Origin of the sequence: Nonomuraea sp. KM90 (assembly GCF_052246675.1) — a bacterium.
Classification (GTDB): domain Bacteria; phylum Actinomycetota; class Actinomycetes; order Streptosporangiales; family Streptosporangiaceae; genus Nonomuraea.
The window spans coordinates 1-55796 of record NZ_JBQQCB010000024.1 but is presented as its reverse complement, the minus strand read 5'-3'; the positions used below and the strand labels follow the sequence as shown (position 1 = coordinate 55796).

56 protein-coding genes and 1 pseudogene (1 of these 57 running past the window's edge) are annotated in these 55796 nt (G+C 71.4%); 30 read left to right on the top strand and 27 right to left on the bottom strand.

Going from position 1 to position 55796, the window contains the following annotated elements:
• On the top strand, positions 1–392 hold the end of the coding sequence (locus tag ACTWPW_RS24730) for an acyltransferase family protein (RefSeq protein ID WP_443170024.1). It extends 706 nt beyond the left edge of the window; only the last 392 of its 1098 coding nucleotides appear in the window; its start codon lies off the left edge, out of view; its stop codon occupies positions 390–392.
• An 86-nt stretch (positions 393–478) separates the two neighbouring features.
• A complete protein-coding gene (gene dop / locus ACTWPW_RS24725; RefSeq protein ID WP_375113985.1) occupies positions 479–1993 on the top strand; it encodes a depupylase/deamidase Dop in 1515 nt (504 codons plus the stop codon).
• Positions 1994–2028: 35 nt separating this feature from the next.
• On the opposite strand, the gene ACTWPW_RS24720 is transcribed toward dop, so the two are convergent.
• Positions 2029–2433, bottom strand: coding sequence for a hypothetical protein (locus ACTWPW_RS24720; RefSeq protein WP_375113984.1), 405 nt, complete (start codon positions 2431–2433; stop codon positions 2029–2031).
• A gap of 146 nt (positions 2434–2579) precedes the next feature.
• On the opposite strand from ACTWPW_RS24720, the gene ACTWPW_RS24715 reads away from it, so the two are divergent.
• The gene (locus tag ACTWPW_RS24715; protein ID WP_148031422.1) at positions 2580–2789 is read left to right on the top strand and encodes a ubiquitin-like protein Pup; all 210 of its coding nucleotides are present in this window, start codon (positions 2580–2582) and stop codon (positions 2787–2789) included.
• A 32-nt stretch (positions 2790–2821) separates the two neighbouring features.
• Entirely contained in the window at positions 2822–3241 is a 420-nt protein-coding gene (locus ACTWPW_RS24710) for an endonuclease domain-containing protein (protein ID WP_443170023.1), read from the top strand.
• A 63-nt stretch (positions 3242–3304) separates the two neighbouring features.
• On the opposite strand, the gene ACTWPW_RS24705 is transcribed toward ACTWPW_RS24710, so the two are convergent.
• Genes ACTWPW_RS24705 through ACTWPW_RS24680 form a run of 6 tightly spaced genes read right to left on the bottom strand, consistent with a single transcriptional unit; the run spans position 3305 to position 8542 of the window.
• Positions 3305–4351, bottom strand: coding sequence for a DNA polymerase IV (locus tag ACTWPW_RS24705; RefSeq protein ID WP_443170022.1), 1047 nt, complete (start codon positions 4349–4351; stop codon positions 3305–3307).
• Between the two features lie 44 nt (positions 4352–4395).
• Complete coding sequence (locus ACTWPW_RS24700) at positions 4396–4836, bottom strand: TOBE domain-containing protein (RefSeq protein ID WP_443170021.1); 441 nt, start codon at positions 4834–4836, stop codon at positions 4396–4398.
• Positions 4818–5456 carry an ABC transporter ATP-binding protein gene (locus tag ACTWPW_RS24695; RefSeq protein ID WP_443170020.1) on the bottom strand — a complete coding sequence of 213 codons (639 nt, stop codon included), beginning with the start codon at positions 5454–5456 and terminating at the stop codon, positions 4818–4820. Before ACTWPW_RS24695 ends, ACTWPW_RS24700 begins: the two co-directional genes overlap by 19 nt.
• Positions 5453–6271, bottom strand: a complete 819-nt coding sequence (locus ACTWPW_RS24690; RefSeq protein ID WP_364137518.1) for a carbohydrate ABC transporter permease — start codon at positions 6269–6271, stop codon at positions 5453–5455. The genes ACTWPW_RS24695 and ACTWPW_RS24690 overlap by 4 nt, the downstream gene beginning before the upstream one ends.
• Positions 6268–7182, bottom strand: coding sequence for a carbohydrate ABC transporter permease (locus ACTWPW_RS24685; RefSeq protein ID WP_443170019.1), 915 nt, complete (start codon positions 7180–7182; stop codon positions 6268–6270). Before ACTWPW_RS24685 ends, ACTWPW_RS24690 begins: the two co-directional genes overlap by 4 nt.
• Positions 7169–8542, bottom strand: coding sequence for an extracellular solute-binding protein (locus tag ACTWPW_RS24680; protein ID WP_375113980.1), 1374 nt, complete (start codon positions 8540–8542; stop codon positions 7169–7171). The genes ACTWPW_RS24685 and ACTWPW_RS24680 overlap by 14 nt, the downstream gene beginning before the upstream one ends.
• Positions 8543–8757: 215 nt before the next feature.
• Between ACTWPW_RS24680 and prcB the strand changes: the two genes are divergently transcribed.
• From prcB to ACTWPW_RS24640, 8 genes are all read left to right on the top strand, one after another.
• Positions 8758–9606: a proteasome subunit beta gene (gene prcB, locus ACTWPW_RS24675; protein WP_443170018.1), complete on the top strand. Its 849-nt coding sequence runs from the start codon at positions 8758–8760 to the stop codon at positions 9604–9606.
• Positions 9607–9627: 21 nt separating this feature from the next.
• Positions 9628–10422: a proteasome subunit alpha gene (gene prcA / locus ACTWPW_RS24670; RefSeq protein WP_375114171.1), complete on the top strand. Its 795-nt coding sequence runs from the start codon at positions 9628–9630 to the stop codon at positions 10420–10422.
• A 296-nt stretch (positions 10423–10718) separates the two neighbouring features.
• A complete protein-coding gene (locus ACTWPW_RS24665; RefSeq protein WP_375113978.1) occupies positions 10719–11246 on the top strand; it encodes a hypothetical protein in 528 nt (175 codons plus the stop codon).
• A gap of 133 nt (positions 11247–11379) precedes the next feature.
• Positions 11380–12738 (top strand): Pup--protein ligase, encoded by a 1359-nt coding sequence (pafA, locus tag ACTWPW_RS24660; protein ID WP_357812676.1) that lies wholly within the window; start codon positions 11380–11382, stop codon positions 12736–12738.
• 359 nt (positions 12739–13097) lie between these two features.
• A complete protein-coding gene (locus tag ACTWPW_RS24655) occupies positions 13098–14039 on the top strand; it encodes an FKBP-type peptidyl-prolyl cis-trans isomerase (protein ID WP_375113977.1) in 942 nt (313 codons plus the stop codon).
• A 264-nt stretch (positions 14040–14303) separates the two neighbouring features.
• Positions 14304–15248 carry an FKBP-type peptidyl-prolyl cis-trans isomerase gene (locus tag ACTWPW_RS24650; protein WP_375113976.1) on the top strand — a complete coding sequence of 315 codons (945 nt, stop codon included), beginning with the start codon at positions 14304–14306 and terminating at the stop codon, positions 15246–15248.
• Positions 15249–15329: 81 nt separating this feature from the next.
• Complete coding sequence (locus ACTWPW_RS24645; protein WP_375113975.1) at positions 15330–15974, top strand: helix-turn-helix transcriptional regulator; 645 nt, start codon at positions 15330–15332, stop codon at positions 15972–15974.
• A 33-nt stretch (positions 15975–16007) separates the two neighbouring features.
• A complete protein-coding gene (locus ACTWPW_RS24640; RefSeq protein WP_375113974.1) occupies positions 16008–16487 on the top strand; it encodes a DUF3291 domain-containing protein in 480 nt (159 codons plus the stop codon).
• Here ACTWPW_RS24640 and ACTWPW_RS24635 read toward each other — a convergent pair.
• A complete protein-coding gene (locus ACTWPW_RS24635; RefSeq protein WP_375113973.1) occupies positions 16433–17500 on the bottom strand; it encodes a DUF3866 family protein in 1068 nt (355 codons plus the stop codon). The genes ACTWPW_RS24640 and ACTWPW_RS24635 overlap by 55 nt on opposite strands.
• Positions 17501–17538: 38 nt before the next feature.
• On the opposite strand from ACTWPW_RS24635, the gene ACTWPW_RS24630 reads away from it, so the two are divergent.
• The 9 genes from ACTWPW_RS24630 to ACTWPW_RS24590 all read left to right on the top strand — a co-directional run bounded on the left by ACTWPW_RS24630 (position 17539) and on the right by ACTWPW_RS24590 (position 27712).
• The gene (locus ACTWPW_RS24630) at positions 17539–18489 is read left to right on the top strand and encodes a helix-turn-helix transcriptional regulator (RefSeq protein WP_375113972.1); all 951 of its coding nucleotides are present in this window, start codon (positions 17539–17541) and stop codon (positions 18487–18489) included.
• A 58-nt stretch (positions 18490–18547) separates the two neighbouring features.
• Entirely contained in the window at positions 18548–19513 is a 966-nt protein-coding gene (locus ACTWPW_RS24625; protein ID WP_364131536.1) for a helix-turn-helix transcriptional regulator, read from the top strand.
• Complete coding sequence (locus ACTWPW_RS24620; protein ID WP_375113971.1) at positions 19510–19710, top strand: hypothetical protein; 201 nt, start codon at positions 19510–19512, stop codon at positions 19708–19710. Before ACTWPW_RS24625 ends, ACTWPW_RS24620 begins: the two co-directional genes overlap by 4 nt.
• A 29-nt stretch (positions 19711–19739) precedes the next feature.
• On the top strand, positions 19740–20084 hold the full coding sequence (tatA, locus tag ACTWPW_RS24615) for a Sec-independent protein translocase subunit TatA (protein WP_443170017.1): 345 nt from the start codon (positions 19740–19742) through the stop codon (positions 20082–20084).
• Positions 20085–20176: 92 nt separating this feature from the next.
• On the top strand, positions 20177–21046 hold the full coding sequence (gene tatC / locus ACTWPW_RS24610; RefSeq protein WP_375113969.1) for a twin-arginine translocase subunit TatC: 870 nt from the start codon (positions 20177–20179) through the stop codon (positions 21044–21046).
• Between the two features lie 41 nt (positions 21047–21087).
• Positions 21088–21975: a diacylglycerol/lipid kinase family protein gene (locus tag ACTWPW_RS24605; protein WP_375113968.1), complete on the top strand. Its 888-nt coding sequence runs from the start codon at positions 21088–21090 to the stop codon at positions 21973–21975.
• Between the two features lie 118 nt (positions 21976–22093).
• Entirely contained in the window at positions 22094–24817 is a 2724-nt protein-coding gene (locus ACTWPW_RS24600) for a DEAD/DEAH box helicase (RefSeq protein ID WP_375113967.1), read from the top strand.
• Positions 24818–25300: 483 nt separating this feature from the next.
• Positions 25301–26974 carry an ABC transporter ATP-binding protein gene (locus ACTWPW_RS24595; protein WP_443170016.1) on the top strand — a complete coding sequence of 558 codons (1674 nt, stop codon included), beginning with the start codon at positions 25301–25303 and terminating at the stop codon, positions 26972–26974.
• 159 nt (positions 26975–27133) lie between these two features.
• Positions 27134–27712: a TetR/AcrR family transcriptional regulator gene (locus ACTWPW_RS24590; RefSeq protein ID WP_443170015.1), complete on the top strand. Its 579-nt coding sequence runs from the start codon at positions 27134–27136 to the stop codon at positions 27710–27712.
• A 127-nt stretch (positions 27713–27839) separates the two neighbouring features.
• Here ACTWPW_RS24590 and ACTWPW_RS24585 read toward each other — a convergent pair whose 3' ends face one another.
• The 3 genes from ACTWPW_RS24585 to ACTWPW_RS24575 all read right to left on the bottom strand — a co-directional run bounded on the left by ACTWPW_RS24585 (position 27840) and on the right by ACTWPW_RS24575 (position 30451).
• The gene (locus ACTWPW_RS24585; protein WP_443170014.1) at positions 27840–29261 is read right to left on the bottom strand and encodes an RNB domain-containing ribonuclease; all 1422 of its coding nucleotides are present in this window, start codon (positions 29259–29261) and stop codon (positions 27840–27842) included.
• A gap of 54 nt (positions 29262–29315) precedes the next feature.
• Positions 29316–29639: an STAS domain-containing protein gene (locus ACTWPW_RS24580; protein WP_375113963.1), complete on the bottom strand. Its 324-nt coding sequence runs from the start codon at positions 29637–29639 to the stop codon at positions 29316–29318.
• A 221-nt stretch (positions 29640–29860) separates the two neighbouring features.
• Entirely contained in the window at positions 29861–30451 is a 591-nt protein-coding gene (locus ACTWPW_RS24575) for a TetR family transcriptional regulator (RefSeq protein WP_443170013.1), read from the bottom strand.
• Positions 30452–30604: 153 nt separating this feature from the next.
• Here ACTWPW_RS24575 and ACTWPW_RS24570 point away from each other — a divergent pair, with 153 nt between their 5' ends.
• Positions 30605–31558: a hypothetical protein gene (locus tag ACTWPW_RS24570; RefSeq protein ID WP_443170012.1), complete on the top strand. Its 954-nt coding sequence runs from the start codon at positions 30605–30607 to the stop codon at positions 31556–31558.
• Positions 31559–31710: 152 nt separating this feature from the next.
• On the opposite strand, the gene ACTWPW_RS24565 is transcribed toward ACTWPW_RS24570, so the two are convergent.
• Entirely contained in the window at positions 31711–32604 is an 894-nt protein-coding gene (locus ACTWPW_RS24565) for a siderophore-interacting protein (RefSeq protein WP_443170011.1), read from the bottom strand.
• A gap of 157 nt (positions 32605–32761) precedes the next feature.
• Here ACTWPW_RS24565 and ACTWPW_RS24560 point away from each other — a divergent pair, with 157 nt between their 5' ends.
• Positions 32762–33337 carry a hypothetical protein gene (locus ACTWPW_RS24560; protein ID WP_443170010.1) on the top strand — a complete coding sequence of 192 codons (576 nt, stop codon included), beginning with the start codon at positions 32762–32764 and terminating at the stop codon, positions 33335–33337.
• A 56-nt stretch (positions 33338–33393) separates the two neighbouring features.
• Positions 33394–35475, top strand: coding sequence for an alpha-galactosidase (locus ACTWPW_RS24555; RefSeq protein WP_443170009.1), 2082 nt, complete (start codon positions 33394–33396; stop codon positions 35473–35475).
• Between the two features lie 27 nt (positions 35476–35502).
• Here the strand turns inward: ACTWPW_RS24555 and ACTWPW_RS24550 are convergent, their stop codons facing one another.
• The 4 genes from ACTWPW_RS24550 to ACTWPW_RS24535 are packed head-to-tail and all read right to left on the bottom strand — an operon-like array spanning position 35503 to position 39905.
• Complete coding sequence (locus tag ACTWPW_RS24550) at positions 35503–36123, bottom strand: hypothetical protein (RefSeq protein ID WP_443170008.1); 621 nt, start codon at positions 36121–36123, stop codon at positions 35503–35505.
• Positions 36110–37672, bottom strand: a complete 1563-nt coding sequence (locus ACTWPW_RS24545) for a substrate-binding domain-containing protein (RefSeq protein ID WP_443170007.1) — start codon at positions 37670–37672, stop codon at positions 36110–36112. The genes ACTWPW_RS24550 and ACTWPW_RS24545 overlap by 14 nt, the downstream gene beginning before the upstream one ends.
• Entirely contained in the window at positions 37669–38811 is a 1143-nt protein-coding gene (locus ACTWPW_RS24540; RefSeq protein ID WP_375113955.1) for a toxic anion resistance protein, read from the bottom strand. The genes ACTWPW_RS24545 and ACTWPW_RS24540 overlap by 4 nt, the downstream gene beginning before the upstream one ends.
• A 17-nt stretch (positions 38812–38828) precedes the next feature.
• On the bottom strand, positions 38829–39905 hold the full coding sequence (locus ACTWPW_RS24535) for a hypothetical protein (RefSeq protein WP_443170006.1): 1077 nt from the start codon (positions 39903–39905) through the stop codon (positions 38829–38831).
• 187 nt (positions 39906–40092) lie between these two features.
• Between ACTWPW_RS24535 and ACTWPW_RS24530 the strand changes: the two genes are divergently transcribed.
• Both ACTWPW_RS24530 and ACTWPW_RS24525 read left to right on the top strand, forming a co-directional pair.
• Entirely contained in the window at positions 40093–40866 is a 774-nt protein-coding gene (locus tag ACTWPW_RS24530; protein ID WP_443170005.1) for a neutral zinc metallopeptidase, read from the top strand.
• A gap of 115 nt (positions 40867–40981) precedes the next feature.
• Positions 40982–41806 carry an ACT domain-containing protein gene (locus ACTWPW_RS24525; RefSeq protein WP_375113952.1) on the top strand — a complete coding sequence of 275 codons (825 nt, stop codon included), beginning with the start codon at positions 40982–40984 and terminating at the stop codon, positions 41804–41806.
• Positions 41807–41900: 94 nt separating this feature from the next.
• Here the strand turns inward: ACTWPW_RS24525 and ACTWPW_RS24520 are convergent, their stop codons facing one another.
• The 11 genes and pseudogenes from ACTWPW_RS24520 to ACTWPW_RS24470 form a co-directional block, all read right to left on the bottom strand.
• A complete protein-coding gene (locus ACTWPW_RS24520) occupies positions 41901–42791 on the bottom strand; it encodes a dihydrodipicolinate synthase family protein (RefSeq protein WP_375113951.1) in 891 nt (296 codons plus the stop codon).
• Positions 42788–44128: an aminopeptidase P family protein gene (locus tag ACTWPW_RS24515; RefSeq protein ID WP_375113950.1), complete on the bottom strand. Its 1341-nt coding sequence runs from the start codon at positions 44126–44128 to the stop codon at positions 42788–42790. Before ACTWPW_RS24515 ends, ACTWPW_RS24520 begins: the two co-directional genes overlap by 4 nt.
• Positions 44121–45395, bottom strand: a complete 1275-nt coding sequence (locus ACTWPW_RS24510) for an alpha/beta fold hydrolase (RefSeq protein ID WP_375113949.1) — start codon at positions 45393–45395, stop codon at positions 44121–44123. The genes ACTWPW_RS24515 and ACTWPW_RS24510 overlap by 8 nt, the downstream gene beginning before the upstream one ends.
• Positions 45392–46204, bottom strand: a complete 813-nt coding sequence (locus tag ACTWPW_RS24505; protein ID WP_443170004.1) for an ATP-binding cassette domain-containing protein — start codon at positions 46202–46204, stop codon at positions 45392–45394. Before ACTWPW_RS24505 ends, ACTWPW_RS24510 begins: the two co-directional genes overlap by 4 nt.
• Positions 46201–47001 (bottom strand): ABC transporter ATP-binding protein, encoded by an 801-nt coding sequence (locus ACTWPW_RS24500; protein WP_443170003.1) that lies wholly within the window; start codon positions 46999–47001, stop codon positions 46201–46203. The genes ACTWPW_RS24505 and ACTWPW_RS24500 overlap by 4 nt, the downstream gene beginning before the upstream one ends.
• Positions 46998–47996, bottom strand: a complete 999-nt coding sequence (locus ACTWPW_RS24495; RefSeq protein WP_375113946.1) for an ABC transporter permease — start codon at positions 47994–47996, stop codon at positions 46998–47000. The genes ACTWPW_RS24500 and ACTWPW_RS24495 overlap by 4 nt, the downstream gene beginning before the upstream one ends.
• Positions 47993–48928, bottom strand: coding sequence for an ABC transporter permease (locus tag ACTWPW_RS24490; protein WP_375113945.1), 936 nt, complete (start codon positions 48926–48928; stop codon positions 47993–47995). The genes ACTWPW_RS24495 and ACTWPW_RS24490 overlap by 4 nt, the downstream gene beginning before the upstream one ends.
• Positions 48929–50620 (bottom strand): ABC transporter substrate-binding protein, encoded by a 1692-nt coding sequence (locus tag ACTWPW_RS24485; RefSeq protein WP_443170050.1) that lies wholly within the window; start codon positions 50618–50620, stop codon positions 48929–48931.
• A complete protein-coding gene (locus ACTWPW_RS24480; protein ID WP_443170049.1) occupies positions 50617–51648 on the bottom strand; it encodes a glycoside hydrolase family 127 protein in 1032 nt (343 codons plus the stop codon). The genes ACTWPW_RS24485 and ACTWPW_RS24480 overlap by 4 nt, the downstream gene beginning before the upstream one ends.
• Positions 51649–51718: 70 nt before the next feature.
• Positions 51719–52540 (bottom strand): annotated as a pseudogene (locus ACTWPW_RS24475) (beta-L-arabinofuranosidase domain-containing protein); the annotation flags it as partial.
• A 208-nt stretch (positions 52541–52748) separates the two neighbouring features.
• Positions 52749–53120: a hypothetical protein gene (locus tag ACTWPW_RS24470; RefSeq protein WP_443170002.1), complete on the bottom strand. Its 372-nt coding sequence runs from the start codon at positions 53118–53120 to the stop codon at positions 52749–52751.
• Between the two features lie 193 nt (positions 53121–53313).
• Between ACTWPW_RS24470 and ACTWPW_RS24465 the strand changes: the two genes are divergently transcribed.
• From ACTWPW_RS24465 to ACTWPW_RS24450, 4 genes are all read left to right on the top strand, one after another.
• Positions 53314–54057, top strand: coding sequence for a hypothetical protein (locus tag ACTWPW_RS24465; RefSeq protein WP_375113942.1), 744 nt, complete (start codon positions 53314–53316; stop codon positions 54055–54057).
• 36 nt (positions 54058–54093) lie between these two features.
• Positions 54094–54972 (top strand): serine hydrolase, encoded by an 879-nt coding sequence (locus ACTWPW_RS24460; protein WP_375113941.1) that lies wholly within the window; start codon positions 54094–54096, stop codon positions 54970–54972.
• Positions 54973–54985: 13 nt separating this feature from the next.
• Positions 54986–55513 carry a hypothetical protein gene (locus ACTWPW_RS24455; protein WP_443170001.1) on the top strand — a complete coding sequence of 176 codons (528 nt, stop codon included), beginning with the start codon at positions 54986–54988 and terminating at the stop codon, positions 55511–55513.
• A 31-nt stretch (positions 55514–55544) separates the two neighbouring features.
• A partial coding sequence (locus ACTWPW_RS24450; RefSeq protein WP_443170000.1) for an aldo/keto reductase occupies positions 55545–55796 on the top strand: 252 nt, incomplete at its 3' end.

Below are 55796 nucleotides of genomic sequence, written 5' to 3'. Positions count from 1 at the left end.
TGCACGGCCGCATCGAGCTCGCCGGGTTCAAGAACATGCCCGTCACCGACCTCAGCGTGATAATCACCCTGACGCTGATCTTCGTCGCCATGGCCCTCGTCGCGCTCGGCGCGGTGCGGATGCGGACCTCCCGGGTGCTCACCGCGCTCGGCGGCACGACATACCCGCTTTACCTCTTCCATAGCGTTGTCGCGGTGGCCCTCATCCCGCTGCTCACCGGCGATCTGCCCCCCTTGGCCGTCGCCACGATCACGACCCTGGCCGCGATCCTCCTGTCATATCTCGTCTACTCCTTTGCCGAACGCCCCATCCAGCGGCTACTCAAGCCCCGCAGACGTACACAAACCCCATCAGCTCCCGTCGTACAGGGTGAAAAGGCGTCGGTGCCATAACTCTGTGGCCCTGGGGCACTGTGAAGGGCATAGGCTCGGGCATATAAACGGCGGATAGACAGACCCGGACGAACAGAGGGTGTTGCATGACGGTGCGTCGGGTGATGGGCATCGAGACCGAGTACGGCATCTCCGTACCAGGTCAGCCAGGCGCCAACGCGATGGTGACCTCCTCCCAGGTCGTGAACGCCTACCTGGCCGCCTCGGCGGCTCGCGCGCGCAGAGCACGATGGGACTTCGAGGAGGAGAACCCGCTCCGCGACGCGCGCGGCTTCGACCTGGCCAGAGAGGTGGCCGACACCAGCCAGCTCACCGATGAGGACCTTGGCCTGGCCAACGTCATCCTCACCAACGGCGCCAGGCTCTACGTCGACCACGCCCATCCGGAATACAGCTCGCCCGAGTGCACCAACCCCCGGGCGGCCGTCATCTGGGACAAGGCCGGCGAGCGCGTCATGTACGACGCCGCCACCCGCGCCTCCGCCATCCCCTCCAACGCGCCCATCCAGCTCTACAAGAACAACACCGACGCCAAGGGCGCCTCCTACGGCTGCCACGAGAACTACCTGATGCGGCGCGCCACCCCCTTCGCCGACATCGTCCGGCACCTCACCCCGTTCTTCGTCTCCCGGCAGGTCGTCGTCGGCGCCGGCAAGGTCGGCATCGGCCAGGACTCCCGCGGCGAGGGCTTCCAGATCAGCCAGCGCGCCGACTTCTTCGAGGTCGAGGTCGGCCTCGAGACCACGCTCAAGCGGCCCATCATCAACACCCGCGACGAGCCGCACGCCGACCCGGAGAAATACCGCCGGCTGCACGTGATCATCGGCGACGCCAACATGTCCGAGATCTCCACGTACCTGAAGCTCGGCTCCACCGCGCTCGTCCTCGCCATGATCGAAGAGGGCTTCCTGACCCGCGACCTCGCCGTCGAGAACCCCGTGCAGGCCCTGCGCGCCGTCTCCCACGACCCCAGCTGCCGCTACGAGATCCCCATGCGCGACGGCCGCAAGCTCACCGCCGTCCAGCTCCAGATGGAATACCTCGAGCAGGCCCGCAAATACGTCGAAGAGCGCGGCACCGCCCAGGACGAGATGAACAAGGACATCCTCGACCGCTGGGAATCCGTCCTCACCCGCCTCGCCGAAGACCCCATGCAGCTCTCCCGCGAGCTCGACTGGGTCGCCAAGCTCGAACTCCTCGAGGGCTACCGCAGCCGCGACGGCCTGGCCTGGTCCCACCCCCGGCTCCAGCTCGTCGACCTGCAATACTCCGACATCCGCCCCGACCGCGGCCTCTACAACCGCCTGGTCGCCCGCGGACGCATGCAGCGCCTCGTCACCGAGGAAGAGGTCCAGCGCGCCGTCGAGAGCCCGCCCACCGACACCCGCGCCTACTTCCGTGGCCGCTGCCTGAGCCAGTACAGCGAATCCGTCGCCGCCGCCTCCTGGGACTCCGTCATCTTCGACATCCCCGGCAGGGAATCACTCCAGCGCGTCCCCACCCTCGAACCGCTGCGCGGCACCAAGGCCCACGTCGGAGAGCTCTTCGACCGCTGCCACACCGCCGCCGACCTCGTCGCCGCCCTCACCGGCGGCGACTGACCCGCCCACCGCTCGCTCCCGGGGCCGGCCGGCCGTCACAGCAGGCCGATCCCCAGCGTCAGCGTGCCCACCGCCAGGCACGCACCACCCGCGACCGTCAGCCAGATCAGCTTGCTCGGCTTCGTGTCGCTCGGGCGCACCACCGACAGGAAGAACCCCAGCGGCATCAGGATCGGGGCCGCCACGATCAGCGTCCTGGTCAGCGCCTTGAGGCCCTCCGGCAGGCCCGACTGGTCCACGTACAGCATCGCCACCAGGGCGAACAGCACCAGCACGCCCGCATGGGCATGACCCGCGCGCCACAGGCCGCGGCGAACCGGGTTGTCCAGGTAGCCCGGGACGTTCTTCATCAGGAACGACAGCAGCGACACGCCACCGAAGGCCACCAGCGGGACTGTGATGAGGAGCACACCAGCCGTGCTCAGGGACGAAGGGGACATCTCAACCTCCTGTGTCTACGGGGGTTCATTATTGGATAGGACTGCTATCTAGTCAACCCGGCAAGATCGACGGGCGATCGGCGCGAAATGTCGCCCGGTTCGGGGAAGATATGCCTAGAGGCAGTCCCCCAAAGCGGAGGTAGGACATGGCAACCAAGGACACCGGCGGCCAGAAGCAGACCGGCCGTCGCGAGAGCGAAGTCGAGGAGACCGAGGCCTCGGCGGCACCGGACGTTCAGGAGCGGCAGGAGAAGCTCACGGACGATGTCGACGCGATTCTGGACGAAATCGACGAAGTTCTCGAAGAGAACGCAGAGGAGTTCGTGCGCAGTTACGTCCAGAAGGGCGGAGAGTAGGGCACAACGGACAGGCGCAAGGGGTAGATCTGGTGGAGTCGCCGGGTGATGCGACGTGGTGTCCGGACCGTGGTGAGCTCAAGGCGATCGACGGGTTCGGGCTCAACAAGCGCATGGCCGATGGGCGGGCGCGCTACCGCAAGGTCTGCTTTCGGCGGCGTTCCACTCAGAGTCATCGGAAGTGGAAGGCCGATGTGACGCGTGAGAACAAGGCCGAGAAATACCGCTACGGCATCACAGAGGACGACTTCGCGCGCATGCTCGCCCACCAGGGCGGGCTCTGCGCCATCTGCCGGGTCGTTCCGGGCACCTTCGTCGATCACAGTCATGAGACCGGGCAGGTGCGGGGTGTTCTCTGTTTCCACTGCGACAACGGGCTCGGATCTGGACGGGGAGGTGCTCTGGCCGGGGTTCGTGGTTCTGCCGGAGGTGGTGACGTTTCTGTGGTTTGAGGTTCGGTTCTCGGCGTTCTGTCGGCGGGTGACGCGGGCCGGTCAGCCCGCCTGTCCGATCCGTCAGCCGGGCATCGTGTAGTCGACGGACACGCCCACGAGGCGGATGGGGCGGGTGAGGTCGTGGCGGTCGAGGATGGCCAGGGCCGTCCGGGTGACGGTGTCGGGGTCGGTGGTGGGGTGGGGGAGTTTTGACTGGCGGGTGCGGGTCAGGAACGGGGTGGAGCGGATCTTGACCCGGACCAGGGTGATCTCGCGGCCGGCGGCGGTGGCGTCGTGGGCGACCTGCTCGGCCAGGGCGGTGAGGTGGCGGGTGAGATCGGCCCGGTCGGTGAGGTCGTGCGTGAAGGTGGTCTCGCGGCTGTGGCCGCGGGCGATCCAGGGGGTGGTGACGACTTCGGCCTCGCCCTTGCCGAGGGCGAGGTAGCGGTACCAGGGGCCGTTGGTGGGGCCGAAGCGGCTCGCCAGGTCGGCGGGGTCGGCGGCGGCCAGCTGGGCGACGGTGTGCAGGCCGAGGGCGGCCAGTTTCCTGGAGATCCGGGCGCCGATGCCCCAGAGGGCGTCGGTGGGGCGGTCGTACATGACCTCGGCCCAGTTGTCGCTGGTGAGGCGGTAGATCCCGGCGGGTTTGGCGAGGCCGGAGGCGAGTTTGGCCTGGTGTTTGTTGTCGCCGATGCCGACGGAGCAGTCGAGGTCGGTGCGGGCGCGTACGGCCTGCCGGAGGTCGGCGGCGAGGGCTTCGGGGTTGTCGGTGGTGGCGCCCAGGAAGGCTTCGTCCCAGCCCCAGATCTCGACGCGGACGGGAAATTCGCGCAGGACGGCCATGACGCGTTCGGAGGCGGCCTCGTAGGCGGGTGGGTCGCTGGGCAGGAAGACGGCTTCGGGGCAGCGTCTGAGGGCGGTGCGGAGCGGCATGCCGGAGTGGATGCCGTGTTCGCGGGCCTCGTAGGTGGCGGTGGCGGCGACGGTGCGGGGCTGGGTGGGGTCGCCGGAGCCGCCGACGACGACGGGTATGCCGCGGAGCTCGGGGTGGCGCAGGAGCTCGACGGCGGCGATGAACTGGTCGAGGTCGACGTGCAGGATCCAGTCCCTGGTGGACGTGGTGCCCATGTCCAGTATGGCGGGGCCGGGGTGGGGCGCCGGGGTGGGCCGGGTCAGGGGAAGGTGGTGAGGAGGTCGTCGTCGCGGTAGAGGAGGGCGCGGCGGGGGACGGCCCAGGCGGGGGTGCCGAGGGGTGGTTCGTCGCCTTCGGGGACGACGAGCTGGATGAGGGTGTCGGGGGCTTCGAGGGTGACGAGGGTGTGGGTGCCGAGGTTCTCCAGGACGGAGATGACGCCGGGGAAGGCGTCGGGGCGTTCGGTGGCGGACAGGTCCATGTATTCGGGGCGTACGCCGTAGGTGAGGTGGCCGTCGCCGGCGGCGAGGGCCGTGGGGGCGGGGAGGGTGGCGCCGGCGACGTGGAGTGCGGTGGCGGTGGCGTGGGCGGGGAGGAGGTTCATCGGGGTGGAGCCGATGAAGGAGGCGACGAAGGTGGTGGCGGGGCGGTGGAAGATCTCGGCCGGGGTGCCGACCTGGATCATGCGGCCGTGCGACATGACGGCGATGCGATCGGCGAGGGCGAGGGCCTCGGCCTGGTCGTGGGTGACGAAGACGGTGGTGACGGCGAGTTCGCGCTGGAGGCGTTTGAGGAAGGTCCTGGCTTCGAGGCGGAGGCGGGCGTCGAGGTTGGATAGGATAGGGGCTCGTCGAAGAGGAAGGCGGTGGGATGGCAGGCGATGGCGCGGGCGAGCGCGACGCGTTGCTGCTGGCCGCCGGAGAGCTCCGAGGGGCGGCGGTGGAGGAGCTCGGTGAGGCTGAGGCGGGCGGCGACGCCGGCGGCCTTGGCGGTGCGTTCGGCGCGGGGGACCTTCTTGATGCGCAGGGGGTAGGCGATGTTGGCGGTGACGTTCATGTGGGGGAAGATCGCGTAGTCCTGGAAGACCATGGCGACGTCGCGGTCGCCCGGGGGGAGCGCGGTGACGTCCGTGTCGTCGATGCGGATCTGCCCTCTTGTGGGGGTCTCCAGGCCGGCGATGGTGCGCAGGAGGGTGGTCTTGCCGCAGCCTGAGGGGCCGAGCAGGGCGAAGAACTCGCCGTCGGCGATGGTGAGGTGCAGGTCGTCGAGGGCGTGGACCCCGCCGGGGAACACCTTGGTCAGGCCGTGCAGGGAGATCACCGTTTGATCCCTCCGTGGAAGCGGAAGCCGTAACGCTGGGAGACGAACAGGTACATCGCGACGACGGGCAGCGAGTAGAGCAGCGAGAAGGTGGAGATGAGGTCGAGCTTGGGCGCGCCGCCCTCGGTGTAGAGGGTGTAGAGGATGACGGAGCCGGGGGCCTTCTCGGGGTCGCGCAGCAGGATGAACTGGAAGAGGAAGCCGCCCCAGACGCTGGCCAGGGCCCAGACGGCGATGGTGGCCAGGCCGGGCCGGACCAGGGGGACGACGATGTGGCGCAGGATCTGCAGGGACGAGGCCCCGAAGACGCGGGCGGACTCCTCGTACGAGGTGGGGGTCTCGTCCATGAAGTCCTTGAGGATGAAGATCGCGGCGGGCAGCAGGCCGCCGGAGACGACGAGGACGACGCCGAGGTGGGTGTCGATGAGGTCGAGCCGGGTGGCGAGCTCGAAGATGGGCACCATGGCGGCGGTGCCGGTCACGACGGACGACAGCAGCAGCAGGACGTAGAGGAGGGCGTCGCGGCCGGGCACGCGGACGCGGGACAGCGCGTAGGCGGCGAGCGCGGCCAGGACGACGACGAGCGCGGCGGCGCCCCCGCCCTGGATGAGGGAGTTGCGGATGGAGCCGAGCGCGTAGGGGTTGTCGAGGATGGCGCGGAAGTTGTCGAGCGTGAACTCGGGGACGGACGTGGTGATGGTGGGGGTCTCGTCGAAGGGGGCGCTGGCCAGCCAGAGCATGGGGAGGGTGAAGAAGGCCAGGACGACGGCGATGAAGACGGTGGCGGCGAGCCTGCCGACGGTGTGGCGGATCATGCGGGTGGCCCTCCGGCTGCGGCGACCTCCTGTTGCCGGCGCTGGCCGCGCAGCAGCCGCAGGTACGCCAGGGCGAAGACGAGGTTGATCAGCAGGATGAGGAAGGAGATGGCGGCTCCGACGCCGAGCTGGCCGTCTCTGAGGGCGACGCGGTAGACGTACACGGGCAGGATCTCGGAGCGGCCCTCCGGCCCGCCGCCGGTGAGGACGAACGGCGTGAAGTCGTTGAACGTCCACAGGCTGATGAGCAGCAGGTTGGTCAGGATGTGGCGGCGGATGCGGGGGAAGACGACGTCGCGCAGCTGCTGCGGGACGCGGGCCCCGGCGAGGCGGGCGGTCTCCAGGTGGGACGGCGGCACGTTCTCGAGGGCGGCGGAGTAGAGCATCATGGAGAACGCGGTGCCGCGCCACACGTTGAAGATGATGATCGACAGCAGCGGGTGGTCGAGCAGCCAGGCGAACCCCGGGGTGTTCAGGAGTGCGTTGAGGGTGCCTTCGTCGCGGTCGAGCAGCGCGTACCAGAGGAAGCCGACGACGGTGCTGGGCAGGATCCACGACAGCAGCACGACGCCTTCGACGATCCGGCGGACGGGGCCGGTGCGGGAGCGCAGGATCCAGGCGAGGGCGAAGCCCAGGCCGGCCTGGCCGATGATGGCCGAGCCGCCGACGTACAGGAGGGTGAGCCACAGCGAGCTGAGGAAGCGGGGGTCGGTGAGGGCGCCGCTGTAGTTGTCGAGGCCGACGACCTGGGGGTTGGCGGCGGCCAGGCCGGTGAGGCGGTAGTCGGTGAGGCCGAGGTAGACGGTCCACAGGGCGGGGAAGATCAGGAAGACGGCGATGAGGACGAGGGCGGGCAGGACGAACGCGACCGCCCTGCCCCTGCCGAGCCCCGCGGCGTCAGCCGCCGACATTGGCCGCGCCACCGACCAGTCCCTCCAGCTTGCCCTGGTAGGCGACGGCCGCCTCGTCCGCGCTCTTGCCGCTGATGACGGCGGCGGTGGCCTCCTGCAGGGCGGTGGAGACCTGCGGGTAGACGGCCAGGCCGGGCCGGTAGGCGGTGATGGGCAGGACCTCGTCGGCGATGTACTTGAGCATGGGGTCGGCGGTGAGGACCTCGTCGTTGACGTCGGTGCGGGAGCTGATGCGCGCCTGCCCGGCCAGCTGCGACTTGGTGGCGGCGGCCGAGTGCATGAAGGCGAGCAGGTCCCAGGCCAGCCTGGGGTTCTTGGAGAACGGGTTGAGCACGCGTACGGCGCCGCCTGACATGCTGACGAAGTCCTGGCCGCGCAGGCCGGCTCCGGGCTGCTTGGCGGGGATCTTGGCGTAGCCGACGGCCTGGTCGCGGTCCTTCATGGGGGCGACGCCGGCCTGGGGCTCGATGACCGAGCGCCAGAAGTAGTCGCTCTCGGCGAGGATGCCGATCTTGCCGGCGGCGAACTGGGCGAAGGACTTGTCGCGGCCCTTGGCCTCCTGCTGGAGCCTGGGGTCGCCGAGGCCGCTGCCGCCGTAGATCTGCTGGTAGAGGCCGAGCGCGTCCTTCATGGCCTGGGAGGCGCCGGTCCATTTGCCGTCGGCGTAGATCTCGGCTCCGGCTCCGGCCAGCAGCGGGAGCACGCCCTGCATGGTGGTGGCCTCGCCCATGGCGGTGCCGGCGTTGAGCTGGATGGGGGTGGGCACGCCCGCGGCCTTGAGCTTGGTGCCGGCGTCGATGATCTCCTGCCAGCTGGTGGGCTGCCAGGGGTCGGGCAGGCCGGCCTTCCTGAACAGCGTCCTGTTGTAGAACAGGACGCGGCCGTCGGTGCCCTGCGGCAGGCCGTACTTCTTGCCGTCGAAGATGCCCAGGCCCTGCACGGCCTGCGGGATCTGCGCCCAGCCCTCCCACTGCTCGACGGTGGCGCCGCCCACCTCGGCCAGCGGTTTGATGTAGCCGGCCTGGGCGAACTCGCCGACCCAGATGCCGTCGACGTCGATGACGTCGGCGCCGGTCCTGGACTTGAGGTCGAGCGCGATCTTGGTCTTGTACTGCTCGTCGTCGACGCCGCTGGGCTGGAACAGCACCTTGACGTCGGCGTGGGTCTTCTCGAACTCGGGGATCACCCACTGCTTGATCCACTGGGCGGATTCGGCGTTCTTGCCGCCCTCGATGGAGTTGGCCGCGATGGTGAGGGTGATGCTGCCCCCGCCTCCCTCAGACCCGGTGCCGGTGCCGCAGGAGGTGAGGGCGAGAACGGTGATGGCCCCGATCAGCACAGGTCGGCTGGGGAGTCTCATGTCGGCCTCCTGTTCAGGACGTGCAGACATACCGACAATCGCATGGGCGGTGGCGGCCGTAAAGAAACGATCTGAACACGGACCTTCCGCGTTAATCGGATCTTCAAGGCGGTATCGCGGGGATGGTTCGCCGTGAGCTGATCGTGGGAAGTGCAGACAGCAACCCAACATGAGTAGGGTCGCCCTAGGAACACTGAACGTTTGGAGGGAGTCGCGTGGCATCGCACAGGGATCTGCCCGTCGGCTTGGTGAATCAGCTTTTCCGGAACACCGGGAGTTCCTCGTTCACGGAGTTCGTCGCCTCACATGCGCCCGAGTTGCTGCCACGGCGGGACGAGGTGCTGGCCACCCCGATCGGCGACCAGGTTCCGCACGCGACCACGATCGTGGCCGCCACCTTCGCCGGTGGCGTGGTCGTGGCGGGCGACCGGCGGGCGACGTCGGGCAACATCATCTCGCAGCGTGACATAGAGAAGTTGTTCCGCGCCGACGACTACTCGTGCATGGGCATCGCGGGCACGGCCAGCACCGGCATCGAGATGGCCCGGCTCTACCGGGTGGAGCTGGAGCACTACGAGAAGCTCGAGGGGCGCACGATGTCGGTGGCCGGCAAGGCCAACCGGCTGGCCACCATGATCAGGAGCAACCTCGCCATGGCGATGCAGGGGCTGGTGGTGGTGCCCCTGTTCGCCGCCTACGATCCCGACAGGGACGAGGGGCGCATCTTCAGCTACGACGTGGCGGGCGGGCCCTACGAGCGGGAGAGGTTCGACGCGATCGGGTCCGGCTCGATCTTCGCCCGCGGGTCGCTGAAGAAGCTCTACCGCGACGGCGCGACGGCCGACGACATGGTGATGACGCTGATCCAGGCGCTGTACGACGCCGCCGACGACGACTCGGCGACCGGCGGGCCCGACGTGACCAGGAAGATCTGGCCGATCGTCTCGGTGATCGACGCCGACGGCTACCGCCGGCTGTCCGAGGACGACGTGGCCGGTTACGTCCAGTCGATGCTCGACGCCCGCCTGATCTCGCCCGACGGCCCCATCGCCCCGCTGCGCTAGCAAAGGATCACCACTGTGTCCATGCCTTTCGGATATGCGTCCCCCGAGCAGATCATGCGGGACAAGGCCGACTACGCGCGCAAGGGCATCGCGCGGGGCCGTTCCGTCGTCGTGCTGCAGTACGTGGACGGCATCCTGTTCGTCGCGCCCAACCCGTCGCGGGCGCTGCACAAGATCAGCGAGATCTACGACCGCATCGGCTTCGCGGCCGTGGGGCGCTACAACGAGTTCGAGGAGCTGCGGCTCGGCGGCATCCGCTACGCCGACATCAACGGCTACACCTACGACCGCTCCGACGTGACCGGGCGCGGGCTGGCCAACCTCTACGCCTCCAACCTGGGCCGCATCTTCACCGAGTCGATCAAGTCGCTGGAGGTGGAGGTCGTCGTCGCCGAGGTGGGCGAGACCAAGGACGGCGACGCGATCTACCGGCTGACGTTCGACGGGTCGGTCTTCGACGAGCACGGCTTCGCGGCCATGGGCGGCCAGGCCGAGGCGGTGTCGACGCGGCTGAAGGAGCGTTACCGCGAATCGATGTCGCTGGCCGACGCGCTGGAGGTGGCGCTGGCCGCGCTGACCGAGCCGGGCGGGGAGCGGCCGCCGGTGGGGCAGCTGGAGGTGGCGGTGCTCGACCGCAACCGGGAGCACCGCAAGTTCCTGCGGCTGACGGGCGCGCGGCTGGATCGGCTGCTCGCCCAGACCACCACCCCGCCGCCCGCGGCCACCACCCCGCCGCCGTCCTCGGAGGGCACCTCCCCTGAGGCGCCTCCGACGGGGCCTGAGGGCGACGTGGACGACGGCTCCTCACCGCTGTAGGCCCGGGCCGGGCCAAGGGGCGCGGGAGCCGTTCCGGCCGCTGCAGGGCACGGCGCGGGGAGGGCTTCCCGCCGCTGCGGGGCGGTTGGGGTTCCTGGCCGTCGCGGTGCGGGACGCGGACTTCTCGGCGGGGGTCGCCAGTGGCGGCCCCCGCCGCCTTTCGTACGACACTGTCGGCGAATCTGGGTTTCGTGCCTACGCAGCGTCTTGTCGTACGGGGCGGGGGCCGTTCCGGTGTGAGCTGTTTCACTCCGGTACGCCCGAACTCACCACGGTGATCGAGGATCTTAAGATCCGTGAACACTCCACTGCGCGGCCTCCTCGCGGCCGGCGCCGCCACGGCCGTGATGCTCACCTCCGGGGTGGCCGCCGAAGCCGCCACCACCGCGTTCCCGAAGTACAAGGCGCCGAAGACCTTCGGCACCACGTTCCAGGCCGACCCGAAGCACGACTTCACCAGGGGCATCCACCCCCGCCACAACGGCATCCTGCGCGGCTGGATCACCGACGTGCGGGGCGGCGTGGCCGAGTACGCGCCCATCAGGTGGAAGAAGGGCACCCACACCGAGGGCTACTTCGAGGGCCCGCCCGAGGGCGACTCCATGGCCTACGCCTCGCCGATCGCCAAGGACGTCGTCTTCCTGTCGGCGTACGGATGCAAGACCACGCTGTCGGACCTCACCGTCAGCCGCAGGACGGGGCTCGGTGCCAAGCGCTGCTCCAGGACCACGCTGATCAAGCGGCACGACCGCGAACGTCGGCCGGCCCTCATCACCGTTCACCAGGGGAAGATCGTCCAGGTCCAGGAGATCTACACTCCCTGACCCGTGCACCCGCGCCCCGTGGGGGCGGGCGCGGGGGGCGAAGGGGGCATATGCGGCGGTCATCGGGGGCCGGGCGGGAAAACACCTGGGAAGATCTCTCCCGCTCGCCGATCCGTGGGCATAGTGTGAGGTGATGGATCGTCGCATCTTCGGGCTGGAGAACGAGTACGGCGTGACCTGCACGTTCAGGGGCCAGCGCAGGCTGTCCCCCGACGAGGTCGCGCGCTACCTGTTCCGGCGGGTCGTGTCCTGGGGCCGATCGAGCAACGTCTTCCTTCGCAACGGCGCACGTCTCTATCTCGACGTGGGCAGCCATCCTGAATACGCAACACCCGAGTGTGACAACGTCATCGAGCTCGTCACCCACGACAAGGCCGGGGAGCGCATCCTCGAGGGCCTGCTCGTGGACGCCGAGAAGCGGTTGCGTGAAGAGGGCATCGCGGGTGACATCTATCTGTTCAAGAACAACACCGACTCGGCCGGCAACTCCTACGGTTGCCACGAGAACTACCTGGTGGGCCGGCACGGGGAGTTCGGCCGGCTGGCCGACGTGCTGATCCCGTTCCTGGTGACGCGGCAGATCGTGTGCGGGGCGGGCAAGGTGCTGCAGACGCCACGCGGCGCGGTCTACTGCGTCTCGCAGCGGGCCGAGCACATCTGGGAGGGCGTCTCCAGCGCCACCACCCGGTCCCGGCCGATCATCAACACCCGGGACGAGCCGCACGCCGACGCCGAGCGCTTCCGCCGCCTGCACGTGATCGTGGGCGACTCCAACATGAGCGAGACCACCATGCTGCTCAAGGTCGGCGCCACCGACCTGGTGCTGCGCATGATCGAGTCGGGCACCGTGATGCGCGACCTGTCGCTGGAGAACCCGATCCGGGCCATCCGCGAGGTGTCCCACGACATGACCGGGCGGCGCCGGGTCCGCCTGGCCAACGGGCGCGAGGCCTCCAGCCTGGAGATCCAGCAGGAATACCTGTCCAAGGCGAAGGACTTCGTCGACCGCCGCGGCGGCGACGCCATCGCCCACCGGGTGCTGGAGCTGTGGGAGCGCACGCTCAACGCGGTCGACACCGGCAACCTCGACCTGGTCTCGCGCGAGATCGACTGGGTGACGAAATACCAGCTCATCGAGCGCTACCGGAAGAAGTACGACCTGCCGCTGTCCTCGCCCCGCGTGGCGCAGCTCGACCTCGCCTACCACGACGTGCACCGCAAGCGCGGCCTGTTCTACCTGCTGCAGAAGCGCGGCTCGGTGGAGCGGGTGGCGTCCGACCTGAAGATCTTCGAGGCCAAGTCGGTGCCGCCGCAGACGACCAGGGCGCGGCTGCGCGGTGAGTTCATCCGCAAGGCGCAGGAGAAGCGGCGCGACTTCACCGTCGACTGGGTGCACCTCAAGCTGAACGACCAGGCCCAGCGCACGGTGCTGTGCAAGGACCCGTTCCGCAGCGTGGACGAGCGGGTGGACAAGCTGATCGCCGGCATGTAGCTGGGTGGAGGATGGGCGGCGGGTGGCCGGCCAGCTCCCGGGCGGGCCGGTCGGCTCCCGAGCGGGCCGGTCGGCTCTCGGGCGGCCGGACGGGCAGCCGGGCTGTTCGCGGGTCCGGACACGCGTGGGCGGGCAGCCGGTCTGTTGGCAGGCCCGGACACGCGGTGGGCGGGCGGTCTGTTCGCGGGCGTGAGCCGGGCGGGTGGGCGGCCTGTTCCCGGGCGCGGACGCGGGCCTGGCGGGTGGGCGGCTTCCTCGCGGGCCGGGTTCGCGGCCTGGACGTGGGGTTCCGTTTACCCCGGCCCTACCGGGAAGTCGGGTAGGGTGACGCGAATCTGACGTCTTTCCGAGGGAAACCCATGCGCCGCGCTCTGGCCGTACTGGCCGCCGTGCCATTGATCTTGTTCGCCGCCGCGTGCGGCTCCGACGACGGCGCCGGCACCAGCGCCACGACCGGCGGAGCGACCAGCGGGTCCTCCGGGCTCAAGGTCACCGGCACCGTGGGCGCCAAGCCCACGGTGACCTTCCCGTCCGGCTCGCCCGCGACGAAGTCGTCCTACGAGGTGATCCAGCCGGGCACCGGCACCGGTGTCAAGGCCGGTGACCGGGTGATCGTCAACCTGACCGTCTACAACTGGGACGGCAAGGGCAACGCCGCCGCCGGCTCCTCCTACGACACCAAGGCGCCGGAGACGATCGCGGTCAACGAGCAGCTCCCGCAGGTGCTGCAGGAGGGCTTCACCAAGGTCAAGCACGGCGGCCGGCTGCTGGCCGTGCTGGCCAACGACTCCGTCCCGCAGCAGCAGACCGCGCCGGCCGAGCCCACCAAGGTGTTCGTGTTCGACGTCGTCGGCACCCAGCCGCCCGCGCTCAAGGCCGCCACCGGCAAGGAGGTCGGCGAGTCCATCAAGGGCGTCAAGGTGGAGAACCCGGGCGGGGAGAAGGCACCGACGCTGACCACGAAGACCGACGAGAAGGCGCCCAAGGAGCTCGTCGTCAAGACGATCATCCAGGGCACCGGCGCGAAGGTGCAGGCCAACCAGACCCTCAGCGTCCACTACACGGGCAAGATCTGGGGCACCGACAAGCAGTTCGACTCGAGCTGGGAGCGGGGCCAGCCGGCCGAGTTCCCGCTCGGGCAGGTGATCCAGGGCTGGCAGAAGGGCCTGGCCGGGGTGCCCGTCGGCAGCCGCGTCGTGATGAGCATCCCGCCGGACCTCGGCTACGGCGACCAGGAGCAGCAGGGCATCCCCGCCAAGAGCACGCTGGTGTTCGTGGTGGACGTCCTGGGCGCCTACTGACCCCTGGGCGCCTGACCGACCCGGGGCGCCGAGAGACCGACCCGGGCCGGTCGCCCGGGTCCGTCCCGGGCGCTCACAGGCCCGATCGCAGGCATCCGGCCCAGGCACGGGCGTCCGTCGTGAGTGCGGCGTCCGGCTCGGGCGGCTGCTGGGCCGGTCGTTCGCGGGCGTCCTGAGCGCTTGCTGACGCGCGATCTTGTGACGCGGTAGCATCGCGAGCCCGGCGGCGCGGTGCCGCCGGGCCGCTTCGCGTTGGGAGGGCCGATGCGCCGCCGCCGTGCCACCGCGCTTCCGCTGCCGCGCCCGCCGTCCGTGGCCCCGCTCTCGGTGGCCCTGCTGCTGGCGCCCCTGCTGGTGACCGGCTGTACGGGGGAGCCCGCCGGGGCGCTGGACCTGAAGGTGGGCGGCTCGTTCGGCGCCCGGCCGACGATCGTCTTCCCCGACGGCAAGCCGGCGGCCGGGCTGCAGGTGGACGAGCTGGCCGCGGGCAAGGGCGAGCGGCTGGCCACCGACGACGTCGCCATCGTCCAGTACACCGCGCACGTGTGGGACGGCAGGGACAACCGCCTGGTCGACTCCAGCTTCAACCGGGGCACCCCGGCCGCGTTCCCCGTGGGGGAGCTGCTGCCCGGGCTGGAACGGGCGCTGCGGGGCCGCAGGGTGGGCAGCCGGGTCATCGCCGCCATCCCGCCCGAGGACGGGTTCGGCGCCAACCCGCCGCAGGGCATCGGCACCGAAGAGGAGCTGTTCTACGTCGTCGACATCCTCGGCGCCCACCACAAGGGTGTCTCGGTGAAGGCGGCCGGCGGGACGCTCGCCGGAGTGCGCGTCGGCGGCGGCGCCCGGCCCGCCCTGGCCGTCCCCGCCACCCCGCCGCCCGCCCGCTTCACGGCGAAGGTGCTGGCCAAGGGGAGCGGCCGCAGGACACAGGCCGGACAGCTCGTGGTCACCCAGTACGAGGGCGCCCTCTGGAGCCGCCGCCGCGTCTTCGACGCGACCTGGACGACGGGCCGGCCCAAGGCGTTCAAGCTCGGCGACGGCAGCGTGATCAAGGCCTGGGACAAGGCGCTGGTCGGCGTGCCCGTCGGCAGCCGCGTCCTGATGATCGTCCCGCCCGCGTACGGGTACGGCCCCGGCGGTCACCCCGCGTACGGCATCAAGGGCTCCGACACCCTGGTCTTCGTCGTGGACGTCATCGCCGCCTACTGAGCGGACGGCGGCGGCTCGGTCGAGCCCGGCCGCTCCCGCGCCGATGAGCACGCCGGGCGCGAGCTTTCATAGACTCCCGCTGTGAGTAGCGACGACCTCGAGGCGCTGGCCCTGTTGCACGACCCCGTCCGCCGCAGCCTGTACGACGTCGTCGCATCGAGGGGCGGCGACGTGGGCCGCGGGGAGGCTGCCGAGGCGGCGGGCGTGTCCAGGACGCTGGCCGGGCACCACCTCGACAAGCTCGTCGAGGCCGGGCTGCTGGAGAGCGGCTTCCGGCAGCAGGAGCGCAAGGGGCCGGGCAGCGGCCGGCCCGCCAAGGTCTACCGCCGGGCCACGGGAGAGCGGTCGGTGAGCCTGCCGCCGCGCGACTACGCCACCCTCGCCTCCGTTCTGGCCGACGTGGTGGACCTGCTCGGCGCCGAGGAGCGGGCCGAGGAGGTGGCGCGCGGCGCGGGCGCCAGGATCGCCAGGAAGCACCGCGGCGAGCCGGTGGAACGGGTGCTGAGCGAGCGCGGCTACGAGCCGTACGCCGAGGAGGGCACGCTGCGGCTGCGCAACTGCCCCTTCCACGTGCTGGCCGAGGAGCAGCCGCTGCTGGTGTGCTCCATGAACCTGGCCCTGTGCCAGGGGCTGCTGGAGGGGCTCGGTGACGATCCGGGCCGGGCGGCGCTGGATCCGCGGCCGGGGGAGTGCTGTGTCACCCTTTCTAAAACAAATAATGATTGACATAGAAGGCCGGGGGATGGTGTGCTGAGCGTCATGCACATCGCCGAGCTCAACATCGCCCACTTGCGCGCGCCCATCGACTCCGACGAGCTGGCCGAGTTCGTCGCCCTGCTCGAGCCCATCAACACCCTCGCCGACGAGGCGCCCGGGTTCGTGTGGCGGCTGAAGGAGAGCGAGGCCGACCCCACCGCGACCGTCGTCCACGACTACGGCGACTACCTGCTGGTCAACTTCTCGGTGTGGGAGTCGCAGGAGTCGCTGTGGAACTACGTCTACCGCAGCCCGCACCTGGGCGTGCTGCGCCGGCGCAGGGAGTGGTTCCTGCGCATGGCGGAGCCGTACATGGTGATGTGGTGGATCCCCGAGGGGTACATCCCGTCGCTGGCCGAGGCGATGCAGCGGCTGGAACGCCTCAGGACCGAGGGGCCGAGCCCCGAGGCGTTCACGTTCAAGGACTTCTATGACAGCAGCGAGGCCGTCAGCCTGCCCGCCGCGGCCGAGGCCAGGAAGTAGGGCAGGTCCTCCTCCAGACCCCTGCCCATCGTCGACAGCCGCACCGGGGACTCCCGCAGCGCCTCGTGCAGGCCGTCCACCGGGACGGAGACCAGCCGGTGGCGTACGGCCAGCAGCTCGGCCTGGTCCCTGACCCGCTCCCCGAACTCGCCCGGCAGCTCCGGCACCGGCACGTCGGCCGGTGACAGCGCGACCCGGCCGTAGGCCGTCAGCGAGTGGTGCGAGACGCCGTAGTGGCGCTCGCGCCGGTCACCCTCGCTGACCCGCAGCGCCGCCACCGGCCGCCCCAGCAGCACGCCCGCCGCGTTCACCGCCTCGCCGGCCGACACCCCCGAGAAGCCCCACCGGGTGCCCGTGCCCAGGTTGCCCGGCCCCTGCGTGACGATCGCCACGTCGGCCTCCAGCACGTGCCTGGCCGCCAGCAGCCCGGTGTGGGCGGTGACCGCCTCGACGTCGCCGCCGAACGACTGGCCCACCGTCACCACGCCCGCCAGCCAGCCGATCTCCCGCAGCCGGGCCGCCGCCATCGAGAACCACACCGGCAGCGCCCCGCCGTCCAGCATCACGTACGCCACCCGCACGCCGGGCCGGTCGGCGTACAGCCCGCACAGGATCGGGGCCAGCGCCGAGTGCAGGTCGGCGACCACCACGGGCATGCCGTCCAGCGAGTCCGCCTCGCGCAACCTGGCATGATAAGGGGAATCCTGCTCGTCGGCGCCCAGCACCGTGGCCTGCAGCGGGGTGTACCTGGCCTTCACCAGGTGCCCCGGTCCCTGCGGATCTTGCGGCAAACGGTTCGGGACGGCCACCACCATGGCGTAACCTCCCGTACCGAGACCCATCGCGAGCGCGGTCGTGTTGAGCAGCACCTCGTCGCCGGGTTCCGGGCGCCCGACCAACGGCGGATACGCCAGCGCCCGGCACTCCCCCTCGGGGACGGCGACGTCCAGCTCCACCGCTCCCGGCCACTCGCGTCGGATCCGTAGGACCTCGCCCTTGCGCCATCTGATCACGGGGGCAGGGTAGCGTCGATGAAGGAGGAGTGAGGCAGATGTCGCGCCGGAAGACAGAACGGTTGCTCAATCTGGTGATCTGCCTGCTCGCCACCCGGCGCCCGCTGTCGGCCGAGCAGATCCGCCAGGCCGTCCCCGGATACGACCGCGATGGCGACGAGGCGTTCCAGCGCATGTTCGAGCGGGACAAGAACGAGCTGCGCGAGATCGGGATCCCGATCGACGTGGTGCGCGACCCGTGGGAGGACGAGCCGGGCTACCGGATCGAGCGGCAGTCGTACGAGCTGCCCGAGATCACCCTGGAGCCCGACGAGGCCGCCGTGCTGGGCCTGGCCGCCCAGGTGTGGCAGCGCGCCAGCCTGGCCGAGGCCGCCTCCGGCGCGCTGCTGAAGCTGCGGGCCGGCGGGGTCTCCACCGACCAGCCCGTCGGCACCGGGGCGCTGGAGCTGCGGGTGGACACCCGCGACCCGGCCTTCCCCGCGCTGTGGGACGCCGTGCGCGACCGGCGCGTGGTGCGCTTCGACTACCGCGGCGCGGGCAGCGAGACCGTGCGCAGCCGCACCGTCGAGCCGTGGGGCGTGGTCAGCCGGCGCGGCCGCTGGTACCTGGCCGGGTTCGACCGCGACAGGGACGCCCCCCGCGCCTTCCGGCTCAGCCGCATCACCGGGCAGGTCGCCACGCTCGGCCGGCCGGGCGCGGTCGAGGTGCCCGAGGGCGTCGACCTGCGGGCAATGGTGGGCTTCCCCGACGAGCCGATGGAGGAGCGGGTGGCCGTCGTCCGCGTGCGCCAGGGGGCGTGCGAGGGGCTGCGCCAGCTGTCCAGGGCCGTACACCCCGGCGCCGACGGGTGGGACGAGGCCGAGCTGACCTTCTCCGACCCCGAGCGGCTGGCCGGCTGGATGGCCAGCCTCGGCGCCGACGTCGAGGTGGTCGAGCCGCCGGATGCCCGCGAGGCCGTCATCCGCAGGCTGAAGGGGGCCATGGCGTGAGCGGGCGAACCATCGGGCACGGCAGAGGTCCGCTCGTGCGGGCGGCGGAGGAGGGGGCATGAGCGGTTCGGCGGACAGGCTGCCGAGGTTGCTGGCGCTGGTGCCGTACCTGATGTCCCATCCCGGGGCGCAGGTCGGCGAGGTGGCCGCGGTGTTCGGGCTGAGCGAGAAGCAGCTCATCGACGACCTGCAGCTCGTGTGGATGTGCGGGCTGCCCGGGCACACCCCCGGCGACCTCATCGACGTGTCCTGGGACGGCGGCGAGATCCTCATCGACAACGCCGACACCATCGCCAGGCCGCTGCGGCTCGGCATCGACGAGGCCAGCGCGCTGCTGGTCGCGCTGCGCATGCTGGCGGCCACGCCGGAGCTGGCGGAGGTGCGGGGCGACGCGCTGCCGCGCGTCATGGCCAAGCTGGAGCGGGCGGCCGGCGAGGGCGCCGCCACCGTGAGCAGCCAGGTCGCCGTGGACGTCGACGCCGCTCCCGACGCCCTGCCGCGCGTGCGCGAGGGGCTAACCAAGGGCCGCCGGCTGTCGCTGCGCTACTACGTGCCCGGCCGCGACGAGGTGACGCCGCGCGAGGTGGACCCCATGCGGGTGGTGGTCGTGGACGGCCGCGCCTACCTGGAGGGATGGTGCTACCGGGCCGAGGCGATGCGGCTGTTCCGGCTCGACCGGGTGCTCGGGGTCGACGTGCTCGACGTGCCCGCCGACCCGCCGGACGAGGCCGAGCCCATCGACGTCACCCGGGGCGTCTTCCGGCCCTCCCCGACCGACGAGCTGATCGAGCTGGAGCTGAGCGCCGCCGGGCGGTGGGTGGCCGAGTACTACCCGTGCGAGCAGGTCACCGAGCTGGGCGAGGGGCGGCTGCGGGTGGCGCTGCGGGCGCGCGACGAGGACTGGATACTCAAGCTGGCGCTGCGCCTGGGCGACACCGGCCGGGTCGTCTCGCCGCCCGACATGGCCGAGACCGTACGCCAGGAGGCCGAGCGCGCCCTGGCCCTGTACGCTCACCGGTCATGACCTGGATCTACCTGTCCGCCGGGCTGGGCGTGGCCGGGCTGGCCGTGCTCGGGGTCGCCGGTGCCCGCGTCGTCGTCGCGGCACGTACTCTGAAGAGGGAAATCGCCGAGGCGACGGCCGAGCTGGAGCCGAGGCGGGCCAGATTGGCGGGCCAGGGGGATGAGACAACGCCCAAGGCAGCGTACGATCGTGGCTGAAACAGGCAACTCGCTAGAAAGGGCGTTTCATGCCGAACCTCGGAGTTCCTGAACTCCTGATCATCCTTCTGGCGCTCGTGCTGCTGTTCGGTGCGAAGAAGCTGCCCGACATGGCCAGGGGCGTCGGCCGTTCGCTGCGCATCTTCAAGTCGGAGACCGCCAAGCTCCGCGACGATGACGACGACGACGTGCAGCACACCGTCCAGGCCCAGGCGCAGGCCCCGGCTCAGCCGCAGCCGCAGCCCGTGCAGCCGCAGCCGATCCAGGCCGCCCCCGCTCCGGCCCTCTCGGCCGAGGAGCAGGCCCGTCAGCTCGAGGAGCAGGCCGCCAGGCTGCGCGCCGGCGCCGCCACGCAGGCCGACAAGCACGCCTGATCCCCGTCCCTCCTCGTCACCTGGACTGCTAGATGGCGCTGCTCAAACGGTCGAGCACTTCGGCAACCGACCCCGAGGGTCGCATGCCTTTGATGGAGCATCTGCGGGAGCTGCGCAACCGCCTGCTCGTCGCGCTGGCCGCCATGATCGTCGGCATCGTCGTGGGCTTCATCGTCTTCGATCCGGTGTGGGCGTTCATCAAGGAGCCGTTCTGCGAGACGCCGCAGGCCGGTCAGCTCCGCCCCGGCGAGTGCACGCTCATCTTCGGCGGCATCTTCCAGTCGTTCTTCCTGACGCTGAAGGTCTCGGCGATGGTCGGCATCGTCGTGTCCTCACCGGTCTGGCTCTACCAGCTCTGGGCGTTCGTGACGCCCGCGCTCTACCGCAACGAGAAGCGTTACTCCATCACCTTCCTCGGGCTCGCGGTCCCGCTGTTCCTGCTCGGTGCCGCGCTGGCGTACTTCATCATGGACACCAGCCTGGCGATCCTGCTGGGGTTCGCGCCGACCGACTCCGTCGCGGCCATCCAGATCGACGAGTACGTCAGCTACGTGCTCATCATGCTGGTGATCTTCGGGATCTCGTTCGAGTTGCCGCTGCTGCTGGTGTTCCTGAACATCATCGGCGTCCTGTCCCACGCCACGGTCAAGAAGCACCGCCGTACCGTGATCTTCGTCATGTTCATCTTCGGCGCGATCATCACGCCGGGCGGTGACCCGCTGACGATGATGGCGCTGGCCATGCCCATGATCGTGCTCTACTTCGTGGCCGAGGGCGTCATGTTCCTGCGCGAAAGGCGCAGGCCCGCCACGGAGGACTTCTCCCACCTGTCCGACGACGAGGCATCCCCGCTGGTCGAGGACGACTCGCCGCTCGACGACGGCACGCCCGTGGGCGATGTCACGCCTGTAGGCGACGCCACGCCTCTCGAGGAGGACCCGCCCGGCACGGACAAGCGGTAAAGGGCATTCCGGATCCGTCCCGTAGGCGATAGGTTCCGGGCGTGTCCCCACAACTCGCCCTGCTCGTCAACCCCGCCGCCCGCGGCGGGCGTACGCTGCGCCTGCTCGAGCCCGTGGCGCGCCGGCTGCGCGCCGGAGGGGCCGAACTGTCGGTGATCGTCGGTGACGACGCCGCCGACGCCCTGGAACGCGCCTGCACCGCCGTCTCCGAGCGCCCCGACGCGCTCGTCGCCTTCGGCGGCGACGGGCTGGTGCACCTGGCCGTCCAGGCCGTGGCCGGCACCGACGTGCCGCTCGGCATCATCCCCGCCGGGACCGGCAACGACATCGCGGCCGCGCTCGGCCTGCCCCGAAAGGACCCCGTCGCGGCCGCCAGGACCGTGCTGCGCATGAAGACCCGGCTGGTGGACGCCGCGCGCATCCGCGCGGGCACGGTCGAGGAGCTGTTCGCCGGGGTGGTGTGCTGCGGCTTCGACTCGCGGGTCAACGAGCGGGCCAACCGGCTCACCCGGCCGCCGGGCATGGCCCGTTACCTGGTGGCGATGGCGCAGGAGCTGCGCTCGTTCCGGCCGATCCCGTTCCGGGTGACGCTCGACGAGAAGCAGGTGATCGAGCGGGAGGCCATGCTGGTGGCGGTGGCCAACACCCGCTCGTACGGCGCCGGGATGCGGGTCTGCCCCGACGCCAGCCCCGACGACGGGCTGCTGGACGTGATGATCCTGGAGGCCGTGTCCAAGGGCGAGTTCCTGCGCGTGTTCCCCAGCGTCTACCGGGGGACGCACGTGACCCATCCGGCGGTGTCGGTGCGGCGGGCGCGCACCGTGCGGGTGGAGGCGGCCGACGTGGTGGCCTACGCCGACGGCGAGCGCATCGGCGCGGTGCCGCTGGACTGCGAGGTACGGCCGGGAGCGCTGCGCGTCATCGTTTGAAATCTACAATGTAAAGGCGCCCGCTCGGCGTCCCCCGCGCGCCGAGCGCCGAAAACCCCGCGGCGAAGCCGGAATGGGCGGGACGGACCGGAATGGCGATTTCGGTAGGCTGACGGGTATGACAACGCCAGCGGAACGCTACGCGGCCTTCCGTCAGAAGCACGGGGACGACGGGGCCGCTCTCAGATCGTTCCGAGGTCTCTACGACTTCGAGCTGGACGACTTCCAGCTGGACGCCTGCCGGGCCTTGGAGGCCGGTGACGGCGTCCTGGTGGCGGCGCCGACGGGGTCGGGCAAGACGGTCGTCGGCGAGTTCGCCGTCCACCTCGCCCTGGAGCAGGGCCGCAAGTGCTTCTACACCACCCCCATCAAGGCGCTGTCCAACCAGAAGTACAACGACCTGGTCAAGCGCTACGGCACCGCCAAGGTCGGCCTGCTGACGGGCGACAACAGCGTCAACGGCGAGGCCCCGATCGTGGTCATGACCACCGAGGTGCTGCGCAACATGCTCTACGCGGGCTCGGCCACGCTGGCCGGGCTCGGGTTCGCCGTGATGGACGAGGTCCACTACCTGGCCGACCGCTTCCGTGGCGCGGTGTGGGAAGAGGTCATCATCCACCTGCCCGAGTCGGTCCGGCTGGTGGCGCTGTCGGCGACGGTCAGCAACGCCGAGGAGTTCGGCGAGTGGCTGGGCGACGTGCGCGGCGACACGACGGTGATCGTCGACGAGCACCGCCCGGTGCCGCTGTGGCAGCACATGATGGTGGGCAACCTGGTCTACGACATGTTCATGGCCGACGACCTGACGCCGCGCATCAACCCGACGCTGATGCGGGTCACGCGGGACGCCGAGCGGCTGATGCAGGGGCGGGGCCGGCGCGGTTACGGCCGGCCGCAGCGCTCGCGCCCGCCGGACCGCGTGCAGGTGATCGAGAAGCTCGATTCCGAGGGGCTGCTGCCGGCGATCACGTTCATCTTCTCCCGAGCCGGCTGCGACGCGGCGGTCCAGCAGTGTCTCAACGCCGGGATCCGGCTGACCAGCGACCGGGAGCGGCACGAGATCAGGCAGCTCGTGGACGAGCGGACCGCGCACCTGCCCGACGAGGACCTGGCGGTGCTGGGCTACCTGGAGTGGCGCGACTGCCTGGAGCGGGGCCTGGCCGCGCACCACGCGGGCATGTTGCCGGCGTTCAAGGAGGTCGTGGAGGAGCTGTTCACGCGGGGGCTGGTCAAGGCGGTGTTCGCCACCGAGACGCTGGCCCTGGGCATCAACATGCCGGCCCGCAGCGTGGTGATCGAGAAGCTGGACAAGTGGAACGGCGAGACCCATGCCGACCTGACGCCGGGGGAGTACACCCAGCTCACCGGTCGGGCGGGGCGGCGGGGCATCGACGTCGAGGGTCACGCGGTGGTGTTGTGGCAGCCGGGCATGGACCCGCTGTCGGTGGCGGGGCTGGCGGGCACGCGGACATATCCGCTGAGGTCGAGCTTCCAGCCGTCGTACAACATGGCGGTCAACCTGGTCGGGCAGTTCGGCCGGGAACGCGCCAGGACGTTGCTGGAGGAGTCGTTCGCGCAGTTCCAGGCCGATCGGGCGGTCGTGGGGCTGGCCAAGCAGCTGCGCAAGCACGAGGAGGCGCTGGAGGGCTACCAGGAGGCCATGACGTGTCACCTGGGGGACTTCCCGGAATACGCGGCGCTGCGGCGCCGCCTGTCGGACCGGGAGGCGGAGCTGTCGCGCCAGCGCGGCGCCGCGCGCCGGGCGGCGGCGGTGCGGTCGCTGGAGGCGTTGCAGCCGGGTGATGTCATCCGGGTGCCGGGCGGGCGGCGGGCGGGTCTGGCGATCGTGCTGGACCCGGGGCGCAACCCGCGCGGCACGGGGCCGAGCCCGCTGGTGCTGACGATCGGCAAGCAGGTCAAGAAGCTCGATCCGGCCGACTTCCCGGTGCCGGTGGAGCCGCTGGAGAAGCTGCGCATCCCGAAGAACTTCAACGGCCGCTCGCCGAAGGAGCGTGCCAATCTCGTCTCCACGCTGCTGGCCAAGATGGGTGACCGGGATCTGGGCAAGCCGGTCAGGGCGCGTGACCACACGGTGGAGGACGACGAGGTCAACGAGCTGCGCCGGCGCATCCGCCAGCATCCGTGCCACGGGTGCGACGAGCGTGAGGATCACGCCCGCTGGGCCGAGCGCTACTACAAGCTGCTGCGTGAGACCGAGGGGCTGCGCCGCCGGGTCGAGGGCCGTTCGCACGTGATCTCGCGGACGTTCGACCGGATCTGCTCGGTGCTGGAGCAGCTGGGTTACCTCGACGGCGAGGCGGTCACCGATGAGGGGCGCCGTCTGGGCCGGCTGTACACCGAGCTGGACCTGCTCACGGCCGAGTGCCTGCGCATGGGGTTGTGGGAGGAGCTGGAGCCGGCGGAGCTGGCGGCGTGCGTGTCGGCGCTGGTGTTCGAGTCGCGGGCGGCGGACGACACGCGGCGGCCGAAGATCCCCGCCGGGCGGGCGCAGGACGCCCTGTCGGCCATGATCAGGCTGTGGGGGGAGCTGGAGGGCATCGAGTCCGACCACGGGCTGTCCACGATCAGGGAGCCGGATCTGGGGTTCGCGTGGGCGGCGTTCCGCTGGACGAAGGGGCACACCCTCGACGCGGTCCTGATGGAGGGCGTCAACGGCAACGAGCTGGCGGCGGGTGACTTCGTGCGGTGGGTCAAGCAGCTGATGGACCTGCTGGGCCAGCTGGGCAACGCGGCGCCGCCGGGGAGCAAGATCAAGCAGACGGCGGGCAAGGCGGTGGACGCGATGCGGCGCGGGGTGGTGGCGTATTCGTCGCTGACCTGAGCCGCCGTGCCCGGGGCGAAGATGCTTCTGAGAACCACTTCTCAGAAGCATCTTTTACTTCGGCCTGACCTCCTCCTGTCGTTTTACTTCTCCTCCGGCGACTTTACGCATTCGCCGTCATGGCCTTTCCGCTCGGGTTTTACCAGTCAAGTCTCTCTGAAATCGGCGAATATCTGCTGATTTATCGCAATTCGGGTGCTAGCGTCCGATTTGTCAGTGTTCAGCCAACGGGGGAGGAATCATGGCGAACACGCAACTGTCCCAGGCCGGATACCAGCAAGGATGGGGATGCCGTCGTAGGCGCCGCTGCTACCGGAGGTGGAGCTGCTGTGGCCGCCGTAGGTGGTGGGGGTGCTAGAGCGCCCCATTGATGAGAGTCGGCGGCCCGGCCGCCGGCTCTCATTGAGCGTCTCCGGCCGTGAACTGGCGCCGGCGATTTCCATTCGCCGGACATTTCGCGAGTTCTGGCCGGACACCCGCGGATTGCGCCGGCTATTCGCCGCCGGAGTGGCGTTCGCCATCCTGGCCGCGCTCTGTGAGGTCGCCGCGATCCGCCTGTTCGGGCACATCACCGACGAGGTGCTCACGACCAGGAACCTGGAGGCCTTCTGGGTCCCCGCGTTCATCTGGCTGGGGCTCGCGGTGATCGCCGGGGGGATGGCCTTCGCGGGAGCGTACGCCACCGCCCTGGGCGCCGAACGGTTCCTGCTGGCCCTGCGCGACCGGGTGTACACGCACCTCCAGACGCTCGCGCCGGACTTCTCCGAGAAGCGGCGGCTGGGGGACCTGATGGCCCGCCTGACGGACGACATCGAGGCCATCGAGGAGCTCGTCGGGTCCGGAATGGTCAGGGCGATCACCACGGCCGCCAGCGTCGTCTTCTTCGCGGGGGCGGCGTTCTTCATCCGGTGGGACCTCGCGCTCGTGACGATGGCGCTGATCCCGCTGTTCCTGGTGGTCTCGAAGGTCTTCGCCGGCCGGTTCAGGTCGGCGGCGGCGCGCGAGCGGGCCAGCAACGGGGCGATGAACAGCGTCCTGGAGGAGGGGCTGGCCAACCAGCCGCTCGTGCAGGCGTACAACCGGCAGGACGCCGAGTCCCGGCGCCTGCACAGGGAGGGCCGCGGCTGGCTGCGCGCCAACATGGCGCAGGCCTGGCTGGCGGGCCTCTACAGCCCCGCGGTCCAGGTCATCGAGACCATGTGCCTGATCGTCATCCTCGGGTTCGGGGCGTGGGAGATCGCGGCGGGCCGGCTGACGCTCGGCGGGCTGCTGTCCTTCGCGGCGTACCTGGCCCTGCTCTACCCGGCCGTCCAGGGCCTGGGTGAGCTGGCCCTGAACGTGGCGGAGGCGGCGGCCGGGTCCGACCGCGTCATCGAGGTCCTGAGTGCCCGGCCCGCCGTCACCGACGCCGCCGACGCCGTGCCGGCGGGTCGCAGCCACGGCCGGATCGCCTTCGAGCGGGTCGGCTTCGCCTATCCGGGGCGCGGGCGGCCGGTGCTGCGGGACGTGTCGTTCACCGCAGAGCCCGGCGAGGTCGTCGTCCTCACCGGGATCAGCGGGGCGGGCAAGTCCACGCTGGCCAAGCTGCTGCTGCGCTTCTACGACCCGGACAGGGGGCGCATCCTGCTCGACGGCGCCGATCTCCGGGGCCTGACGCGGAAGTCGGTGCGCGACAACATCACGATCCTGTACCAGGAGACGATGCTGTTCTCGGGGTCGGTGCGCGACAACATCGCCTACGGCCGGCCGGACGCCTCGTTCGACGAGGTGATCAGGGCGGCCGAGGCGGCGGGGGTGCACGACTTCGTCAAGCTGCTGCCCCAGGGGTACGACTCGCCGGTGGGGCAGCGGGGCCGGCTCCTGTCCGGCGGGCAGCGGCAGCGGATCGCGATCGCCAGGGCCATCCTGCGTGACACGCCGGTGCTGGTGCTCGACGAGCCCATGACCGGGCTGGACGAGGCGACGGCCGCACAGGTGATGAAGCCGCTGCGGCGGCTCATGGCCGGGCGGACGACGCTGCTCATCACGCACGACCTGCGGCAGGTGCCGGAGGGGGCGCGCGTGGTGGAGCTGGAGCCGGTGCCGCGGCAGGAGCGGATCCGGCTCAAGCGCGTCGGCGTACCGTTCCGGGGCGCCCGCTCGACCACGGCCTGGTGAGCCCACGGCCTGGTGACCCGCGGTCTGGTGGAACGTGACGGCAACCGGCACCCGCTCCGAATCCACGGGGCGGGTGCCGTCGTTCCGGGGTGTATGTCCGGGATTCTCCTCGATAGAATCGGAGAGCTCTCTCCGTTTGTCCGAAGGCAGGTCGAGGTCATGGGCGACGATCACAGCACCGCCAGGCCGCTGCGCGCCGACGCCCGCCGCAACCGCGAGCGGGTCCTGCAGATCGCGCAGGAGGCCCTGGCGAGTGACGGGCTGACCATCTCCTTCGACGAGATCGCCCGGCGGGCCGGGTTCGGGGTCGGGACCGTCTACCGGCACTTCCCGACCAAGGAGGCGCTGTTCGAGGCGGTGCTGCTGGGGCGGATCGAGCGGTTCGTGGCCGACGCCCGCGCGCTGGCCACCGCCGAGGACGCGGGCCGGGCGTTCTTCGGCTGGTTCACGCAGGTGGTCGAGCAGGCGGCGGGCAACCAGGCGCTGTGCGACATGCTGGAGAGAGGCTCGGGCCTGACGCTGCGGCCGGGCTCCACGCTGGAGGACGACTTCGCCGCCGCGCTGGGCCGGCTGCTGGCGCGGGCGCAGCGGGTGGGAGCGGTGCGCGGCGACCTGGTCACGCAGGACGCGCACGACCTGCTGCGGGGGTGCCTGGTGGCCGAGCGGAGGGCGCGGGCCAGGGGAGGGGCGGTGCGGATGGCGGAGGTCGTCTGCGACGGGATGCGCGCGAAGCGGTGACGCCGCTCCGATCGTGCGGGTGAGCAGGACGCGTGGCCAGGTGCCGCCGCTGCGATCGTGCGGTCAGGGGCTCGCGTGGGCGGGGCTGTGGCGAGGCCGTGTGCCCGCGGGCTCAGGTGGCCAGGGTTCAGGTGGTCAGGGTGAAGCGGACCTCGCGGGTGGCCGGGTCGGCGCGGGAGAGCCGTACGGTGACCTGCTCGCCCAGGGGCAGGGGCCCGTCGCAGCGGGCGATCACGGCGGGATCCACGAGCTGCACCTGCCCGCCCCCGCGCCGCTGGTCCACGTCGATCACCACCGCCTCGAACGCCTGCCCGATCCGGTCCCGCAGCAGGAACGCCTCCACCAGGTCCACGCACGCCCGCTCCACCGCCCCGGCCCGCCGCCCGGAGGCGGACATGAGGTCCGGCAGGGCCGCGAGCCCCGCCCGCACGTCGGACGGCACCGGCTCGCCGGCCGCGATCGCCAGGCACACCTCCGTCGCGTAGCGGTCGACCAGGCGCCGCAGCGGGGCCGTGACGTGCGCGTACGGGGCCGCCACCGCCGAATGCTCGGCCAGCCGGGGCGGCGCGCCGTCGAAGGCCACGTAACCCGCGCCGCGCAGCAGCACCTTCGACTCGTGCAGGAACGCCGCCTGCCGCCCCACCTTCGGGTCCAGGTCGTGCACCACGGCCCCGTAGCCGGCCCCCTCCGGCCACGGCACGTCCAGGGCCCGCGCCACCCGGCGCACCTTGGCCAGGTCGCCGGGCTGCGGGCGGGGCAGCACGCGCAGGATGCCGATCTCGGCGTCGAGCATCATGGTGGCCGCGGCCATGCCGGTCAGCAGCGAGATCTGCGCGTTCCACGCCTCGGCGGGCAGCGGCAGCCGGAACTCCAGCCGGTAGCCGCCGTCGGTGTGGACCACCTCCTGGTCGGGCGTGGGCAGGGTGACGCCGCCGCGCTCGCGTTCGAGGGCGAGCCTGAGCTCGCCGATCTCGGCCAGCAGCTCCAGGACGCCGTCCGCGGTGCCGGTGTCGAGGACCGCCTGGACGTAGCCGTAGTCGTAGCGCTCGCGGCTGCGTACGAGGGCGCGCTGCACGTCGGCGCCCACCATGCGGCCGTCGGAGTCGAGGTCGATCCGCCACACCGCGGCCGGTCGCAGCGCGCCGGGCAGCAGGCTGGCCGCGTCCTCCGACAGCGCGGTGGGGTGCAGCGGCACCTTGCCCGCCGGCAGGTAGACGGTCTCACCCCTGCTGCGGGCCTCGGCGTCGATCACGCCTCCCGGGCGGACGAACGCGCCGACGTCGGCGATGGCGTACCAGACCCGGTATCCGGCGCGCAGCCGCTCCAGGTGCACGGCCTGGTCGAGGTCCATCGAGCCGGGCGGGTCGATGGTCACGAACGGGACGTCGGACATGTCCTTGGCGTCCAGCCGGGGCACGCGGGCCACCCACGCGGCCTCGTCGAGCACGGCGCGGGGGAAACCGCCGGGCAGCTTCAGCTCCCGCCTGATCCGTTCGAACCCGTCTTCCAGCTTGAGAGGTATCTCATCGGGAACCTGAATCGTTGGCACGCGTGACAACCTACAGGCGCCCCCGACCGGGGAGCGGAGGGCGGGCCCGCCGGATCAGGTGAGGTGCTGGTCGAGGCCGGTGATCCGGAGCAGTCGCCGCATGGCCGGCGGCACGCCCGCGATGTGCAGCGGTGTGCTCTGGCTCATGGCCTGGTTCTGTACGGAGACGAGGATGCCGAGCCCGGCGGCGTCGATGAAGGACAGGCGGCTCATCTCGATGACCAGCCCCATGCCCGGGCGCCGCGAGCGGGCCGCCTCCTGCAGCAGGGCGAGCAGGTGGCTGCGGAACAGCTCGGTGTTGGCGATGTCGAGCTCGCCGGACACGCTCACGATCACGGTCCCGTTGCTGCGGCTGGTGGTCAGATGAAGTGGGTCCATATCCGGCTCCGCGCTCTCTCAGGGCCGGGATCATCTGGAGGTAGCGCGGACCCGCCCTTGCCGAAGGCACCAGAATGTCATGCTTGCGTTACATAGAGCGACTGTGTGCTTCCGGAATGGAGTGTACCTCCCTGTTCGCGCACGTCGAGAGGGTGGCTCCTGTCCGGGTAGACAAGAGAATCACTCAGGAAAACAATTCCGGTTACCAGGGTGAAGAATTTTCACCCTTGGCGGGGTTCCAGCCCGAGCAGGATGAGGTCGCACAGGGCGGCGAAGTCGTCCTCGATGCCCGGCCGGCTCCAGCCGGCGGCGTGGGCGGGGTTGTGGAAGGTGGCCGTGGCGTGGAAGACGGCGCGCGCGGCCAGGCGGGTGTCGGGGGCGGCGAACTCGCCCCGCTCGGCGCCGGCGGCGATGATCTGCTCGATCTGGTCGACCAGGTCGTCGACGTGCCGGTTGATTACCTCGCTGGCCTCCTGCACCAGCACCACGTACGTGGCGAACAGCTCCGGGTCCTCCAGCGCCCGCCGGCGCTTGGCCCCGAACAGCGTGGCCAGCCAGTTGCGCAGCCGCTCGGCGGCCGGGCCGTCCTGCGCCACGACGGCGGCCAGCCCGGAGTGCGCCTCGTCCAGCCAGCGCTGGGTGACGGCCTCGCGCAGGGCCGTCTTGCTGGCGAAATGGCGGTAGACGCTGCCGTGGCTGACGCCGAGTGCCCGCGCCACGTCCACGACCGTCGCCTTGGCCGGGCCGTAGCGGCGCAGGACGTCTTGGGCCGCCGTGAGGATCTGCTCGGCCGTCAGGATGCCATCTGTCACATTTCCAATTCTGTCAGCTGTTCGGGGGTGCGTGTCGCTACGGGTACGGCTGATCGTATTTTGGGGAAATTTCCGGGCTTGCGGCGGTTGATCACACTACGCTGCTAGCCCTGTCATCACACGGGGTCATTACGAGGGGAAAGCGAACACATCGTGTTAGTCGCAGTCGTGGTCGTGGTGCTGGCCGCCGCCGTGGTCGGTGCGCTGGTCTGGTGGCTCCGCCGGGATCCGGTGGGCGGAGGCGACTCCGGCAGGTTCGAGGCGGAGCGGAAGTGGGGCTGGGAGTTCCTGCTGGGGCCGGAGGCGGAGGCGGCGTTCCTGGAGGGCCTGCGGGCCTACCACGAGGCCGGTGGCGCGTTGCGGGTGGACGCGGAGGAGGGGGTGCTGACGACGTACGAGCCGCCTCGGCTGATCTCGCTGCACCTGCTCGCGGACGCCTTTGCGGCCCGGGGGGACGCCGCGATGCACGACCCGCAGGGGACCGTCGCGACCCTGATGGACCAGCTCGCGTCGGCCGAGCGGCCGGGGGTGCTGCACCTGCGGCCGGGGTGGCTGGAGGGTGAGGTGGACGGCATGGACGCCGCCGCCTTCGCCGCCGCGGTCGGCGAGGTCGTCGGCGGCGCTGGCGGTGGGAGCGCCGGGGAGCGGTCGGGCGAGGCGGGCATTGGAGCGTTGCACGTCGCCGTCCCGGGCGCGGGCCCGGTCGCCGAGGGCGTGCTGTCGCACGTCAACGGCACGCCGCTCAAGACGGTGAGCAAGGACGCCGCCGCCGGAGCTCCGGAGCCGCCCGCGCCGGAGCGGGCGAAGGGCGAGGCCAACACGCTGATGCTGGACCTGGGGAAGGTGCTCGACCTCTACCTGGAGGCCCGCAAGCGGCAGCCGGACGCCGATGCGGGGGCGCTGCTGCGCGAGGTCGTCCCCGCGCTGATCGCCGCCGGCGGCCCCGGCCTGACCTGGACGAAGCCACCCACCCCCGCCGAACTGCGGGCCGCACTCGGCACCCCGGCCGCACCCCGGGCGGCCGGTGGCTCACCGGCGCCGCGCGGGTCGGCGGATGGCGAGCCGGAGGCGCGCGACACGGCCGAGGACGCCTCCGAGCCGCACTGACGCGCCGGCCGCCGGGGGCTGCGTCGGCCGCCGGGCTGTGCTGGCCGTTCCGGCTGTGCCGGCGGCGACGGTCCGGTGGGCCGTGCCGGCCGGTGTCGCGGCTTCCGAGGGGCGCGAATGCGCGGAGGGGAGCCGGGCCGGCGGCAGGGTGGTTACTCGTTGTGCTCCGAGCGGCCGTGGCGCCAGTAGCCCATGAAGGCCACCGAGCGCCGGTCCATGCCGCGCTCGGCCACCAGGTGCCGCCGCAGGGTCTTGATGACGGCCGCCTCGCCGGCCAGCCACGCGTACAGCGGCCCGTAGTCCGTGGTCTCCTGCGGCACCTCCCACAGCTCGTCCGTGTCGACGTCCACGTCGTCGAAGGTGTCCGGGACGGGCAGCGGCGGCAGGAGGCGGCCGGCGGCGGCGCGGACGGCGGGGACGAGGCCGGCGCCGCGTTCGCCGCCGTTCCTGGCCAGCCAGGTCACCTTGACCGAGGCGGCCGTCTCCACCGGCAGGAAGTCGTCCTCGCAGGGCACCTCCATCAGCACCTCCCCGGCCAGGTCGGCGGGCAGGCGCTCCAGGACGGAGCAGATGGCGGGCACGGCGGTCTCGTCCCCGGCGATGAGCACGCAGCCCGTGCCGGCGGGCGGGTGGAACTCCAGGCCGCCGTGGCGGCCCTCGTAGCGGGCGTCCGGGCCGAACAAGGCGGCGAGGTCGCCGGGCCGCACGCGTTCGGCCCAGCGGGCGACCGGGCCGCCGTCCGGGTGCATGACCACGTCCACGTCGACCTCGGCGGCCTCGGGGCGGACGAGGCGAGCGGTGTAGGTACGCATCGGGTTGCGCTTGTCGTCGTCGAGCGCCCGCCACCGCATGAACCAGTCCGGGCCGGTCGGCAGGTGGGCCAGGCCGTGCTCGGGGAGCGGAAGGATGAGCTTGAGCCGCTGGTCGAAACCGTTGTCTGCGAACAGGTGCAGGTCGTCGCCGGTGAAGGTCACCCGCAGGAACGACGGGCTGAGCCGTTCGAGCCGGTCCACCCGTACGTCGAACATGCGATAAGGCTCGGTCATCCCCGAATACTCCGATCGTAGTTAGGCGAGGCTAACCTAATCGATCGCCGGGATTTAGGCCAGCCGGGGAGCGCTTGCCGGTTGTGTCCGATGCGTTGCGATGGGTGGAAGTTCGCAGGTGAGAGTGGTTCCGCACATCCGCGAACGGGGCGGAATCGTGCGAGAGAGAATCAACCGCAGAACAGCCGCCCTCGTCGCGGGCGTCGCCGTCGCCCTGTCCGGCACCACGGTGGCCGGCGTCGCGGTGGCGTCGTCGGCGGCCGCCGCACCGGCGTCAGGGACGCCAGCACCTCCGCGGGCAAGGTCGTACAGCAGGAGAGCTGCACCGGCGCCTCCGCTCGGCAACCCGACCGGGCTGGTCGGCTGGGCCACCCAGGGCGGCGGCACCAGCGGCGGCGGCGGCGCCTCGCCGGTCACCGTCACCAGCGCCTCGGCCCTGACCAGCGCGCTGTCGTCCGGCAGCGCCGCGGTGATCCGGGTGTCGGGCACGATCTCCTGCTCGGGCATGCTGCGCGTGGCCTCCAACAAGACCGTGCTGGGCAACTCGGGCGCGACGATCAGCGGTTGCGGGTTCAACATCTCCGAGGCCGCCAACGTGATCGTGCGCAACCTCACCTTCCGCGGCTGGAACGACGGATCTCCGTCTGACGGCCACTCCCCACGGCCCCTCCGGCACCCGCCGCCGGAGGGGCCTCGTCGTGGGCGCGCGGGACCGGGGACGGTAGCGTCGTAGCGCTGAAGCCGTTACAGGCGCCGGGCCGCGCCTGCCCCCCGAGATAGGAGCCCGACTTGTCTCCCGTGATCCTCTCAGCGGCGGGCGCCGCGCTGGTGCTCGACGATCCCGATCCGCAGTGGGGCCTGCCGCGGGTGCGGCACTTCGGCGCGGCGCTCGGGCCCGTGTCCGGTGCCGCGCTGCTGCCCGCGCTGGCCTCTCCCGCGCCGCCGCTGCTGCCCGCCCAGGGGGACTCCTGGTACGGCCGGCCGGGCCTGTCGGGTGGCCGGGACGGCGACCAGTGGCCGGTCCGGTGGAGCCTGGACCGGCTGGACGCCGACACCGTGTCCGGCTCCGGCGGCACGGTGACCATCACCGCCTCCGACGCCAGGGCGGGCCTCGGGCTGGTGTGCGAGCTGGTCATGGACGGCGGCGGCCTGGTGCGGATGCGGCACGCGGTGACGAACACGGCCGCCTCGCCGTACCGGGTGGACGGGCTGGTGTGCGCGCTGCCGGTGCCGGTGAGGGCCGCGGAGCTGCTGGACTTCACCGGCCGGTGGGCGCTGGAGAAGGTGCCGCAGCGCGCGCGGTTCCGGCACGGGGTGTGGTCGAGGGAGAACCGGCGGGGCCGCACCGGGCACGACGGCACCGGGCTGCTGCTGGCGGGGACGGAGGGGTTCGGCTTCCGCGGCGGCGAGGTGTGGGCGGTGCACGCGGGCTGGAGCGGCGACCACGTGCACTACGCCGAGCGGCTGCCCGAGGGCGTGTCACTGCTGGCGGCGGGCGAGCTGCTGGAGCCGGGCGAGGTCGTGCTGAGGGAGGGGGAGAGCTACCGCACGCCGTGGGTGTACTTCACCTGGTCCGGCGCCGGGCTGGACGACGCCGGCGCCCGCCTGCACGATCACCTGCGGGCCCGCCCCCTCCCGGTACGCCCGGTCACGCTGAACAACTGGGAGGCCACCTACTTCGACCACGGCCTCGACCGGCTGCTGGAGCTGGCCGACAGGGCGGTGGCGGCCGGGATCGAGCGGTTCGTGCTGGACGACGGCTGGTTCCGCCACCGTCGCCACGACCGGGCGGGCCTGGGCGACTGGTACGTGGACGAGGGCGTGTGGCCGGACGGCCTGCACCCGCTGGCCGATCGGGTGCGCAAGCTGGGCATGCAGTTCGGCCTGTGGTTCGAGCCCGAGATGGTCAACCCGGACTCCGACCTGGCCCGCGAGCATCCCGACTGGATCCTGGGGCGGGCGGAGCGCATGCCGCCGCCGCAGCGCCACCAGCAGGTGCTCGACCTGGCCCGGCCGGAGGCGTACGCGTACCTGCTCGAACGGCTGGACGCGCTGGTCGGCGAGTACGCGCTCGACTACATCAAGTGGGATCACAACCGCGACATCGCCGAGCCGGTGCACGCCGGGGTGGCGGGTGTGCACGCGCAGACGCTGGCCACGTACCGGCTGCTGGACGAGCTGCGCGCCCGCCACCCCCGGCTGGAGATCGAGTCGTGCTCGTCGGGCGGCGCGCGCGTCGACTTCGGCATCCTGGCGCGCACCGACCGGGTGTGGACCTCCGACAGCAACGACGCCCTCGACCGGCAGGCGATCCAGCGCTGGACCGGGCTGCTGGTGCCGCCGGAGCGGCTGGGCTGCCACGTCGGCGCGCCGCACGACCACGTCACCGGCCGGTCGCTGCCGCTGGCCTTCCGCGCCGCCACCGCGCTGTTCGGGCACATGGGCGTGGAGTGGGACCTGACCTCGGCGAGCCAGGCCGAGCTGGAGGAGCTGGCCACGTGGATCGCGCTGCACAAGCGGCTGCGCCCGCTGCTGCACGCGGGGCGGGTGGTGCGCGCCGACCATCCGGACTCGTCGGCGCTGCTGCACGGGGTGGTGCTGCCGGAGCGGGCGGTGTACGCGTACGTCCAGCTCACCTCGCGGACCGACCTCGTGCCCGGCCCGCTGCGGCTGCCGGGGCTCGACCCGGACGCCGTGTACGAGGTACGCGTCGCGGGCCCGGCCCCCGAGCGGGCGGCGCTGCCGGCGTGGGCCGTGCCGGCGGACGGGGCCCCGGTGCGGCTGCCCGGCTCCGTGCTGGGTGAGCTGGGGCTGCCAGCCCCGGCGCTGCGGCCGGCGTCCGCGCTGCTGGTGGAGCTGGAGAGGGTGTAGCGCCGGGGTGCCGGATGCCTGGGCCGGTCAGCCGAGGTCGAGCTCGGAGCCGCCGAACCGGTCGCGCAGGAACCGGCCCTGGTCGCGCAGCGCCTGCTCGTCGCCCCGGTGGATCGCCTCGGCGACCTTGCCCATCTGGGCGTCGAGCAGCGCGAGCTGGGCCAGCAGTTCCTCGTGGGCGCTGCGCTCCCGCCCGGTCCCCCGGGTGAGGGCGTAGCGGCGGGGCAGGTTCGCGTACGCCTCCAGGCTGGCGGGCAGGTAGCGGCGGATGGTCTGCGAGACCACGTGGAGCTGGTCGGGGGAGGCGGTGAGCTGCTCGGCCCTGGCCAGCACGCCGCCGATGACCTCGGCCAGCCCGTGCACGGCGGCGTGCACGTCCTCGGGGAAGCGCCGGTCGATGCGCCGCAGCAGCCCGTCCAGGTCGGCGCGCAGCGCCCGCGTCTCGACCTCGGCGTGGGAGATGGTCAGGCGGACCCGTTCGGGCGGGGCGAGCAGCGCGCCCGCCCCGTACAGCGCGAGCACGACCACCGGCCAGAACGCGCCGGTCAGCCCCAGGAAGTGGCCCAGCAGGCCGAGCAGCGCCAGGCTGGAGCCGGCGATGTTCCTGGTCGAGCCCAGGTAGCGCAGGATCCGCTCACTGGTAGCCACGGATCTCCTTGAACGCGCCGGTCAGCGAGGTCGTGCGGGCGTCGAACACGGCGCCGCCGGTCAGCTCGGCCACCTGGCGCATCTCCTCGACGTCGCTCTCCCCGAACAGCACCACGAACGTCGGCGGCCGGCGGCGCTCCTCCGGCAGGGAGCGGTAGTGGGCCTCGAACGCGGCGTAGTCGGAGCCGTCGGTGTTCTCGCCGTCGGTCATGAGCACGATCGAGGTGTAGTGGCCGGGCGTGAGCGGCCGGTCGTAGGCCGCCCTGAGGCTGTCGTAGATCGCCGTGCCGCCGGCCGCGTCCAGCCCCTCGGCGAACTGCTTGATCTCGGCGAGGACGGGCGCGGGGTCGCGTTCGGGGACGGTGAACGGGACCGGCTGCCTCGTCGTGCCGCTGAACGGGATCATCGTGACGGTCTCGCGGTTGCGGAAGCGGGAGAAGGCGCCGGAGGCGGAGGTGTCGGCGCCGGTCAGCGCCACCAGGGCCTGGCGCAGCGCGTCGATCCGGTCGCCCTGCATCGAGCCGGACGTGTCCAGCACGAACCTGGCCTCGGCCGGGACGCGCATCTGGTTGAGGTAGGTGGAGATCAGCTCGTCGGCGGTGCTGCGCCGGTTGGGGAAGGGCAGCTCGATGAGCTGGGCCGAGCCGAAGCGCGGGTCCAGCGGCACGCCGTTGACGATGGGCCGGCGGTGCGTGCCGGTCATGATCTCCTTCTGTACGGCGGGGGTGCGCAGCCAGGCGGCGAGCTTGCCGTACAGGGCCTTCTTGCCCTCCGGGGCGGAGGCCAGCAGGGTGAGCGGGTAGTCGGCGCTGACCACGCCGTCGGCCGGGTGGACGAGCGTGAGCGGCTCGCGCGCGCCCAGGAGCACCGACTCGTAGTTCACCATGCCGTCCACGCGGGGGTCGCGGGCGTAGGCGTCGGCCAGCCAGCCCGACGAGCCGGCCGTCAGCCGCTGCGCGGAGAAGAACTCCTTCAGCCGGGGCGTGACGGAGGTGACCTGGCCGGCGCTGAGCGCCCCGTCCGCGTCCGACAGCGCCGCGGCCACTCCGACGAGGGCGGAGAAGCCGGAGTTGGAGGAGGCGGGGTTGGTCATGCCGAAGCTGAACCGGCCGTCCCTGGCCGCCGCCGCGATGTCGGACCAGGAGACGGGCTTGGCCTCCCAGCCGAGCTCGCGCGCCTTGGCGGGCTTCAGGCCGAGCACCACCGGCGAGACCATGATCTTGGTCTGGGTGGACAGCTTGTTCTGGGCTCCCTCGATGAGTGACAGGTAGCGGTTGGAGGAGAACCAGGTGGCGTCCAGGCCGCCGTCGGCGCGGCCGCTCGCGACCTGTTCGGCGCCGTCGAGGGTGCCGGTGTAGGTGAGCTTCACGCGGACCCCGGCCTCGGACTCGGCGCGCTTGAGGAGGGGCTCGAGGTCCTTGATCTCGCTGCCGGCCAGGACGCGCAGGACGTCGGGGCCGTCGGCCGGGTCGCCGCCGGGGGCGCAGGCCGCCGCCAGGAGGAGCGCGGGGACGAGCGCCGCCGCCCAGCGCGCCGGGCGTGCTCTCATCGGTCCGTCTCCTTGGCGCGCTCCAGGTACGTCCTGGCGTGTTCGAGCTCCGACGACAGGCTGTCGACCGTGGCGGCCATGTTGTCCACGGCCTTGGCGCGGAAGGAGTCGATCAGGTCCATCGTGGCGTAGACGTTGTCGAAGGCCTGGCGCAGCGTGTCCAGGTCCACGGTCGTGGCGGCGGCCTGGTTCTGGATCGCGCCGGCCTGGGTGCGCAGCATCTCGCTGGTGGCCAGGATGAGGTCGCCGGTCGTGGCGTTGAGCGCGGTGATCTGGTCGAGCACGAGCTTCTGGTTCGCCAGGGCCTGGGCGACGGTCACCGCCGTGCGCAGCGCCGAGACCGTCGTCGTGGTGGCCCGGTCCACGCCCTTGCTGAGCTCGAGATTGTTCTTGCGTACGAGGTCGAGGGCCAGGTAGCCCTGGGCGGAGACGGCGAGCTGGGTGAGCAGGTCCTGGTGCTTCTGGCGGACGGTGAACAGCGCGTCGGAGCGCAGCGCCGTGGCCCGCTCCTCGCTCGCCACCACGATCTGCTCCTCCAGGGCGGCGTCCATCGCCTGGGCCATGACCGCGTACTCCTGCAGCCGCGTCATGCTCTCCCAGAGGTTGGCCTTCTCGCCCTCGATGGCGGCGTTGTCGCGCAGCAGCTCGTCCTGGCCGGACTTGAGCGCGCGGATGATGTCGTCGAGGTGTTTCTGCGCGGAGTGGAACTTGGCGAAGTAGTCGCGCAGCCGGTCGCCGAACGGGATGAGCCCGAGCAGCTTGCGCGGCCCGCCGGCCGCCTGCTTGGGGTCCAGGTCCACGACGGTACGGCGCAGGGCCACCAGCCCGCCGGCCACCTTGGCCTGGGCGTCGGCGCCCTCGCCCCGGGCCGCGTCCAGCGCCGCGACCGGGCGCTTGAGCATGCGGTTGGCCACCTGCGAGGCGGACCTGATCTCGGTGTCGCCCATCGAGGAGATGTCGTGCACCTTGCGGGAGAACTCGGGCGAGCGCGGGTCGAACCCGCTCAGCTCCCCGGCGAACTCCCTCGCCTTGGCGGTCAGCTCGGCCGCGCGCTCGTCGGCCATCGGCAGCATGGTGGCCGCCGTCTCGGCCGGTACCGGGGTGACCGGCGCGGGCGGCGTGAGCACCAGATCGGACACGTGCGGGATCTCCCTTGCTAGGGCCGGGCGGAGTCGATGGTGGTGATGAGCCGGTCCAGCCGCTCCCAGGTGGGCGGCTCGACCACGTCCACCAGGTCGGCGGCGGCCGGCGCCTTCGTCTTGGCGACCAGGCCGGCGAACGCCCGCGGGTCGGTGGTGCGGAAGCCGTACGCGGCGGCCAGGGACTGCAGCTCGGGGTCCTTGGTGAGCAGCTCGCCGACCCGGGAGCCGGGACCCGACAGGGGGACCAGCGTGTGCTTGCTGAGCACGGTCGGCGACGGGTAGACCAGCCGCATCTCGGGCTTGATCGCGCCGTCGGCGGCGAAGACGTGGGCGAGATACTGGGCCTCGTAGACGACCAGCATCGGCGTCTTGCCGGCGCCCAGCGCCAGGTAGTCGTCGAACGACGCCTCGCTGGTGGACTCGGAGAAGCCCTGGTCGAGCACGGCCGGCGCGACGAGGGGCGCGATCTCGGCGATCTGGGCGTCGGAGCTGATGACGTCCTCGCCGTTGGCCACGTAGCCGATCGCGGACAGGTACATGGCGGCGGAGTTGGAGGTACGGATGTCGGTCGTGGTAAGCAACACCCGCTTCCGTGCCCGATAATCCGAATTATCCGGAATTTCGTCCCATCTAGTGCCTTTAGCCACTAGTTCGAGATATTTCTTTATGTCGAAGGTTTGGTGGCCTTTGCCGGAATCGCTGAGCACGCCCGCCTTCGCCAGCAGGGCCGCGATCGGCTCGAACGTGGCCACCGCCATCGGCGAGTAGAACGGCGAGTACGTGGTCGTCGCCCCCCGGTCCCGCTTGATCCGCTCGGCGGCCGGGACGCTGGAGGGGAAGGCGAAGGCGTAGCGGCTCAGGTCCACGTCGGTGACGATCTGCCGGGACCCGGCGGTGTCCACCTCGACGCGCAGGCCGTGCTTGGCGAAGGCCGCCTTGACGCGCGGGCCGTCGAAGAACGGCTTCTTCTCCGACCCGATGACACCCCGTACGAGGGCCGCCTCCGGCTCCCCCCGATTCCCGGTCACGATCGCGACCACCGCCACCCCGACCAGAACCGCGGCCAGAATGACGCCGATCCATCGCTTCATTGAACCCCGTTTCCTGAAATAACCCCCATGACTGGAATTATGGAAGGGACAATGTGGGCCGCGCGCGGGTGGAAAGGCGACCGTACGGCAGAATTCACCCCCCGTTCACGATGCGGCGCCGACGCCCGCCGCGGCCCTGTTCCGCCGGGCACAGAACCCGCGGACGGCTCCCTCTATGATGCCGATCATGCGCTTTTCCACCCTTCTCGCCGGCCTCCTGATCGCCCTGCTCTTACCGGCGAACACCGCCCACGCCGCCGCGTACCCCATCAAGGACCGCGTCCTGACCGCGAACAAGCTGTACGGCACCGGCAAGCTCCAGCCGAGCCAGTGCCAGGAGCGTGAGGTCGAGCCGGACGACGCCGCCATGGCCAAGCGCTACCTGACGTCCGTGCTGGGTTGTCTCAACACCATCTGGGGCGCTCACTTCAAGCGCGCCGGCCTGCCGTTCGCCAAGGCCAGGATCGGCTTCATCACCAAGCCGCGCCGCTACTGCGGATCCTCCTGGGGCGAGGCCCAGGCGATGTACTGCGACGCCGAGAAGCGCTTCATCGTCCTGCTGAACCGCGACGTCCTCGAGGACCCCTCGGACCTGTGGCTCTTCAGGCTGGCCGCCCACGAGTACGGGCATCACGTGCAGCGCATCACCGGCATGGCCCGCGCCTACGACCGCTACCCCTACGACGGCAAGAGCGAGCTGAACGAGCAGACCCGCCGCAACGAGCTGCAGGCCGAGTGCCTCGCGGGCGTCTTCATGGGCAGCGTCTGGGACTCCCTCGACCGTACGGACGAGGACTGGGAGTACCTGCTCGACATCATCCGGGAGAGCGGTGACGAGCAGTCGAAGGTCCGCGACCACGGCAAGGGCCGCAACATCGCCGCCTGGCTCGTCAAGGGATTCCGCGCCTCCTCACCGGCGGCGTGCAACACCTGGACGGCCTCCTCCGCCAAGGTCTCCTGAGGTTGGCGGACCGTAAAGCGGCGGCTGATTTCGGGCCAAGTGGTGAATCCGGTTTAATGCCGCCGCAACCGCGACACCCATGATCAGGTAACACGGTGCACGCAGACTGGGGGTCATGAGCGATGCACCGAAGGTAATTCACCCACGTACCGGGCACGGCCGCTCCTGGCGGCGGGAACTGGCCGAGCTTGCCGCCCTGTTCCTCGCGGTCGGCCTGGCGCACCTGCTCGCGACCCTGCTCGGGCACGATGATCCGGGCCCCGTCGTCCTGGTCGGGCTGGGCGTGGCGTTGATCGCCGGAGCCGCGATCCACAAACGGCTCGGCCACCGCCCCCGGCGGGGCGCGGCGCCGCTGCCCGTGGACGACGGCGCCGGGCAGCCCATGGCGTTGTGGCGCATCCGCATGCGCGTGGTGGAGCGGCCCGGCAGGCTCGCCAACGTGGCGGGCGCGTTCGGCCGGCTGGGCTGCAACATACTGGCGCTGCACATCGCCCCGACCGGCAGCAGCGCCATTACGCCGGCCGGGTGCGACGCGCTCGACGAGTTCGTCATCGAGGCGCCGCGCGACCTGGCGCTCGGTGTGCTGGCACGCGCGCTGGCCGAGGCGGGCGGGCACGACGTCGTGATCGTGCCCGCGCAGGTCAAGGACCTCACCGACCCCGGCGTGCAGGCGCTGGTGCTGGCGCAGCGGGTCAGCGCCGACCCCGACCGGCTGCCGGAGGCCATGGCCGAGCTGCTGCGCGTCCCGCGGGTGGAGTGGCGGCGGCCCGGCGACACCGTGGACGAGGGCGCCGAGCTCAACACCACCATGGTCATCTCCGTCAATCCCGACCGCGCCCTGCTCATCAGGCGGCCCGAGCTGCCGTTCACGCCGACCGAGGCGGCGCGGGCGGCGGCGCTGACCGCGGCCGCCACCCACGCCCGGTACGGCGCCGGCTGACCGCCCGCCGCCTCCCGCCCCGCCGTACTCCGGCGGGGTCCTTTTGAAGGGGAAGGCGGGGGTGACGGGAGCTCACTCCGAGGGGCTCTTTGGGTTAGCGGTAGCCCTTGGCCAGGACCGCTTCGGTGTCGCGGGTGATCCTGGCCGCCGTCTCGGGGGTGAGGGCGGTGCGCGGCGGGCGGCAGGCGCCGCCCTTGCGCCCGGCCAGGTCCATCGACAGCTTGATCGACTGCACGAACTCCGTCTTGGAGTCCCACCGCAGCAGCGGGTGCAGGTCCCGGTAGAGGGGCAGGGCCTTGGCCACGTCGCCGGCCACGGCCAGGTGGTAGAGCTCCACCGTGGCCCGGGGGATCATGTTCGGGTACCCGGCGATCCAGCCGACCGCGCCGGCGATGCCCAGCTCCAGCAGCACGTCGTCCGAGCCGACCAGCAGGTCCAGCCCGGGCGCCAGCTCGGCGATCTCGTACGCCCTGCGCACGTCCCCGCTGAACTCCTTGACCCCGACGATCAGCCCCTCCTGGTGCAGCTCGGCGAGCAGGTCGGGCGTCAGATCCACCTTCGTGTCGATCGGGTTGTTGTAGGCCACGACCGGCAGCCCCGCCCTGGCGACCTCCCGGTAGTGGCCCACGACGGCCCGGCGGTCGGCGCGGTAGGCGTTCGGCGGCAGCAGCAGCACCGACGAGGCGCCCGCCTCGGCCGCCTGCTCGGCCCACCGCCGCGACTCGGCGGCGCCGTACGCGGCCACGCCCGGCATGACGTGGAAGCCCTCCGGCGCGGCCTCGACCGCGGTGCGCACCACGCGGGCCCGCTCCTCGTCGGTCAGCGTCTGGTACTCGCCGAGCGAGCCGTTCGGGCAGACGCCGTCGCAGCCGCCCTCGGCCAGGAAGCGCACGTGCTCGGCGTAGCCGTCGTAGTCGACGGACAGGTCGTCGTGGAAGGGCAGCGCGGTCGCGACATGCACGCCGTGCCACACGGGGCGGGTCATACGTTCTCCTTGTTCCAGTTCTCCAGCCCGCTCGCGTCGATGGGCAGCGCGGCGGACAGGATCTCCGCGCCGTCCGCCGTCACCAGCAGGTCGTCCTCGATGCGCGCGCCGATCCCGCGCAGCTCCGGCGGGACCGTGCGGTCGTGGGCGTGGAAGTACAGGCCGGGCTCGACGGTCAGCACCATGCCCGGCGCCATCCGGGCGCCCTGGTAGGCCTCGTGGCTCGACTGCGCGCAGTCGTGCACGTCCAGGCCGAGGTGGTGGCCGATGCCGCAGATCAGGTAGCGGCGGTGGTGCTGGCCGGTCTCCGACAGGGCCTCGTCCACCGACACCGGCAGCAGCCCCCAGTCGTGCAGGCCGCGCGCGATGACCTCCATGGCCGCGTGGTGGAAGGCGGTGAACGGCCGGCCCGGCGCCACCTGCGCCAGCCCCGCCCGGTGCGCCCGCTCCACCAGGTCGTGCACCTGCCGCTGGGCGGGCGAGAAGGCGCCCGAGGCGGGGAAGGTGCGGGTGACGTCGGCGGTGTAGTGGCTGCGGGTCTCCACGCCCATGTCGAGCAGCAGCAGCTCGCCGTCCAGGACGGGGCCGTCGCAGCGCACCCAGTGCAGGGTGGGGGCGTGCGGGCCGCTGCCCACGATGGAGGCGTAGCCGGGGCCGTTGCCGTACGTCCTGGCGTACCGGTCGAACGTGCCCTGCAGCCAGCGCTCGCCGCCGCCCGCCATCGCGGCCGGGACCTCGGCCAGCACCGCGGCGAAGCCCTCGACCGTGCGGTCCACGGCCTCGCGCAGCTGCCCGACCTCCCACTCGTCCTTGATCATGCGCAGCTCGGCCAGCACCTGCCGCACCTGTTGCGAGGAGTCGGTGACCAGGGCGCCGTCCGGCGGGCCCGGGTAGTCCGGCAGCGGCAGCACCTCGACCCCGAGGGCGGCCGACCACTCGGCGAGCGAGGGAGACGGGCCCACCCACAGCTCGCCGTAGGCGGCGTCGGCGTAGAAGCCGGTGTCGCCGGGGCGGGCGGGCGGCGGCAGGTACAGGGTGGCCGCGCCGTCCCTGACCACGGCCACCGCGTTCTCGGCCGCGCAGCCGGTCAGCCAGTAGAAGTCGCTGTCCACGCGGAAGTCGTAGGCGGTGTCGTTGCTGCGTACGGGAGCCCGGCCGGCCGCCACGACCACCGTGCGGCCGGGCAGGGCGGCGGCGAGCCTGGCCCGGTGGCCGGCGGCGGCCTCGGCGGCCCCGGGCACCAGGCCCGGCTCGCGGGCGGGGGAGTCCCAGCCCTGGGCGATGTACTCGGCGAACGCGGGGATCTCGGACAGCCTGGGCAGCCTGCCGTCACTCACCGGTGATTCCTCCTCCTATGTCGCGTACGAGCTGGGTGAGCCTGGCGAAGACACGTTCCTCGCCGATGCCGTCGTGCTCGTACTCGTTGGTGACCCAGGCCTGGGTGTTGCCGACCCTGGCGGCGGTGTTCAGTTGCAGGCCCGAGTCGACGTACATGTCGTCGAAGTAGACGGCGGCGGCGACCGGCACCTCGTTGGCCGCCAGCCGGTCCAGGTCGTACAGCGGCGGCCAGCCGTCCCGCTCGGCGAGCAGCTCGACCGCGCCGCGGAACGGGCGCAGCGCGCGGATCTCCTCGAACATCCAGGGGTAGATCATCTCCCCGGTGAACAGCAGCGGCCGGGCGTCCTCGGCGAAGGCGGGGTGCCGGGCGCGCTCGCGCTGCGCCGCCCACGCGGTGGCGCCGGGGCCGGAGCCGTAGATGCTCTCCTGCAGCGCGGCGAACAGCGGGTTGTCGGCGTAGGAGGAGCGGGCCAGCACCTGGTGCAGGAACGTCTCCGGCAGTTCCGGCGATTCGTCCAGCAGCCAGTGCATGCGCTCGTAGCCCGGCTTCATGCCGAAGTCGATGCCCAGCGACTGCAGCCGTCGCACGGTGAGGGTGTCCCCGTCGGGCAGCAGCACGTCGCCCTCGGCCAGCCGGTCGGCCAGCCGCGCCGTCGTCTCCACGTGGTGCGGGTAGCGGCGGTAGAACTCGGCGTTCTTGGCCGCCACCCGCGGATAGGTGCGCCGGTAGACCTCCGCGGCGTCCGGGTCCAGCGACGGCAGGCCGCCCGCCACGTAGCAGGCGCTCAGCCCCTCGGGCGCGTTCGACAGGTACGTCAGCGTCAGGAAGCCGCCGTAGCTCTGCCCCAGCGTCGACCAGCGCCGCCCGCCGAACACCGTCCTGCGCAGGTGCTCGGCGTCGGCCACGATCGAGTCGGCGCGGAAGCGGGCCAGGTAGCCGGCGCCCTCCTCGGCGCCGAGCGCGCTCATCACCCGGCCGTCGATGCGGGAGCTGCGGCCCGTGCCCCGCTGGTCCAGCAGGACCACCCGGTAACTCTCCAGCGCCCGGCCCAGCCAGCCCGACGTGCCGACCGGCCGCGGGCCCTTGCCGCCCGGCCCACCCTGGAGGTAGAGCAGGCAGGGCAGGTCCTCGCCGTCGCGCGCCGGGTCGACCAGCTCGCGGGCGAACACCGTGATGGTCGCCTCGGGGTCGGCCCAGTCGAGCGGCACCCGCTCGACGTGGTCGCGCACCCGCATGCCGGGGATCGTGTAAGTCGCGGTGATCAAGACCTCTCCCTCCTGCGGCGGTCCCACTCCGGGTTGATCCGGGGGATGGCCGCGAGCAGCGTGCGCGTGTACTCGTCCCGGGGGTCGCCGAACACCTGCTCCGTGGAGCCGAGCTCGACGATCCGCCCCTTGCTCATGACCGCGACCCGCTGCGCGATCTGCCGCACCACCGCCAGGTCGTGGGCGATGAACACGTAGCTGAAGCCGCTCTCGCGCTGCAGACGCCGCAGCAGCTCGATCACCTGTGCCTGCACCGACACGTCCAGCGCCGAGACGGCCTCGTCGCAGATCACCAGCTTGGGGTTGACGGCCAGCGCGCGGGCGATCCCGATGCGCTGCGCCTGCCCGCCGGAGAACTGCGCGGGGTAGCGCAGCGAGTGGTCGGGGTTCAGCCCGACCCGCTCCATCAGCTCCTTGGCGTGCGCCCGGCGGCTGCCGTTGGGTGCGATGCCCTGGTAGACCAGCGGCGCCATGAGGATCCGCTCCACCGTGTGGCGGGGGTTGAGCGAGGAGAACGGGTCCTGGAAGACGACCTGGACGTTGCTCCGGAAGCGGGCCAGCGCGGCCCCCTTGGCGGCGGTGACGTCCTCGCCCTCGAACTCGAGGGTGCCCTCGGTCGGGTCCGTCAGCTTGGCGATCATGCGGGCGGTGGTCGACTTGCCGCTGCCGGACTCGCCGACCACGGCCAGCGTCTCGCCCAGCCGCACCTCGAAGCTCACCTGGTCCACGGCGGTGAACGCGGCCTTGGTCCCGAGGGGCCCGCGGGAGACGAACCGCTTGGTCAGGCCCTCGGCCCGCAACAGCGTCATGCGTTCACCTCGTCGTCGATGCGGGGGATGCTCTCCAGCAACATCCGCGTGTACTCGTGCCCGGGCTCGGCGAAGATCTGCTCGGCGGTGCCGTACTCGACCTGCTCGCCCCGCCGCATCACCAGCACGCGGGTCGCGATCGAGCTGATCACGGCCAGGTCGTGGGTGATGAACACCATCCCGGTGCCGCTCTGCCGCCGCAGGTCGGCCAGCAGGCGCAGGATCTGCGCCTGCACGGTGACGTCCAGCGCCGTGGTCGGCTCGTCGGCGATCAGCAGCTCGGGCCCGCACACCAGCGCCATCGCGATCATGATGCGCTGCCGCTGCCCGCCGGAGAACTGGTGCGGGTAGTAGTCGATCCGCCGCTCCGGCTCCGGCAGGCCCACCTGTTCGAGGGCCTCGATCGCGACCTGCCGCGCCGCCCTGCGGGAGCGGTCGCGGTGCGCGCGGTACATCTCCTCGATCTGCAGCCCCACCGTGTAGTACGGGTTCAGCGACGACAGCGGATCCTGGAAGATCATCGACATCTGGTCACCGCGCAGCCGCCGCAGCTCCCGGTCCGGCCGGCCGAGCAGCTCCGCGCCGTCCAGCCGGATGCTGCCGCTGGCCCGCGCGCCCTTGGGCAGCAGACCCATGATCGCCAGGCTGGTCATCGACTTGCCGGACCCGGACTCGCCGACGATGCCGACGGTCTCGTCCCGGCCGACGGTGAAGGACACATTCCTGACCACCTCCACCGGGCCACGCGTGGTCGGGAAGGTGACGGTGAGGTCCTCCACCACAAGCAGTTCGCTCATCGGGCCGTGATCCTCACTCTCGGGTCCAGCCTCGTGTAGACGAGGTCCACCACCACGTTGCCGACCACCACGAAGAACGCCGCCAGCAGCGTCACCGCCATGATCACCGGCTGGTCGTTCTTGGCGATGGAGTCGGCGGCCATCTTGCCCACCCCGTTCAGCCCGAACACCGTCTCGGTGATCAGCGCGCCGCCGAGCAGCGCGGCGAAGTCCATGCCGAAGATCGTCGCGATCGGCGTCAGCGCCGGCCGCAGCGCGTGCCTGCGCATGGTCAGCCCCGGGCTCAGACCCTTGGACCTGGCCGTGCGCATGAAGTTCTCCGCCAGGGTGTCGATCACGTTGGCGCGGGTGAGCCGGGCGTAGAGGCAGGCGTAGCCGGTGGCCAGCACGATCCACGGCATCAGGTACGACTGGAACCACACCACCGGGTCGTCCCCGAACGCCACCGCCTGCGGGAACGGCAGCACCTGGAGCCGCACCACCAGCACGTACTGCAGCGCCAGCGCCAGCACGTAGTTGGGGATGCTGGAGCCGCCCAGGGCCAGCCCCATCGCGGTCCGGTCCCACCAGGTGCCCTCCTTGACCGCGCTGAGCAGCCCCGCGAGGATCCCGACGAGCAGCCACAGCACCGCCGCGCCGATCGCCACCGTGGCGCTGACCGGCAGCCGCTCCACCACCATCTCCATCACGGACTGGTTGGTCTGGAAGCTGTAGCCCAGGCACGGCGCGGCGCAGTGGACCAGGTTCGCGCCGTGGCCGTAGTCGCGCCCGGCGAAGATGCCGCCGAGGAAGCCGAAGAACTGCGTCAGGAACGGCTGGTTCAGGCCCAGCACGTCGCGGATCTGCTCGATGCGCTCGGGCGTGCAGGTCTTCCCGCAGATCATGACCGCCGGGTCCGGCTGGATCGTGAAGAACAGCAGGAACGTGAACAGGCACACCAGGAACAGGATCACCACGACGCCGGCGAGCCGGCCGGCCACGTAACGGGCCATCATGACGCCTCCCCCGCGTCGAAGGCCGCCCGGATCCGGTCGCCGAGCACCGTCAGCGACAGCACCGTGAGGAACAGGAACGCGCCGGGGATCGCGAAGTACATCGGATCGACGGCGTACCAGCCGACCGAACTGGAGATCATCTGACCCCACGACGGGGTGGGCGGGGTCACGCCGACGCCCAGGAACGACAGGCCCGCCTCGGTCCCGACGTACCCGGGCACGGCGAGGGTGGTCATCACGATGAGGGAGCTGCGCAGGTTCGGCAGGACCTCCTTGAACACCAGCGCTCCCGTGGAGGCGCCGGAGGCCCGCGCGGCCTCCACGAACTCCCGGTTGACCAGCGTCAGCGTCTGCCCGCGCACCACCCGCGCCAGGTACGGCCAGCCGAACACGCTGATCACCGCGACCAGCAGCACCGGCCGGTTGCCCTGCGGCAGCGCGGACAGGACCGCGATCATGAAGATGAGCGCGGGGAAGGCCATCAGGAAGTCCATGACCCGGCAGATCACCTGGTCCACCCAGCCCTGGTAGAACCCGGCCAGCATGCCCAGCACCACGCCGAGCAGCGTGGTGAGCGCCGTGGCCGAGGCCGCGATGATCAGTGAGACGCGGGCGCCGTAGGCGATGCGGACCAGGATGTCGCGGCCGTTCTGCGGCTCGACGCCGAGCAGGTGCTCGGCGCCGATCCCGCCGAGCGAGCCGTGCGGCACCCCGCCCAGGTCGGTGTCGACCGCGGCCATGTCGAATTCGTTGGGGCCGTGCCCGGTGATCGCGCTGATGAGCGGCGCGCCGATCGCCATCAGGACGATCAGCGCGAGGTACGCGCCGCTGACCACCGCGCCCCGGTCACGCAGCAGCGCGCGCGTGACCCGCCGGCCCGAGGTGGCGGGCGTGCCGCCCGCCACCTGCTGTGGATGAGCTGCGACGGTCATCTACTTCGTCGGCTTCGCCAGCCCGACGGAGACCAGGTCCACGCCGCCGGAGTAGGAGTCGGTCTGGTAGGCGCCCGCGATGTTGGCGCCGTTGACCAGGATCAGCTTCTCGTAGGCCAGCGGCACGACCGGAGCCAGCTCCATGATCTGCTTGTCCAGCTCGCCGTAGGCCGCGTTGGCCTGCTCGACGTCGGTCATCGCGGCGATCTCGTCGATCTTCGCGTTGATGCCCTTGTCGTTGAGCTGGGCGAGGTTGGAGTTGCCCTTGGCGGTGATGTTGCGGCCGTCGAACAGCGGTGGCAGGAACGTCGCGCCGGAGGCCCAGTCGGGGCACCAGCCGGTCACGGCCATGTCGTTCTGCTTCGCCGGGGTGCCGATGACCTCGTAGTACGTCGAGGTGTCGATGTTGTTGATCTTGACGTCGATGTTCACCTGCTTGAGCGCCTCCTGGATGGCGACCGAGACCGCCGCCATCTTCGGCTGCGCCCGCGTGTCCAGGGTCAGCGAGAACCCGCCCGACAGGCCCGCCTCGGCCAGCAGCTTCTTGGCCTGCTCGACGTTGTAGGGGTACGGGTCGTAGTCCACCCGGCCCGCGACCGTGGGCGGCTGGATCGAGGTGCCCTTGGCCGCCAGCGTCGACCCGCCCATGGCGGCCACGACGGTGTCCTTGTTGATCGCGTGGTTGATCGCCTGGCGCACCCGTACGTCGCTCAGGTGCTCCTTGGTGGAGTTCATGCCCATGTAGGTCGTGCAGCCGTTGAGCCCGGACAGGGTGCGTGCCTTGATCTGCGGCGTCTGCACCCGCGCCACGGTCGCCGCCTGGATGCTCTGGCCGAGCGCGTCGGCGTCGGTGCCCTGCCCGGCCAGCATGCGCTCGTCGATCGTGGCCGGGTCCAGGCCGAACGTCCACTCGAACGCGTCCGGCCTGGCCGTCCGCACGGTGTCGGTCTCCGGCTTCCACTGCGGGTTGCGCACCAGCTTGAGCGAGGCGTTGCGCTGGTAGCTCGCCACCTTGTACGGCCCGCTCGCGATCGGCTTGCTGTCGAACGCGGCCCCGGCTCCGGTGCCCTTGGGGAACGGGGTGAAGTTCGCCAGCGCCAGCGCGCTCGGGAAGTCGGCGAACGGCTTCTTGAGGTGGATGACGACCGTCTTGTCATCCGGCGTCTCGATCGTGTCGAGGTCGCCCGACAGGTACGGGCCCTTGTAGTCCTTGGGCGCGTCGAGCAGCAGCTTGCCGTACGGCGAGCCGATCCCCGCCTCCGGGTCGAAGGCCCGCGAGAAGCCGAACTTGACCGCCTCGCTGGTGATCGGCGTGCCGTCCTCGAAGAACAGGTTGTCCTTCAGGGTGAACGTCCACGTCTTGGCGTCGTTGGATGGTTTGCCCGTGTCGGTCGCCAGGTCGGCCACGATCTTCGTGCCCTCGGCACCCGGCCCCGCGCCGAACGTCGTCAGACCCCGGTAGATGAGCCGGTAGAAGTTATTCACACCGCCGTCGAAGCCGCGTACCGGGTCCAGGTGGGAGAAGTCCGCATTGGCCAGGACGTGAACCGTACCGCCCGTCGCGGGCTCTGCCGCGGATCCGCTCGCGCCGCCGCCGCCGGTGGCGGGTGCGGCGGCGCCGCCTCCTCCGCACGCGGTGAGCGCCAGCGCGGCGGTCATGGTGACGCTCGCGAGCGCCGCCTTTCTCCTCATGTCGCCTTCTTTCCGGTTGTCATCGGGGTCCTGACCCAGACCCGCATGGCTTCGGGGCCGCGGTTGCCCCAGAGGAAGTAGGGGACGAAGGTCGCGGTGACCGTCGTCTCCGGGAGCGCCTGCTCCAGCGGCAGCTCCGGGTAGAGCTCCGCGGGGGGCGGGGGAGCGGCGCAGGCGGTCACGCCGAGCACGACCGTCCCGTCCCGCCGCTCGATGTTCGCGTTCACAATCTCCGGCACGCCGACGACCAGGTCGTCGACGGCGGCCGCCGGGCTGTCCTGCTGCTCGACGCAGTAGACCAGCGGGCCGCGGGCCACGGCGACCGCGCCCCTGGTGGCGTCGAGGTAGGGGTGCGAGCCGTGCGCCCGGACCGGCATCGGCAGGGTGAGCCGTACCTCGTCGCCCGCCGACCAGCGGCGCTCGACGGCCAGCCAGCCGTCCTCCGGGTCGCCGGCGTGCGGCTCGCCGTTCACGGTGACCGTGGCGCCGCGCGCCCAGCCCGGGATGCGCAGCACCAGCGCGTACGGGCCGTCCGCCGCGCGCTCGACCGTGAGCCGCACGTCGCCGTCCCACGGGTAGGCCGTCTCCATCGCCAGGCCCAGCCCCGCCGACTCGATCCGGGCCGAGGCGTAGGAGGCGACCAGCAGGGCGCCGTCCCGCTCGGCCGCCAGGTAGTCGGCGAGCTGCGCCATCCAGCGCACGATGTTCGGCGGGCAGCACGGGCAGCCGAACCAGGCGCGGCGCAGCGGCTCCCCGCCGTCCTCGGCGCCGCTGCGCTGCTCGTGGTCGGGGCGGCGCTGCAGCGGGTTGTCGTAGAAGAACGCCTTCCCGTCCGCCGACAGGCCCACGGCGTAGGCGTTGTAGAGCACGCGCTCGAACACGTCGAGGTACTTGGCGCCGCCGGTGGCCAGGAACATCCGCCACGCCCACTGCATGACGGCGATGGCCGCGCAGGTCTCGCTGTAGGCCCGCTCGGACGGCAGCTCGTAGCGGTCGCCGATCGCCTCGTCGGAGTGGCGGCTGCCCAGCCCGCCCGCCCGTGACGTACAGCTTGGCCGCCACCATGTCGTCCCAGAGCCGCTCCAGCGCCTCGAACAGCGACCGGTCGCCGGTCTCCAGGAACACGTCGGCCGCTCCGGCCGCCAGGTACGCCATGCGCACCGCGTGCCCGGTCACCGAGGGCAGCTCGCGGAAGGGGAGGTGGTCCTGGAAGTAGTCGCCGGGGAAGATGCTGTGCTTCAGCTGCCCCGCGCCGCGCCGGTCCACGAACGCGCCGGCCAGGTCGAGATAGGCGCGCTCGCCCGTCTCCCTGAACAGCTCGACCAGCGCCATCTCCACCTCGGGATGCCCGCACACCCCCGCCTCGGCGAACCGCTCCACCACCAGGTCCGCGAAGCGGCCGGCCACGCGCAGCAGCCGGTCGTCGCCCATCCTGCGCCCGGCGGCGACGGCGGCCTGGATGAGGTGGCCCAGGTTGTACAGCTCGTGCCCCCAGGCCAGGTCCTCCCACGGCTTCCTGGTCGCGGCCGGGTCCTGGAAGAAGGAGTTGAGGTAGCCGTCCTCGGCCTGGACCCGCTCGAGGAGGCCGACGACCTCCTCGTAGAACTCCCGTACCGGCTCCGGGGCGTCGCCGTCGCCGAGCTCGTACGCCAGACCCTCCAGGGTCTTGTACAGGTCGGTGTCCAGGAAGGGGTAGCGGCCGCGGTACGGCGCCGGGTCCTGCTCCAGGAGGCGGCTCAGGTTGGCGACGTTGCCCGCCGCGCGGAGCTGCTCGATGGTGTGCGGGATTGTGGCCGTGCTGTTGCGTCGCTGCCAGTGGTGGAGCAGACCACCGGTGATGCGCGCGCCCGGCACCGGTCGTACGGCCCCGGAGGCCGTTCGTACGGCGCCGGCCAGCGGCTTGACCTGCTTAGACGTCATGAACCTTCCCAGTAATGTGTGGCATTGCACTGAACCATAGGTGTCTGGGAGGTGTGTTGCCAAGGGTTACGGGCTTACGTAAAAGGAACGTAACCCGTCCGGAACGGGCGGGTATGGCGCCGGGCAAGCCGCCCGGAAACGCCGGACGCCCGCCACAAGGGCGGGCGTCGCTGCCGGTTGACCTGCGATGATGCGGGCGCGGGCGTGGTCACGCGGGCATGGGCCGCCAGGCCGCCCAGTCGATGCGGACCCGCTCGGGCCGCTGCGGGTCCACCTTGACCGGCACCACCGCGCCGGGTGCCACCACGCCCATGGGGATGCGCGGCAGCGACTGCCGGTGCGTCACCCGGTACGCCTGCCCGCCCTCCAGCCGGACGCCGAGCACGAAGGCGACCACCGGCTGCCCGTTCACCGTCATGCCGGTGTCGCCCATCGACTCGACCACCGCCTGCGCGGGGATGCCGGTGGCCAGCAACCGCTGCCCGTTCCGCGCGATGATCAGGAACGGTAACCCGACGCACGCCAGGATCAGCATCGTCCCGCCCGTGATCGCCACCGACAGCCAGATTCCCGTGCTCACGACTTTCTCCCCAGTTCTCCTCCCTCGCAGGAGGCGCATTTCCGGATCTTCCGGAGATGTTGTAACCAGGGGGGATTGCACGCGGCTTGATCACCGGTTGCACGGTCGCTCGCGGACTGAGTAGCGCCTACTCAGGCGTCCGGCACCGGACCGCGCTCTACTGGCGGCTGTCCACACGAGTGCGGAGGCCAAGATGCACGATCACGACCACCACAAGGAGACGTTCGACGTCCACGGGATGCTGCTGTTCGGCGAGGACCCCCTGTACTTCTCGCACCTGCCGATGTTCGAGCACCCGGCCCACCGCTTCCAGGTGCTCATGGAGGTCGACTTCCGCCCCGACGTACGCGAGATGGTGCGCCGCGACCTCAAGGCGGCCGACGGCATCCACACCTTCGTGCCCGAGGCGTTCGACATCCTCGACCTCGACCCGGCCGCCGGCGGCGGGCCCGCCAGGACGGCCGTGGCCGGCACCATCCACCGGGGGCACTTCGAGCGCGGCGGCACCCCGATCGCCGAGGGCGTCACCGCCCGGGTCGCGCGGGTGGCGCTCTTCGAGCGGCTCGATCCCGGGCGGCGTCACGACGACGGAAGGCCGCTGACGTACGTGTGCTTCGGCCGGGCCGGCGGGCTGCACCTGGCGCACGTGATCACCGCCCGTCCCGACTTCGACCAGGTCCTCGCGGTCCGGATCGTGCCCGGCACCGTCCGCCCCGGCCCCGGCCCGCAGGTGCCCGGGGACGTGCCGGGCGAGGACTTCGAGCGGCCGGTGCCCGTGACGGTCGGGCGGCTGGACATGCCCCGGCGGCGGCTCGTGGCGGGTGACATGGTGGAGGGGTCGTTCTTCCCGGGCGTGTCGCGTACCGGGAGCCACGGCTTCACCGCGCAGGTGGAGGTGGTGCGCGAGATCTACATGGAGACGGGCGATCTCGTCTGATCCGTCGCCCCGACAGAATGGATCAAGGAGGTGGTCGTGGAGATCCGGGAACTGCTGGCCGGTGCGGGATGCGACGGGTGGCTGTGCGTCATGGAGATCGATGGCGACGGCGAGGTGCACGCCGGCAGCGACGAGCCCGTCGTGGCCGCGTCCGTGTTCAAGGTGATCGTCGCGCTGGAGGTGTTCCGGCAGGCGGCGGCGGGGGAGCTGGACCCGCGCGAGCGCGTACGCGCCCGGCCCGGCGAGACCACGCTCGGGCCCACCGGCATGTCGGTGTTCGCCGACGAGGCCGAGGTGTCGGTGCGCGACCTGGTCACGATGATGCTGACGATCAGCGACAACGCGGCCACCGACCTGCTCGTCGAGCGCGTCGGGCTCGACCGGATGGCCGCGACGCTGGCGGAGCTGAAGCTGGCGGGCACCGCGGTGCCGTACTCGCTGGGCGGCCTGCTCGACTCCATCGCCGTGGACGTGGGCCTGGCCACCTGGCGCGAGCTGATGGCGGCCCACCACCCCGCCGGGCCCCCTGACGAGCTGCTGCACGCCTCCCGCGCCCTGCGCCCCGAGCACTCGATCCGCACCACGGCCGGCGACATGGCCCGGCTGCTGAAGCTGATCTGGCTCGACCGGGCCGGGCCCGCCGAGGCGTGCGCGAACGTGCGGGCGGTCATGGGGCAGCAGATCACCAGGCACCGGCTGGCGACGGGGTTCCCGGACGACGTGCGCGTCGCGGCCAAGAGCGGCGGGCTGTTCGGCGTCGTGCGCAACGAGGTGGGGGTCATCCGGTTCCCCGACGGGCGCCGGTACGCCGCCGCGGTCTTCACCCGCGCCCACCGCCCCCGCGCCGGAGAGAACGCGATCAACGCGGTCATCGGCACCGTCGCCGCCGCGGCCGTGGCCTCGCTGCGCCGCTGAGTACATTTTCCTGATGCGACGCGTATCCGTGGTGGGGAACACCGGCTCCGGCAAGTCCACGCTGGCCCGGGCGCTGGCAGGGCGGCTGGGCGTGCCGTGGCTCGAACTCGACTCGATCTTCCACATGCCGGGCTGGACCCCGCGGCCCCGGGAGGAGTTCCGGGCCGAGGTCGAGCGGTTCACGGCCGCCGGCGGGTGGGTGGTGGACGGCAACTACTCCGCCGTACGCGATCTGGTGTGGTCGCGCGCCGACACCGTGGTCTGGATCGACCTGCCCCGGCGCACCGTGATGCGCCGGCTCCTGAACAGGACCCTGCGGCGCATGGCGACCGGCGCCGAGCTGTGGAACGGCAACAAGGAGTCGTTCCGCTTCCTGCTCGACAAGGACGAGTCCATCATCCGCTACGCCTGGCTCAAGCACGCGGCCTACCGCGCCCGTTACCGCGAGGCCGCCGCCGACCCGGCCAACGCGCACCTGAGGTTCGTACGGGTCGCCTCCCGTGCCGACGCCGAACGACTCACGCGGAATGACAGAAATTGAAATCTGTCATCTCAAGGTGCATACTTCTCGTATGAGAACTTTGGGTACTGGCGGGCCGGCCGTGTCCGACCTCGGCCTTGGCTGCATGGGGATGTCCGACATGTACGGGCCGGCCGACCGGGCCGAGTCCATCGCCACCATCCACGCCGCGCTCGACGCCGGCATCAACCTGCTCGACACCGGCGACTTCTACGCCATGGGCCACAACGAGCTGCTCATCGGCGAGGCGCTGCGCGGCCGGCCGCGCGACTCGGTGCGGATCAGCGTGAAGTTCGGGGCGCAG

Excerpts from the sequence above, each read along its gene's own strand:
- ACTWPW_RS24455 (WP_443170001.1), top strand. The coding sequence starts at position 54,986 with ATGCGACGCGTATCCGTGGTGGGGAACACCGGCTCCGGCAAGTCCACG.
- ACTWPW_RS24490 (WP_375113945.1), bottom strand. The coding sequence starts at position 48,928 with ATGACCGTCGCAGCTCATCCACAGCAGGTGGCGGGCGGCACGCCCGCC.
- ACTWPW_RS24535 (WP_443170006.1), bottom strand. The coding sequence starts at position 39,905 with ATGAAGCGATGGATCGGCGTCATTCTGGCCGCGGTTCTGGTCGGGGTG.
- ACTWPW_RS24630 (WP_375113972.1), top strand. The coding sequence starts at position 17,539 with ATGTCGCGCCGGAAGACAGAACGGTTGCTCAATCTGGTGATCTGCCTG.
- ACTWPW_RS24590 (WP_443170015.1), top strand. The coding sequence starts at position 27,134 with ATGGGCGACGATCACAGCACCGCCAGGCCGCTGCGCGCCGACGCCCGC.
- pafA (WP_357812676.1), top strand. The coding sequence starts at position 11,380 with ATGGATCGTCGCATCTTCGGGCTGGAGAACGAGTACGGCGTGACCTGC.
- ACTWPW_RS24495 (WP_375113946.1), bottom strand. The coding sequence starts at position 47,996 with ATGATGGCCCGTTACGTGGCCGGCCGGCTCGCCGGCGTCGTGGTGATC.
- ACTWPW_RS24720 (WP_375113984.1), bottom strand. The coding sequence starts at position 2,433 with ATGTCCCCTTCGTCCCTGAGCACGGCTGGTGTGCTCCTCATCACAGTC.
- ACTWPW_RS24715 (WP_148031422.1), top strand. The coding sequence starts at position 2,580 with ATGGCAACCAAGGACACCGGCGGCCAGAAGCAGACCGGCCGTCGCGAG.
- ACTWPW_RS24580 (WP_375113963.1), bottom strand. The coding sequence starts at position 29,639 with ATGGACCCACTTCATCTGACCACCAGCCGCAGCAACGGGACCGTGATC.
- ACTWPW_RS24600 (WP_375113967.1), top strand. The coding sequence starts at position 22,094 with ATGACAACGCCAGCGGAACGCTACGCGGCCTTCCGTCAGAAGCACGGG.
- ACTWPW_RS24465 (WP_375113942.1), top strand. The coding sequence starts at position 53,314 with ATGCACGATCACGACCACCACAAGGAGACGTTCGACGTCCACGGGATG.
- ACTWPW_RS24500 (WP_443170003.1), bottom strand. The coding sequence starts at position 47,001 with ATGAGCGAACTGCTTGTGGTGGAGGACCTCACCGTCACCTTCCCGACC.
- ACTWPW_RS24650 (WP_375113976.1), top strand. The coding sequence starts at position 14,304 with ATGCGCCGCCGCCGTGCCACCGCGCTTCCGCTGCCGCGCCCGCCGTCC.
- ACTWPW_RS24545 (WP_443170007.1), bottom strand. The coding sequence starts at position 37,672 with ATGAGAGCACGCCCGGCGCGCTGGGCGGCGGCGCTCGTCCCCGCGCTC.
- dop (WP_375113985.1), top strand. The coding sequence starts at position 479 with ATGACGGTGCGTCGGGTGATGGGCATCGAGACCGAGTACGGCATCTCC.
- ACTWPW_RS24520 (WP_375113951.1), bottom strand. The coding sequence starts at position 42,791 with ATGACCCGCCCCGTGTGGCACGGCGTGCATGTCGCGACCGCGCTGCCC.
- tatC (WP_375113969.1), top strand. The coding sequence starts at position 20,177 with ATGGAGCATCTGCGGGAGCTGCGCAACCGCCTGCTCGTCGCGCTGGCC.
- ACTWPW_RS24620 (WP_375113971.1), top strand. The coding sequence starts at position 19,510 with ATGACCTGGATCTACCTGTCCGCCGGGCTGGGCGTGGCCGGGCTGGCC.
- ACTWPW_RS24700 (WP_443170021.1), bottom strand. The coding sequence starts at position 4,836 with ATGTCGCACGGCCGCATGATCCAGGTCGGCACCCCGGCCGAGATCTTC.
- ACTWPW_RS24640 (WP_375113974.1), top strand. The coding sequence starts at position 16,008 with ATGCACATCGCCGAGCTCAACATCGCCCACTTGCGCGCGCCCATCGAC.
- ACTWPW_RS24525 (WP_375113952.1), top strand. The coding sequence starts at position 40,982 with ATGAGCGATGCACCGAAGGTAATTCACCCACGTACCGGGCACGGCCGC.
- tatA (WP_443170017.1), top strand. The coding sequence starts at position 19,740 with ATGCCGAACCTCGGAGTTCCTGAACTCCTGATCATCCTTCTGGCGCTC.
- ACTWPW_RS24655 (WP_375113977.1), top strand. The coding sequence starts at position 13,098 with ATGCGCCGCGCTCTGGCCGTACTGGCCGCCGTGCCATTGATCTTGTTC.
- prcA (WP_375114171.1), top strand. The coding sequence starts at position 9,628 with ATGCCTTTCGGATATGCGTCCCCCGAGCAGATCATGCGGGACAAGGCC.
- ACTWPW_RS24685 (WP_443170019.1), bottom strand. The coding sequence starts at position 7,182 with ATGTCGGCGGCTGACGCCGCGGGGCTCGGCAGGGGCAGGGCGGTCGCG.
- ACTWPW_RS24505 (WP_443170004.1), bottom strand. The coding sequence starts at position 46,204 with ATGACGCTGTTGCGGGCCGAGGGCCTGACCAAGCGGTTCGTCTCCCGC.
- ACTWPW_RS24625 (WP_364131536.1), top strand. The coding sequence starts at position 18,548 with ATGAGCGGTTCGGCGGACAGGCTGCCGAGGTTGCTGGCGCTGGTGCCG.
- ACTWPW_RS24530 (WP_443170005.1), top strand. The coding sequence starts at position 40,093 with ATGCGCTTTTCCACCCTTCTCGCCGGCCTCCTGATCGCCCTGCTCTTA.
- ACTWPW_RS24565 (WP_443170011.1), bottom strand. The coding sequence starts at position 32,604 with ATGACCGAGCCTTATCGCATGTTCGACGTACGGGTGGACCGGCTCGAA.
- ACTWPW_RS24690 (WP_364137518.1), bottom strand. The coding sequence starts at position 6,271 with ATGATCCGCCACACCGTCGGCAGGCTCGCCGCCACCGTCTTCATCGCC.
- ACTWPW_RS24705 (WP_443170022.1), bottom strand. The coding sequence starts at position 4,351 with ATGGGCACCACGTCCACCAGGGACTGGATCCTGCACGTCGACCTCGAC.
- ACTWPW_RS24485 (WP_443170050.1), bottom strand. The coding sequence starts at position 50,620 with ATGAGGAGAAAGGCGGCGCTCGCGAGCGTCACCATGACCGCCGCGCTG.
- ACTWPW_RS24680 (WP_375113980.1), bottom strand. The coding sequence starts at position 8,542 with ATGAGACTCCCCAGCCGACCTGTGCTGATCGGGGCCATCACCGTTCTC.